This is a genomic window from Enterobacter adelaidei (genome assembly GCF_041937165.1).
Classification (GTDB): Bacteria; Pseudomonadota; Gammaproteobacteria; order Enterobacterales; family Enterobacteriaceae; genus Enterobacter; species Enterobacter adelaidei.
The window spans coordinates 2289650-2347320 of the sequence record NZ_CP154353.1 but is presented as its reverse complement, the minus strand read 5'-3'; the positions used below and the strand labels follow the sequence as shown (position 1 = coordinate 2347320).

General features: G+C 53.9%; 52 protein-coding genes and 1 pseudogene (2 of these 53 running past the window's edge). 28 read left to right on the top strand and 25 right to left on the bottom strand.

All coding sequences use genetic code 11. The features are described from left to right. The 9 genes and pseudogenes from AAHF05_RS11410 to AAHF05_RS11370 form a co-directional block, all read right to left on the bottom strand. Positions 1-1233: the 5' portion of a TIGR04028 family ABC transporter substrate-binding protein gene (locus tag AAHF05_RS11410; protein WP_129325101.1), read on the bottom strand. Its footprint begins 387 nt before the window's first position; the window shows 1233 of its 1620 coding nt (coding positions 1-1233); it begins with the start codon at positions 1231-1233; its stop codon lies beyond the left edge, outside the window. Positions 1234-1382: 149 nt separating this feature from the next. After that, complete coding sequence (gene adhP, locus AAHF05_RS11405; RefSeq protein WP_049006495.1) at positions 1383-2393, bottom strand: alcohol dehydrogenase AdhP; 1011 nt, start codon at positions 2391-2393, stop codon at positions 1383-1385. A 197-nt stretch (positions 2394-2590) separates the two neighbouring features. Then, the gene (locus tag AAHF05_RS11400; protein ID WP_129325102.1) at positions 2591-4300 is read right to left on the bottom strand and encodes an ABC-F family ATP-binding cassette domain-containing protein; all 1710 of its coding nucleotides are present in this window, start codon (positions 4298-4300) and stop codon (positions 2591-2593) included. 632 nt (positions 4301-4932) lie between these two features. Beyond that, the gene (locus tag AAHF05_RS11395; RefSeq protein ID WP_049006491.1) at positions 4933-5412 is read right to left on the bottom strand and encodes a type VI secretion system tube protein TssD; all 480 of its coding nucleotides are present in this window, start codon (positions 5410-5412) and stop codon (positions 4933-4935) included. A gap of 235 nt (positions 5413-5647) precedes the next feature. Continuing rightward, positions 5648-6340, bottom strand: a complete 693-nt coding sequence (locus AAHF05_RS11390) for a hypothetical protein (RefSeq protein WP_129325103.1) — start codon at positions 6338-6340, stop codon at positions 5648-5650. A 5-nt stretch (positions 6341-6345) separates the two neighbouring features. After that, positions 6346-6438 (bottom strand): annotated as a pseudogene (locus tag AAHF05_RS11385) (type VI secretion system tube protein Hcp); the annotation flags it as partial. A 250-nt stretch (positions 6439-6688) separates the two neighbouring features. Beyond that, entirely contained in the window at positions 6689-8386 is a 1698-nt protein-coding gene (locus AAHF05_RS11380) for an NAD-dependent malic enzyme (RefSeq protein ID WP_028018933.1), read from the bottom strand. Positions 8387-8560: 174 nt separating this feature from the next. Next, complete coding sequence (sra, locus tag AAHF05_RS11375) at positions 8561-8698, bottom strand: stationary-phase-induced ribosome-associated protein (RefSeq protein ID WP_008501714.1); 138 nt, start codon at positions 8696-8698, stop codon at positions 8561-8563. Positions 8699-8798: 100 nt separating this feature from the next. Next, complete coding sequence (locus tag AAHF05_RS11370) at positions 8799-9650, bottom strand: Vmh family MBL fold metallo-hydrolase (RefSeq protein ID WP_129325104.1); 852 nt, start codon at positions 9648-9650, stop codon at positions 8799-8801. A gap of 110 nt (positions 9651-9760) precedes the next feature. Here AAHF05_RS11370 and AAHF05_RS11365 point away from each other — a divergent pair, with 110 nt between their 5' ends. Beyond that, complete coding sequence (locus AAHF05_RS11365) at positions 9761-10636, top strand: LysR family transcriptional regulator (RefSeq protein WP_049006488.1); 876 nt, start codon at positions 9761-9763, stop codon at positions 10634-10636. A gap of 19 nt (positions 10637-10655) precedes the next feature. Here the strand turns inward: AAHF05_RS11365 and AAHF05_RS11360 are convergent, their stop codons facing one another. After that, on the bottom strand, positions 10656-11615 hold the full coding sequence (locus tag AAHF05_RS11360) for a hypothetical protein (RefSeq protein ID WP_049006486.1): 960 nt from the start codon (positions 11613-11615) through the stop codon (positions 10656-10658). Between the two features lie 115 nt (positions 11616-11730). On the opposite strand from AAHF05_RS11360, the gene AAHF05_RS11355 reads away from it, so the two are divergent. Beyond that, complete coding sequence (locus AAHF05_RS11355; protein ID WP_023311893.1) at positions 11731-12159, top strand: OsmC family protein; 429 nt, start codon at positions 11731-11733, stop codon at positions 12157-12159. Positions 12160-12238: 79 nt separating this feature from the next. Here AAHF05_RS11355 and AAHF05_RS11350 read toward each other — a convergent pair whose 3' ends face one another. The 7 genes from AAHF05_RS11350 to AAHF05_RS11320 are packed head-to-tail and all read right to left on the bottom strand — an operon-like array spanning position 12239 to position 19073. Then, positions 12239-13168, bottom strand: coding sequence for an ABC transporter ATP-binding protein (locus AAHF05_RS11350; RefSeq protein WP_332616561.1), 930 nt, complete (start codon positions 13166-13168; stop codon positions 12239-12241). Beyond that, entirely contained in the window at positions 13161-14147 is a 987-nt protein-coding gene (locus AAHF05_RS11345) for an ABC transporter ATP-binding protein (protein WP_028018940.1), read from the bottom strand. Before AAHF05_RS11345 ends, AAHF05_RS11350 begins: the two co-directional genes overlap by 8 nt. Further along, positions 14144-15040, bottom strand: a complete 897-nt coding sequence (gene ddpC, locus AAHF05_RS11340; protein ID WP_049006481.1) for a D,D-dipeptide ABC transporter permease — start codon at positions 15038-15040, stop codon at positions 14144-14146. Before ddpC ends, AAHF05_RS11345 begins: the two co-directional genes overlap by 4 nt. Continuing rightward, a complete protein-coding gene (locus AAHF05_RS11335) occupies positions 15037-16059 on the bottom strand; it encodes an ABC transporter permease (protein WP_128347677.1) in 1023 nt (340 codons plus the stop codon). The genes ddpC and AAHF05_RS11335 overlap by 4 nt, the downstream gene beginning before the upstream one ends. Positions 16060-16082: 23 nt before the next feature. Further along, the gene (locus AAHF05_RS11330) at positions 16083-17615 is read right to left on the bottom strand and encodes an ABC transporter substrate-binding protein (RefSeq protein WP_028018943.1); all 1533 of its coding nucleotides are present in this window, start codon (positions 17613-17615) and stop codon (positions 16083-16085) included. A 15-nt stretch (positions 17616-17630) separates the two neighbouring features. Further along, on the bottom strand, positions 17631-18206 hold the full coding sequence (gene ddpX / locus AAHF05_RS11325; RefSeq protein ID WP_028018944.1) for a D-alanyl-D-alanine dipeptidase: 576 nt from the start codon (positions 18204-18206) through the stop codon (positions 17631-17633). Positions 18207-18218: 12 nt separating this feature from the next. Beyond that, positions 18219-19073 carry a MurR/RpiR family transcriptional regulator gene (locus tag AAHF05_RS11320; protein WP_028018945.1) on the bottom strand — a complete coding sequence of 285 codons (855 nt, stop codon included), beginning with the start codon at positions 19071-19073 and terminating at the stop codon, positions 18219-18221. A gap of 266 nt (positions 19074-19339) precedes the next feature. Here AAHF05_RS11320 and AAHF05_RS11315 point away from each other — a divergent pair, with 266 nt between their 5' ends. The 15 genes from AAHF05_RS11315 to dsbG all read left to right on the top strand — a co-directional run bounded on the left by AAHF05_RS11315 (position 19340) and on the right by dsbG (position 36647). Continuing rightward, complete coding sequence (locus AAHF05_RS11315; RefSeq protein ID WP_374936325.1) at positions 19340-20815, top strand: alpha/beta hydrolase; 1476 nt, start codon at positions 19340-19342, stop codon at positions 20813-20815. Positions 20816-20916: 101 nt separating this feature from the next. Continuing rightward, positions 20917-22128 carry a diguanylate phosphodiesterase gene (locus tag AAHF05_RS11310; RefSeq protein ID WP_129325107.1) on the top strand — a complete coding sequence of 404 codons (1212 nt, stop codon included), beginning with the start codon at positions 20917-20919 and terminating at the stop codon, positions 22126-22128. A gap of 89 nt (positions 22129-22217) precedes the next feature. Next, complete coding sequence (locus AAHF05_RS11305; RefSeq protein WP_129325108.1) at positions 22218-23108, top strand: aminoimidazole riboside kinase; 891 nt, start codon at positions 22218-22220, stop codon at positions 23106-23108. A 173-nt stretch (positions 23109-23281) separates the two neighbouring features. Continuing rightward, positions 23282-24799, top strand: a complete 1518-nt coding sequence (locus AAHF05_RS11300; RefSeq protein WP_129325109.1) for a carbohydrate porin — start codon at positions 23282-23284, stop codon at positions 24797-24799. Between the two features lie 66 nt (positions 24800-24865). Beyond that, entirely contained in the window at positions 24866-26236 is a 1371-nt protein-coding gene (locus tag AAHF05_RS11295) for a sucrose-specific PTS transporter subunit IIBC (RefSeq protein WP_049007660.1), read from the top strand. After that, positions 26236-27642 (top strand): sucrose-6-phosphate hydrolase, encoded by a 1407-nt coding sequence (locus AAHF05_RS11290; RefSeq protein WP_374936324.1) that lies wholly within the window; start codon positions 26236-26238, stop codon positions 27640-27642. Before AAHF05_RS11295 ends, AAHF05_RS11290 begins: the two co-directional genes overlap by 1 nt. A gap of 28 nt (positions 27643-27670) precedes the next feature. Further along, entirely contained in the window at positions 27671-28687 is a 1017-nt protein-coding gene (locus tag AAHF05_RS11285) for a LacI family DNA-binding transcriptional regulator (RefSeq protein ID WP_332616548.1), read from the top strand. An 89-nt stretch (positions 28688-28776) separates the two neighbouring features. Continuing rightward, a complete protein-coding gene (locus AAHF05_RS11280; protein WP_129325111.1) occupies positions 28777-30327 on the top strand; it encodes a methyl-accepting chemotaxis protein in 1551 nt (516 codons plus the stop codon). Positions 30328-30673: 346 nt separating this feature from the next. Further along, positions 30674-31609 carry a hypothetical protein gene (locus AAHF05_RS11275; RefSeq protein ID WP_129325112.1) on the top strand — a complete coding sequence of 312 codons (936 nt, stop codon included), beginning with the start codon at positions 30674-30676 and terminating at the stop codon, positions 31607-31609. A gap of 104 nt (positions 31610-31713) precedes the next feature. Beyond that, on the top strand, positions 31714-32133 hold the full coding sequence (locus AAHF05_RS11270; protein WP_129325113.1) for a hypothetical protein: 420 nt from the start codon (positions 31714-31716) through the stop codon (positions 32131-32133). Between the two features lie 5 nt (positions 32134-32138). Next, the gene (locus tag AAHF05_RS11265) at positions 32139-32699 is read left to right on the top strand and encodes an RNA polymerase sigma factor (RefSeq protein ID WP_129325131.1); all 561 of its coding nucleotides are present in this window, start codon (positions 32139-32141) and stop codon (positions 32697-32699) included. A gap of 87 nt (positions 32700-32786) precedes the next feature. After that, the gene (locus AAHF05_RS11260; protein WP_049007666.1) at positions 32787-33158 is read left to right on the top strand and encodes a hypothetical protein; all 372 of its coding nucleotides are present in this window, start codon (positions 32787-32789) and stop codon (positions 33156-33158) included. 47 nt (positions 33159-33205) lie between these two features. Continuing rightward, positions 33206-35227, top strand: a complete 2022-nt coding sequence (locus AAHF05_RS11255; protein ID WP_129325114.1) for a protein-disulfide reductase DsbD — start codon at positions 33206-33208, stop codon at positions 35225-35227. A gap of 7 nt (positions 35228-35234) precedes the next feature. After that, positions 35235-35846 (top strand): DsbA family protein, encoded by a 612-nt coding sequence (locus AAHF05_RS11250; protein ID WP_129325115.1) that lies wholly within the window; start codon positions 35235-35237, stop codon positions 35844-35846. A gap of 42 nt (positions 35847-35888) precedes the next feature. Then, positions 35889-36647: a thiol:disulfide interchange protein DsbG gene (dsbG, locus tag AAHF05_RS11245; RefSeq protein ID WP_049007669.1), complete on the top strand. Its 759-nt coding sequence runs from the start codon at positions 35889-35891 to the stop codon at positions 36645-36647. A gap of 40 nt (positions 36648-36687) precedes the next feature. Here dsbG and AAHF05_RS11240 read toward each other — a convergent pair whose 3' ends face one another. The 5 genes from AAHF05_RS11240 to AAHF05_RS11220 all read right to left on the bottom strand — a co-directional run bounded on the left by AAHF05_RS11240 (position 36688) and on the right by AAHF05_RS11220 (position 40862). Continuing rightward, positions 36688-37980 carry a glycoside hydrolase family 10 protein gene (locus tag AAHF05_RS11240; RefSeq protein ID WP_128347687.1) on the bottom strand — a complete coding sequence of 431 codons (1293 nt, stop codon included), beginning with the start codon at positions 37978-37980 and terminating at the stop codon, positions 36688-36690. Between the two features lie 7 nt (positions 37981-37987). Continuing rightward, positions 37988-38275, bottom strand: coding sequence for a VF530 family DNA-binding protein (locus AAHF05_RS11235; protein ID WP_129325116.1), 288 nt, complete (start codon positions 38273-38275; stop codon positions 37988-37990). Positions 38276-38370: 95 nt separating this feature from the next. Beyond that, complete coding sequence (locus AAHF05_RS11230; RefSeq protein ID WP_129325117.1) at positions 38371-39357, bottom strand: MBL fold metallo-hydrolase; 987 nt, start codon at positions 39355-39357, stop codon at positions 38371-38373. A 121-nt stretch (positions 39358-39478) separates the two neighbouring features. Continuing rightward, on the bottom strand, positions 39479-40222 hold the full coding sequence (locus tag AAHF05_RS11225; protein ID WP_374936464.1) for a 5'-nucleotidase, lipoprotein e(P4) family: 744 nt from the start codon (positions 40220-40222) through the stop codon (positions 39479-39481). Positions 40223-40316: 94 nt separating this feature from the next. Further along, positions 40317-40862, bottom strand: a complete 546-nt coding sequence (locus AAHF05_RS11220; RefSeq protein ID WP_129325119.1) for a winged helix DNA-binding protein — start codon at positions 40860-40862, stop codon at positions 40317-40319. 201 nt (positions 40863-41063) lie between these two features. Here AAHF05_RS11220 and AAHF05_RS11215 point away from each other — a divergent pair, with 201 nt between their 5' ends. The 3 genes from AAHF05_RS11215 to AAHF05_RS11205 are packed head-to-tail and all read left to right on the top strand — an operon-like array spanning position 41064 to position 43774. Continuing rightward, positions 41064-41786 (top strand): DUF969 domain-containing protein, encoded by a 723-nt coding sequence (locus AAHF05_RS11215; RefSeq protein ID WP_008501655.1) that lies wholly within the window; start codon positions 41064-41066, stop codon positions 41784-41786. Next, the gene (locus AAHF05_RS11210) at positions 41783-42769 is read left to right on the top strand and encodes a DUF979 domain-containing protein (protein ID WP_023344166.1); all 987 of its coding nucleotides are present in this window, start codon (positions 41783-41785) and stop codon (positions 42767-42769) included. The genes AAHF05_RS11215 and AAHF05_RS11210 overlap by 4 nt, the downstream gene beginning before the upstream one ends. A 9-nt stretch (positions 42770-42778) precedes the next feature. Beyond that, positions 42779-43774, top strand: coding sequence for a DUF2891 domain-containing protein (locus AAHF05_RS11205; RefSeq protein ID WP_129325120.1), 996 nt, complete (start codon positions 42779-42781; stop codon positions 43772-43774). Between the two features lie 35 nt (positions 43775-43809). On the opposite strand, the gene AAHF05_RS11200 is transcribed toward AAHF05_RS11205, so the two are convergent. Next, the gene (locus AAHF05_RS11200) at positions 43810-45225 is read right to left on the bottom strand and encodes an MFS transporter (protein ID WP_129325132.1); all 1416 of its coding nucleotides are present in this window, start codon (positions 45223-45225) and stop codon (positions 43810-43812) included. Between the two features lie 117 nt (positions 45226-45342). Here AAHF05_RS11200 and AAHF05_RS11195 point away from each other — a divergent pair, with 117 nt between their 5' ends. Further along, positions 45343-46248: a LysR family transcriptional regulator gene (locus AAHF05_RS11195; protein ID WP_129325121.1), complete on the top strand. Its 906-nt coding sequence runs from the start codon at positions 45343-45345 to the stop codon at positions 46246-46248. A 4-nt stretch (positions 46249-46252) separates the two neighbouring features. Here the strand turns inward: AAHF05_RS11195 and AAHF05_RS11190 are convergent, their stop codons facing one another. Beyond that, positions 46253-47707: a Cu(+)/Ag(+) sensor histidine kinase gene (locus tag AAHF05_RS11190; protein WP_129325122.1), complete on the bottom strand. Its 1455-nt coding sequence runs from the start codon at positions 47705-47707 to the stop codon at positions 46253-46255. Further along, positions 47697-48380, bottom strand: coding sequence for a copper/silver response regulator transcription factor (locus AAHF05_RS11185; RefSeq protein WP_129325123.1), 684 nt, complete (start codon positions 48378-48380; stop codon positions 47697-47699). Before AAHF05_RS11185 ends, AAHF05_RS11190 begins: the two co-directional genes overlap by 11 nt. A 162-nt stretch (positions 48381-48542) precedes the next feature. On the opposite strand from AAHF05_RS11185, the gene AAHF05_RS11180 reads away from it, so the two are divergent. The 7 genes from AAHF05_RS11180 to AAHF05_RS11150 form a co-directional block, all read left to right on the top strand. Next, a complete protein-coding gene (locus tag AAHF05_RS11180) occupies positions 48543-49928 on the top strand; it encodes an efflux transporter outer membrane subunit (protein WP_129325124.1) in 1386 nt (461 codons plus the stop codon). A 28-nt stretch (positions 49929-49956) separates the two neighbouring features. Continuing rightward, on the top strand, positions 49957-50298 hold the full coding sequence (gene cusF, locus AAHF05_RS11175; protein WP_129325125.1) for a cation efflux system protein CusF: 342 nt from the start codon (positions 49957-49959) through the stop codon (positions 50296-50298). An 11-nt stretch (positions 50299-50309) separates the two neighbouring features. Beyond that, a complete protein-coding gene (locus AAHF05_RS11170; RefSeq protein ID WP_129325126.1) occupies positions 50310-51560 on the top strand; it encodes an efflux RND transporter periplasmic adaptor subunit in 1251 nt (416 codons plus the stop codon). Positions 51561-51570: 10 nt separating this feature from the next. Next, positions 51571-54747 (top strand): Cu(+)/Ag(+) efflux RND transporter permease subunit SilA, encoded by a 3177-nt coding sequence (silA, locus tag AAHF05_RS11165; protein ID WP_129325133.1) that lies wholly within the window; start codon positions 51571-51573, stop codon positions 54745-54747. A 44-nt stretch (positions 54748-54791) separates the two neighbouring features. Then, positions 54792-56096, top strand: a complete 1305-nt coding sequence (yjjJ, locus tag AAHF05_RS11160; protein ID WP_028018975.1) for a type II toxin-antitoxin system HipA family toxin YjjJ — start codon at positions 54792-54794, stop codon at positions 56094-56096. A 589-nt stretch (positions 56097-56685) separates the two neighbouring features. After that, the gene (locus tag AAHF05_RS11155) at positions 56686-56955 is read left to right on the top strand and encodes a hypothetical protein (RefSeq protein WP_129325127.1); all 270 of its coding nucleotides are present in this window, start codon (positions 56686-56688) and stop codon (positions 56953-56955) included. 156 nt (positions 56956-57111) lie between these two features. After that, a protein-coding gene (locus AAHF05_RS11150; protein WP_028018976.1) for an HBL/NHE enterotoxin family protein crosses the window boundary here: on the top strand, positions 57112-57671 show its 5' portion. 583 nt of this gene lie beyond the right edge of the window; the window shows 560 of its 1143 coding nt (coding positions 1-560); the start codon lies at positions 57112-57114; its stop codon lies off the right edge, out of view.

Sequence of the window (57671 nt, the reverse complement as noted above, 5' to 3'; positions counted from 1 at the left end):
TGCGTCACCGGCTTTGACGCTCAGCGCCACGCCCACCTGTCGCCACTGCTGGGCAACCAGCTGCAGCACCTCTTTGTTTTGCGGCTGCGGCAGGGATTCATACACCGTCAGTGCCAGACGTTGGCCGTCTTTGGCGCGGATCCCGTCGCTGCCTGCTTTCCAGCCCGCGTCGTCCAGCAGATGGTTGGCTTTAGCCGGGTCAAAGGCCAATTTGTCGCTGAGATCGACAAAACCTGCGGCGGAATCGGCAATCACTGACTTCGCCTGCGGATAGTTGGCCGAGAAGAGGGTCTCAACCACCTGTTTTGCGTTGGTGGCATGCAGCAGCGCCTGGCGCACGCGAATATCGGAGACCAGCGGGTTATCCGGACGGAAGCTGATGCTGTCGTTCACCCCGCGCGTCGGGGCAGCATAGATCTTATAGCCCTGATCTGTAGCCTGCTTTTCGTCATATGCTTGCACCTGGCGAATAAAATCAGCCTGACCGGCCAGCAGGGCGCCCACGCGTACGCTGTCTTCCTGAGTCACGATAAACTTGATGCCATCAAGATTGGCTGGCCCCTGTTGCGCCAGATTTTTGGGACCCCACTGGTAGTCCTTACGCGCTTCCAGCGTTACTTCGCGACCCAGCTTCTCGTCCTTTACCACAAACGGGCCGGAGCCAATGATATGACGGGCATCCCCCAGCTCTTCAAAATTGCGTTTCAGCGTGCTGAGCGAGACCAGACCCGAGCCAATGGTGGCGGTGCCTTGCAGGAACCCCGGCGACGGTTTTTTGAAGTAGAACTTCACGGTCAGCGGGTCGATGACTTCGCTGCGATCGTAGTTATTGATCACTTCTGACACCGGCAGGCGCTGCGCCTTATTGCCTAAACCGTAGGTATCAAAGTTTTTTGCCACGGCGTTCGCGTCCAGCGGCGTGCCGTCAGAGAAGGTGATGCCAGGGCGAATTTTAAAGGTGTATTCGGTTTTATCGGCGTTGGTGGTCCAGCTTTCTGCCACCCAGGGCTCCACCTGCAGCGTCCTGGGGTTCTGCCACGTCAGTTTGTCGGTGATCTGGTTCAGAATGCCGCCGTTCGGGTAGAAGCCACCGGCGGGCGGGTAGAGGTTGGTGTGTGCCTGTTGCTCCAGATAAATCAGCGTGCCGCCTTTAACAGGTGCATCCGCGGACCAGGCTGCGGTGGTCGTCAGAATCAGCGCCGTCAGCAGCGGCAGACGAAACGGGGTTTGCATGGTGAATTCCTTTGTTATCTTCTTGTTAGCGTCGGATTCATCATCGGGCGCGGGGGAAAACAAGGGAACAAAGGAATTAAGATAAGGATTGCCGGAAAATGGCTATAAAAAACCGCCCCTGTCAGGAGCGGTACTTGAACGGTGGGTGATTATGAACGCAGGTCAATCACCATACGGCCACGTATCTGACCCTGTTCCATTTCTTTAAAGATGGCGTTGATGTCTTCCAGCGGACGCATCGTGACTTTCGGCACGACCTTGCCTTCTGCCGCAAACTGGAACGCTTCCTGCAGATCCTGACGGGTACCGACCAGCGAACCGACAACCTGAATACCGTCCAGCACCAGACGCGGAATATCGAGGCTCATTGCTTCCGGTGGCAGGCCAACCGCGACCACGCGGCCACCGGCACGCACGGCATCAACCGCTGAGTTGAATGCTGCTTTTGCGACGGCAGTGACGACTGCGGCATGCGCGCCGCCGGTTTTTTCCTGCACAATTTTAGCGGCATCTTCGCTGCGTGAGTTGATAGTTAAATCCGCACCCATGCTTGCCGCCAGCTTCAGCTGTTCATCGTTAACGTCAAGAGCGATGACTTTGGCGTTAAAGACGTTTTTAGCGTACTGCAGTGCGAGGTTACCCAGCCCGCCCAGACCATAAATTGCAATCCACTGGCCCGGTTTAATACCAGACACTTTTACCGCTTTGTAGGTGGTCACGCCGGCGCAGGTGATGCTGCTGGCAGCAGCCGAATCCAGACCGTCCGGCACTTTTACCGCGTAATCCGCGGTAACAATGCACTCTTCCGCCATGCCGCCATCCACGGAGTAACCGGCATTTTTTACATCGCGACACAGGGTTTCGTTGCCGGTATTACAGTATTCGCAGTGACCACAGCCTTCAAAAAACCATGCCACGCTTGCGCGATCGCCGACTTTAAGCGATTTCACGCCAGGACCAACTTCTTTTACGATACCAATCCCTTCATGGCCCAGGATAACCCCGGTTTTATCGCCGAAATCACCGTTCTTCACGTGGAGATCGGTATGGCATACGCCACAGCACTCCATCTTAAGCAGGGCTTCTCCATGCTTTAACGGTCTTAACGTTTTTTCGGTGATATTGACCTGGTGATCCTGAGTGACAACAGCAGCCTTCATGTGTATCTCCTTGTTCATGATTAGAATTTGCATAGCAGGTGTAATACCCCTTAAGGATTGATACATTAGCCTGGTAATGCAAGGCTACGGCAACATAATGTCATCATTTGATTCGATTTAAGATTAAGAATACGGCGATCCCTCTTATTATTAAGGGGGAAAAGACTGGCCCGGCGAGCAACTCGCCGGGCGCAGTTTTACAGCTGTGCTTCTATCTCCTTAATCTCTTTACGCCATTGCGCCTGAAGCTGCGGCTTCTGATGCTTCGGCTTCCGTGCCAGATCGTCTTCCAGCAGCGTTTCCAGAGCGACCAGCCGTTCAAGCAGATCGTCATACGGCGAGGGTTGAACCGTCGCGGCAGCAGCGGGCGCCGCGGATGTCACTAGCCCTGCGCTTTCACGCAGACGCTCAAACACCGCTTCTGCATCGTGCCATTCGCTCAGTGTCCCATTCTCAATCAGCCAGAAACGATTACAACTTTGGCTGATCAACTGACGGTCATGGCTGACCAGCAGAACACCGCCTTCGAACTGCTGAAGGGTTTGTGCCAGCGCCTCTTTGCCTTCCATGTCCAGGTGGTTGGTGGGTTCATCCAGCATCAACAGGCTATAGCGAGCAAGCGTCAGGCCCACGAACAACAGGCGTGAACGCTCGCCACCGCTTAGCGTGCTGACCGTTTGCCCGTGACGCGCCCACGGGAAACCCGCGCTTATCAGCGCCATTTTGCGGTTCTGCGGATCCGGCGCGAAAGGCTCCAGCGCGTCGAGCAGCGTGGCGTTGTCCGGTAGCTGATTCAGCGTCTGGTCGTAATAGCCTGGCGACACGCGGGGGTGCAGCTTCAGCCCGTCGTGGGTCAGTTCATCGGTAAACTGTCGCCAGATAAGCTTCATCAGTGACGATTTGCCGCAGCCGTTACGACCGACAATCGCCACACGATCGCCGCTTTTCAGGCGCGCTGTCTCAATGCTGAACAGGTTGGGTAGCCCAGGAGCAGGGTGGACGCCGAGATTTTCCATCTCCAGCAGACGGTCTGCCCGCAGCGCATCACCACGCAGGGTTAATGTCCACGGACTGCCTGCGGTGAGCTCCGTCTGGCTCTCCCTGAGTCGTTCGACCTGTTTTTCCATCTGTTTGGCTTTGCGGGCCAGGTCTTCGTTGTCGTAAACCTTGCCCCAGGTCGCCAGCCGCTTAGCGCTGGCGGTCACACGGTCGATCTCCTTTTGCTCCGCCTTGTGGCGCTGCGCGTCGCTTTCATCCTTTGCTTCAAGCGCCTTGCGGGCGGCCGTGCAGGGAAGGGCGAAGTAGTGCAGCGTTTTATCGCGCAGGATCCAGCTACCGTTGGTGACGGCATCCAGCAACTGTCTGTCATGCGAGACCAGCACAAAGCTGCCTGACCAGTTCTGCAAAAATTGCTCAAGCCAAAGCATGGTGGGTAAATCGAGATGGTTACTCGGTTCATCCAGCAAAAGCAGATCCGGCTCGTGAATCAATGCCCGCGCCAGCAGCAGGCGAGTGTGTTGCCCGCCGCTGAGTGTCGCGGATTGCAGCATCATATCCTGCGGCGTGAAGCCCATGCTTGCCAGCAGCGTTTCGGCTTTCCAGCCCAGGCTGTCACGTTCAGCAGAAGGTAACTGCGCCAGCACGGCATCCAGCATGGTCAGCGGGAAAATAGCGTCCGGCAGGTGCTGTTCTACCCGTGCCATCAGGCAGTGCCCGGCCAGCGAAACCGTTCCTGAGGCAGGAGCGTCAGTGCCGTCCAGCACCTTCAGCAGCGTACTTTTGCCGCAGCCGTTATCGCCCAGCAGGCCAATGCGGTCGCCTTTTTTTAGCGTAAAGGAGAGCGAGTCGAAGAGCGTGCCAAACGCCGTATCAACGCGTAAAGATTGTGCAGTGAGTATAGTGCTCATTGTTGCTTACCCAAGAGTTACAGGCATGTTTATGCCTCGTCAAACATCGCTGACGATAACTCAGTAAGCCCGAGAGAAGGGATTTCAGGGGTTGGTGTCTTCGCTCAAGCAGAAGTTATCGCAGCACGATACCGATAACGCTTGAGCTGGTGCGATCACCAAATGTATGTGAAACATTGAAAATTTCACAGTACAGCATAATTGGCCTCCTTATATGTTATGAGTTTGTAAGTAATTACCACTATACAACGTTTTCGAGTGTATACCAAGTAGAGGGGCAGCATTGCTGCCCAGGATTATCTTTTCCGTATAAGCAAATACAAGGCTAGTGTAAGAGCTGAGGCAATGAATGCGGCTATACTGAAAAAAAGGTACAGCACAAAATCCATAATCAATTCGTCGCCATAGATTTCAAAATGCTCCGCAAAAGAGTACTGCGCATCTGGTGGAATAACTTTATATAATGTGATTAATGACAGAAATACTACGGTACACCATAGAATTACAAGGAGTACCACCATCACTAATGGACAATCAAATAGTTTCATTCTCACCACTTGTCGTTGCTCTGCGGTTAAATTAAACATTTTCTCTCTTAGTTAGAGGCGAAGCATCCTTTGCCTTCTTCGTCATCATGCACAACAACGATCGTTCCATGAATCACGATAGATAATATTACCCTCTGTATACTTCCAGGTAATCGCTTCATAACGTAATTCGAGCGTTTCAAGGTGCGTACTGCTTATACCGTTAGGAGACAGGTAGGGTGCAACCGTTGTAAACTTGACGTTTTCCAGAATGATATTGAAATACTCGGCCTCAATACCTGATTCCAGAATACGGTACATTTTAATTGTGGCCTTCTTCATGGTTCGGCCTTCACAGACAGCACGGTACAAAAGTGGTGTTGTTTGATCAAATTCCTTCACTATTGTGATAGGGCGATGGACACGCGTTCCTGTTAGTTTTCCCCAGCTTGGATCGACAGGGATAGTGACACCGTGAGAGAAGGATTTTAACTCGATAGACCCCAGACGAAGTGGCATAAGACAACTGCCAACGATCGGTGAACCATTTTCATCTTCAAGCCATAAGTGTGCGGGTATAGACATAATATATCCTTATGCATAAATTTACGATAATGCTAACGTTTGAATCTTGCAATTTCATATATTGATAAAACAACCATCACAAACACAAAGAATAAGGGGATCAGCCAGATTGGGGCGTCAGGAAATAATGAGCCCTGAATCAAGGCGAATACTACTGTCAGCGCTGATGGGCCATAATACGAAACTAACGACCTGAACATTCGCCTGAAAAATCTTTTAATAAGATTCATCATGGTTATCGAACCATCCTGGTTATGATATCCGCAATTTCATCATCCGATGCCCATTGTGCTGTAAGCGCCTTAGCCCGCTCAAACACTGGCTCTATCAGGAAATACATCATTTCCAACTCTTGAACGTATAGCGCTGAGTAGTAAGCGGGATAAGTAATGTGAAGACGATGCGCGCTGTCTGCTGCTTTTTGGACAATGCCGTATATGCCAATAATCCCAACAACCTGTCCCGCTCTTCGCCCTGCCAGGGCACTGATTTCAAGGTTTAGATTCATGCCTGCTGCGACAAATGATGCCGTTGCTAAAGCAAACCCCACGTTTGTGAGTGAGCTTGCGGCAATATGGATATTAACAGCCATAAGCATTTGTTTGATACGTTCAAGCTGTTCTGTGGTTTTATCTTTAAATATTTCTTCGAAATAAATTTTGAACATGTCATACGCAACATTGTTATGTCGAAGAAGATAAATAACACCGTTTCTAAATCGAATGTCTTCAGCTTTTTGTTTCTTGCATACGTCCTGATATTCATCAGTAAAGCAGGACGTATAATACAGTGCGCGCGTTGCAGCTGCGCCGATCGTTTCAATCTGATTTGATACGGCTTTTCCTACACCCGTTAATGCGTGGTCGAGTTTTAACGCAAGAATTTTATTCGCCTGCAAGTAACTTGTCACTTCATCTCTGTAGCACATGACCGCTCCTTGCTTCCCTCGCGATCTTGTACATCAACAGCGTCTTTGATATCTGCACCGCCGTCATCTTTAAGCCAAAGATATGCCGGAATTGCCATTTTAATACCCTTTTTAAATTAATGAGTTTAGTGATGTGGAACGTTACTAAACCCTTAAAAGAATTTGTTTATTAGGCAAAAAGTGTTATGTGAAAATTTTATATTTCAGCGAGATATGAATTATCGTTGAATTATTGATTTTTTAAATAAGGGGTAGGGGAACGCCGTTGTAGCGGCTAAGAAAATAAAGAGAGGAGGGTGTTCACGTTCCCTCTCCCTTTTGAGGAGAGGGAACGGTTGGAACGCAGAGTTAAATCGACGTCCGGCGATAACTCCGGTATTCAGGCTTCCAGAAGTTGTCGTCAATGGCCTGCTGCAGCGCGTCGGCAGAGGTTTTCACCGCCACGCCTTGCTGCTGCGCCATTTTACCTACCGCGAACGCGATAGCGCGCGACACCTTGTGAATGTCTTTCAGCTCCGGCAGCACCAGACCTTCACCGTTGTTGACCAGCGGCGAGTAGCCTGCGAGGGTTTCGCTTGCCGACATCAGCATTTCATCGGTGATGCGAGACGCGCCGGAGGCGATTACGCCCAGACCAATGCCCGGGAAGATGTAAGAGTTGTTGCACTGGGCGATCGGATAGGTTTTATCCTTCCACACCACTGGATCGAACGGGCTGCCGGTGGCAACCAGGGCGTTACCTTCAGTCCAGGCGATGATGTCCTGCGGCGTCGCTTCCACGCGGGAGGTTGGGTTAGAGAGCGGCATCACGATAGGGCGCTCGCAGTGCTTGTGCATCTCGCGAATGATCTCTTCGGTGAAGAGGCCGGTTTGCCCGGAAACGCCGATCAAAATATCCGGCTTCACGTTGCGCACCACGTCCAGCAGGGAGAGCACTTCGTTGTCGGTATCCCAGTTTTTCAGGTTTTCGCGCTTCTGCACCAGTTTCGTCTGGAACGGCAGCAGGTTTGGCATACCGTCGGTCAGCAGGCCGAAACGGTCAACCATAAAGACGCGAGAGCGCGCCAGCTCTTCGCTTAACCCTTCTCGCTGCGTCTGCGCGATAATCTGCTCGGCAATACCGCAGCCGGCAGAGCCTGCGCCGAGGAAGACAATTTTCTGATAGCTCAGCTGGCTGCCTGCCGCGCGGCTGGCGGCGATCAGCGTACCCACGGTGACCGCTGCGGTACCCTGGATGTCGTCGTTGAACGAGCAGATCTCGTCGCGATAGCGGTTCAGCAGCGGCATGGCGTTTTTCTGCGCGAAGTCCTCAAACTGCAGCAGCACGTCCGGCCAGCGGTGCTTCACGGCCTGGATGAAATCATCAACAAACTGATAGTACTCATCGTCGGTGATTCGCGGATGACGCCAGCCCATATAAAGTGGATCGTTGAGCAACTGCTGGTTGTTGGTGCCGACGTCCAGTACCACCGGCAGGGTATACGCCGGGCTGATACCACCACAGGCGGTATACAGGGAGAGTTTACCGATGGGGATCCCCATCCCGCCAATGCCCTGGTCGCCGAGGCCGAGAATACGCTCGCCGTCGGTCACCACAATCACTTTGATATTGTGGTTAGGCACGTTTTGCAGAATGTCGTCCATGTTGTGACGGTTCTGATAAGAGATGAAAACGCCGCGAGAGCGACGATAGATCTCTGAGAAGCGCTCGCAAGCCGCACCCACCGTCGGGGTGTAGATCACCGGCATCATCTCTTCGAGATGGTTCTGTACCAGGCGATAGAAGAGGGTTTCGTTGGTGTCCTGAATGTTACGCAGGTAGATGTGTTTGTCGATTTCAGTTTTGAAACCCTGATACTGGATCCACGCGCGCTCTGCCTGTTCTTCAATGGTCTCAACCACTTCGGGCAGTAAACCCAGCAGGTTAAAGCTGCTGCGCTCTTCTATACTGAAGGCGCTGCCTTTGTTAAGCAGGGGGAATTCGAGTAAAACCGGTCCGGCATAAGGGATATATAAGGAACGATGTTTTTTCAGTTTGTTGTCCATGTCACTCACTCTTTTTATGAAGATCCGTCCCTGACACTGCTGTTTGTCATCTTTCTGGCCTGTGCTACGGGATTCGGTCAGCGGTATTATAAAGGAGCTAAATATGAATTACCGCAACACATAAACAAAAACACCATCGGAAGACCGATGGTGTTGAGGTTCTGTTTCTGGAACTTACTTGCCCGCGTGGCGTTTTCTGCCGGTGGCGTGAGTGACTTGCGTTTCATGGTCGCCTTCAATCACCACTTTACGTTGGTTTGAAAGCTTGTAGTTCAGCCCCAGAATGTGGCGTGCCTGACGGTTCGATTTCATGTTAACTCCTCAATCCTGTTGATAGTTTTAAGGACCAGTTTGCTCACGCAAACGAAATGTAACCCCTTAGGTTGCACATCCAGCATAGCAGGTTTTTACATTACCACTTCATTTCGCCGGTATTCACTTTGGCGCTCAGCTCCAGTGAGCTGGCTTCTGCAAGGTTCGGCCACTGTTTTTTCATCGTGTCGATTACGCTGGCTGAGTTTTTATGTTGACCCAACGCCAGTTCGAACTGCTGAAGGTACTGACGGGTAAAGTCGATAGCCCCGGTTCCGACTGGCGGCGTGCCGAGATAATGCCCCGGAATGACGCGTGCGGGCTTATGTGCGGCCATATTATCCAGCGTTTCTTGCCACTGCTTACGGCTCGCGGGTGTCTGGGTGTCTGCTGTCCAGACGTGAATGCCCCAGGAAACCCCGGTACCGCCAAGAATGGTTTTCGCTGACGGGATCCAGACATAAGCCGCGTAGCTGTCTGGTTGCTCAATATCAATCTTTTCCCCGTCAACCATAAACGTGGTGGAGGTAAGCACCTGCGGCACAACCAGCTCGGTTGGCGCGCCGTCTTTCATCTGTGGACCCCAGAAGGCGAGCTTGGCGTCTTTGGTGGCTTTAATATGGTCAACGACATGCTGGGTGGCTACCACTTTGGCATTCGGGAAGGCTTTTACCAGCGGCTGCAGACCGAAGTAAAAATCGGGGTCGCCAGACGTGATCACAATCTTATTCAGCGTTTTACCGCTGTGGCGAATTTTCTCTACCAGCGCTTCGCCATCTTTCACACTGAACTGCGCATCAAATAGAACAGCTTCTTTCGGGCCGGAGACCAGCGTTGATGAGACTGCGAAAATACCTTTTTCTCGCGGGTTATAGGTATCAATGGTCAACGGTGCGGCAAAAACAGCCGGAGTGAAAAGGGTGGAAAGCAAAGCAAGGTGAGTGAGTTTCATACTGTTGTCTCTGTTGTGCAGGAAAGTCTCTATTGTACGGATATTCGTATTTGCCAGAATTCCTGAAACAAGACATGCTTAGTTTCATAAATCGAGCAAATGGAGTTTCTATGGATCGCGTTATTGCCGCTCAGGTCTACAACCGGATATGCGAGCTGGGAAGTTTGAGCGCGGCGGCCCGCGCGCTGGGGATTTCCCGACCGATGGTGAGCCGCTACCTTGAACAAATGGAGAAGTGGGCGGGAACACGGCTGGTTAATCGCTCAACGCGCAAGTTAACCCTGACCGCGGCAGGGGAAAAGGTGCTGCAAAAAACACGGACACTCTCGCAGATCTCGCAGGAAATCGAAGGTCAGTCAGAGAAAGATCTGCCGTCTGGCACGTTGCGGGTGGCCTGCGCCCATTTTACCTCTATGCACCTCATTGCGCCGGTACTGCCCGGTCTGCTTTCGCGCTATCCGCAACTGCGCATCGAGCTGGATGTGAACAACCACCCGGTCAGCCTGGTGGGAGAGCGCATTGATGTCGCCGTGCGCATTACGGATAACCCTGAACCGGGCATGATTGCCCGTCGGCTGGGAGAATGTCGCTCGGTTCTCTGTGCCTCACCCGATTATCTTGCACTGCACGGAACGCCCGTCAGCCCCGAAGAATTAGCACAGCATAACTGCCTGCACTACAGCTTTTTCGCCGGGCAGTCCTGGCACTTTTTGACCCCGGAAGGTGAAAACCTGAGCGTGGCCGTCAGCGGCAACCTGAGCGCCAGCATCTCTTCGCTGTTGATGGATGCGGCGATAAAGCATTGTGGTATTGCGATGCTGCCGGAGCGTGAAGCGTCTTCCGCGCTGGACCAGGGCTTACTGGTGCCGGTGCTGAGCGCGCTGGAGCCGAAACCGCTTGCCATCCATGGCATTTATCAGTCCCGGGAATATCAGCCAGCTGCACTGCGCGTGTTTCTCGATGAACTGGCCGGTTATCTGGCATGATAGCCGCGAACGCTCTTGATTACTTTGCCTTTAGCCAGGGCGTGGCGGTGCTCCAGAAAATAATATCGGCCCCGAGGTACTGTTCTGCGAACTGGTCAAACTCGGCTTTGGTAAAGGGCTTACCGGTCTGCGGATTTTTATAGGTCAGGGTCGGCTCCTGAACCGCCATGGCGATGAGCGGCAGCGTGTGTTTATTTTTATGGAAGAAGGGATAGGCGTTCTTCATGTGGGCCTTGCGGTTGGGAACAATGTCCGGTCCACCCAGGCCGATATTGTTAGCGCTGGCATACGCAAACAGACGCCCCATGTAGTTGTGGTCATTATCCCACTCGCACGGCCAGAAGTTCACATATTGCACAACGTGTGATTTCTGAAAAGCCTTTCGCGCAAAGGCGAGGTTTTCCATTTCACCCGCGAAATAGCTGTCGCAGGTAAATCCGGCCGGCGGATTTTTTTCGTCGATATCAATGGCGGTTTCCGGCAGGTTTACCCCGTATACCTCGCCATCAAAGCGTTTCGCCAGGGCGGCCAGCAGCGCCTGGTAGCGCTGGCGCACGGCAGGATCCCACTGACGCGCCACCCATCCTGAACCGACTGGCTTTCCTTCGCCGGGGTTATCGAACTGCGGTGCAATCCCGCCACCATATTGCTTATCGTGCATCAGATAATCCGGCACGTAGCGGGCATTAGGCTCAAAGAAACGATCCTGAATCTGGATGAAGAGCTTTTTCCTGGCAGTCTTAAGACGCGCCAGATCCTGCTCAATGCGCGAGAAGTCATACTTGTTCTTCTCGGGTTCAAGCAAGCGCCAGTTGTAAACAATCTGCACGCCGCCGATGTCGCTTCGCGCAACAAGCGGAAACGCCGCATCGAGATCGCCGGAGCTGGTATAGATAAAGTTCTCCGGCGTTTTCGCCAGTGAAGACAGCGATAGAGCCAGTGTGGTTACGGCAACGGCCATCCTGATTTTTAGCGCCATATCATTATCCTTTTTGTTGGTGCAGCAGGTGAAAGTCCTGGAAAAGTCTGTGTTCCAGGGTGGGTCAGATGCGTAGTCTATACTTAACCCTTTGTAAGCCAAAAGGAGAGCAAGAATGACTATTCATAAGCACGGTTCGGCACACTGGTCTGGCGACATTAAGCGCGGAAAAGGAACGGTTTCCACCGAGAGCGGCGTTCTCAATCAACAGCCTTATGGTTTCAATACCCGCTTTGAGGGCGAAAAGGGGACCAACCCCGAAGAGCTGATTGGCGCAGCACATGCGGCCTGTTTTTCGATGGCACTGTCGCTGATGCTTGGCGAAGCGGGCTATACCGCCGATTCCATTGATACCACCGCGGACGTCTCTCTGGATAAAACCGACGGCGGCTTTGCTATCACGAAGGTTGCCCTGAAAAGTAAGGTGACCGTCCCGGGCATCGCCCCTCAGCAGTTCGATGGCATTATTCAGAAAGCGAAAGCGGGCTGCCCGGTATCGCAGCTCCTGAAAGCCGAGATTACGCTCGACTATAAGCTTAACTAAGTCCCAGCCGGGTTCGCGCCCGGCTCTTCCTCTCGCGCGTTCCTGGCGCTGGATTTACAGGGACGGGGGATCCGCAAATCTAATCCAGATTCCGCCAGCAGCGAACGTTCCGGCCCTTATGTGAGGGCTGTAACGGTTGCGGATGTTCACATCCCTCCATTGCCATCGGGCAGCGATCACGGAAAAAACAGCCAACCGGCAAATGACGGTTTCCGGGAAGTTCAGTCTTACGCAGCGCCAGCCCCTCATCCAGCGGTTGACCCGTTCTGGGAACGGAGTCAAGCAGCAGCCGGGTGTAAGGATGGCGCGGCTCCCCCAACACCTGTGCGGCACTGCCCAGTTCAACAATCTGACCCAGGTACATTACTGCCACGCGGTCGCTCATATGCCTGACCACCGAAACGTTATGGGAGATCAAAACAAAGGTCAGATTACACTGCTGTTGCAGTTTTACCAGCAGGTTGAGGATTTGCGCCTGCACCGAGATATCCAGCGCGCTGGTGGGTTCATCGAGCACTATAATATCCGGATCGGACGATAGCGCCCGGGCGATGGCAATGCGCTGACGTTGTCCACCGGAAAAGGCGTGCGGGAGTCGGTCGAGATACTCCGGGCGAATACCTACCAGCAGTGCCAGGTTTTCAGCCAGCTGGCGGCGCTCGCGCTCGCTGCTGCGTTTTTGCACCCACACCGGCTCGGTGATAATGCGCCAGACCGGTAGACGCGGGTCGAGTGAGGAGAGCGGGTCCTGGAAAACCATCTGCATGCCGCCCGCGTGCTGTGTCCGCTGGCAGGCGCCGGTGCTGGGTTTAAGCATACCCATTAATAGCTGAGCCAAGGTGCTTTTCCCGCAGCCGGACTCACCGACTATACCCAGTGTTTCTCCCCGGCGGATCTGTAAATCAAGCCCGTTGAGGGCATGTACCTGTTCCGTTACGCGGCCAAGCCAGTTTTTGCGTGCCGGAAAATTCACGTACACGCTATCCAGTTCCAGCAGTACATCAGACATGGTGTTGCTCCCGTTGTGGATACCAGCAGGCAGCCTGTTGGCCTTCTGCTCCATTGGGTTGTAAGCGCGGTGTTTCACTGCATTTCGCCCCGGCGGCAAAGCAACGCTCGCGGAAAGCGCATCCTTGCGGAAGCTGGCTGAGGTTGGGTACTGTGCCGGGGATCGCCGGAAGCATGTCGCGCGGCTGACCATTTTCCGGTGCACACTGCAACAGACCAATAGAATAAGGGTGTACGGGATGGTGGATCAGCGTTTGCGTGGATCCGCTTTCTATCACGCTACCCGCGTACATCACATACATGCGATCGCAGAGTTGCGACACCACGGCCATATCGTGGCTAATAAACAGCACCGAGGTGCCGCTGGCGCGTGCTTTGTGTTTCAGTAGCCGGAGCACCTGTAACTGAACGGTGACATCCAGTGCCGTGGTGGGTTCGTCGGCGATGATAAGTTCAGGCTCGCAGGAGAAGGCAAGGGCGATCATCACCCGCTGGCGCATGCCGCCTGATAGCTCGAACGGATAGCGTTCCATGACCTGTTTCGCGTCCGGGATTTGCATCTCCTCCAGCAGAGTAATCGCCTTCTGCTGCGCCTCACCCCGCGAAAGCGGCTGGTGCTGGCGGATCACCTCCACCATCTGTTTGCCAATCCGCCGCGTCGGGTTGAGTGCAGTCATCGGCTCCTGAAAAATCATCGCCACTTTAGCGCCTCGCCACTGGCGAAGCTGTTGCTCGGATGCCGTCAGGACATTTTCACCCAATAGCCTCACCTGACCGTGATGAATATGGTAGCTGCCTTCCGGCAGCAGGCGCATAGCCAGCATGGCGGTAACCGATTTTCCCGAACCCGACTCACCAACAACGCCAACGATTTCACCTCGTTTGATCTCCAGCGAGACGTTGTTGAGGGCATGGACCTCACCGCGAAAAATCGGGAAGCTCAGATGTAAATCTTCAATGGTTAATACCGATTCGGTCATGACTGTTTCCCTCCCGATTTCGGATCCAGCAGATCGCGGATACCGTCACCAAACAGATTAAAGCCCACGGCAGTAATCAAAATGGCTGCACCAGGAAAGGCACAGTACCACCACTGGTCGAGGACGTAGTTACGGCCAACGGCCACCATTGCGCCCCATTCGGCGGTCGGTTGCTGAGCACCCAAACCAATAAAGCCCAGCGTGGCGGCCATCAGAATGGCGCTACCGATATCCAGTGAGGCCTGCACAATCAGCGGTGGCAGGGCATTGCGCAGGATATGCCAGCGGATTAAATGCCAGCGCGATGCGCCAAACGTGCGGGCGGCCTGGACATAGGTAAACTGGCGCACCACCAGCGTTTGTCCGCGCGCCAGGCGGACGTAAAACGGAATGCGGACAATCGCAATCGCCAGCATGGCGTTAAAGAGGCTCGGGCCCAGCGCGGCTGCCAGCGCCATGGTGAGTACCAGGGAGGGAATAGAGAGCATAATGTCCATCACCCGCATGATGATGGCGTCGCCGCGCCCGCCCAGAACACCGGACAAACAGCCCAGCAGCGAGCCAATCCCTCCTGCAATGACCACAACGGCCAGCCCGGCGGTAATGGATTGCTGACTGCCCGTCAGTACGCGGCTGAACAGATCGCGGCCCACCTCGTCAGTGCCAAACCAGTGTTGCGCCGACGGTGCCTGCAGGCGGGCGGTCAGATCCAGCGCGTTCGGGTCGTGCGGCACTATCCACGGTGAGGTCACCATCAGAAGCAGCATGGCGATCATAATGACGCCACCGACGATCGTGAGCGGGCTTTGACGCAGCATCCAGAAGAGCTTTGCCCAGTTGATGCGTTGTCTCACGGTTTTAACCGGTACGGGCGTTTCCTGCGTTAACATCATTCGGCACCTCCGCGCCCGATTCGCGGGTCGATCCACAGGTAAAGCAGATCGACCACCAGATTAACCAGCACGTAGGCCAGCGAGACGACGACCGCGAAGCCCATCACCGCCGGGAAATCCAGCGCCTGGATGGACGTCACCACCCAGGCCCCCATTCCGGGCCAGGCGAAGACGGTCTCGGTGAGCACGGCACCGTAAAGCAGATCGCCCAGAGCCAGCCCAAGTACGGTAATTGACGGGATCATGGCGTTTGGTAAGGCATAGCGCAGCACGATGTACCAGCCTGGCAACCCGCTGGCGCGGGCGGTACGAATGTAATCCTCGCTCAACTGCTCAAGCATGGCCGAGCGTACCTGCCGCGCCACAATGCCCAGATGCACAAACGCCAGCGTCAGTGAGGGTAAAATCAGATGCTGCAGGGTGTTCAAAAACACCTCTGCGTTGCCTTCCAGCAGGGAATCGATCAGATAAAACCCGGTGACATGAGCTGGCGGGTCAAGCCAGTCGTCCAGCCGACCGCCACCGGGAAGAATTTGCAGATGACCATAGAACAGCACAATGACGCCCAGCCCGAGCCAGAATGCGGGGGTGGAGATCCCGGTCATTGCCATCAAACGCACCAGATGATCCAGCCAGCGGTTACGATACACCGCCGATAAAATCCCCAGCGGCACGCCAATCACCAGGGCCAGCAGCAGGGAACAAAAAGCCAGTTCCAGCGTGGCGGGGAAAAAGGCTTTCAGGTCTTCCGCGACCGGGCGTCCGGTACGGATGGACGTCCCTAAATCACCGTGGGCGAGAGCCTCCACGTAGCGACCAAACTGGATGTACAGCGGTTGGTCCAGCCCCAGTTGCTGGCGGATGCCTTGTACAATTTCGTCGCTGGCACGGTCACCGGCCAGCAGACGGGCCGGATCGCCGGGGATCATGTGTGAAATAATAAAAGTAATAATACAGACACCGGCCACCACCAGGAGTAACCCCCAGCAGCGCTGGCGCACAATGCTCCAGAACGTCATACACTTTCCCCCGGCGAGAACCGTTACTTACTCATGGTGGCGATGTTAAACACCTGCTCGAGCATAGGATTAAAGGTGAAGCCTTTAACGTCTTTGTTCATCGCCAGCTGGTAATTCTTCTGGAACAGATAAACGTACGCGGCTTCGTCGATCACCACTTTTTGCGCCTGCTGGTAGTCTTTGGTGCGCTCCGCCTGATCGGTGGTTTTCAGCGCGGCCTGCAGCAGTGAATCAACCTCTTTGTTCTCATAGAACGAACGGTTGCCTGGCAGCCCTTTTTTGTCCGACTCGAACCAGTAGTTCATGAACATATACGGGTCGGCAAAGTCCGGGCTCCAGTTGCCGATGGCAATGTCATAATCACCTTTACCGACACGGTCGCGCATGGTGGCGTTTGCCAGTTTTTCCAGCTTGACGTTAATGCCGAGTTTGCCGAGGCTGGCCTGGGTGGAGAGGGCGATAGGCTCCCAGTTCGGGTCGTTGTCCGAGTAGAGGAAGGTCAGGCTGGCCGGTTTGTCTTTCACCTTCTCCAGCGCGGCTTTGGCTTTGGCCTCGTCAAAACTGTACTGCATGGCCGTCGCGTCAAAGCCCCACATGCCGTCCGGGATCGGGCCACGCATCTGCTTGCCATTGCCGCTCAGAATGCCTTTCACCATTCCCTGATAATCCGTCGCCCAGGAGACAGCCCGGCGTAAATCCACCTGATTGAGCGGTGCCTTACTGTTGTTAAGATACAGGTAGGTCACGCGCAAAGAAGGGTATTCTGCGACGGCCACTTTGCCTTCCTGTTTCAGTGCGGCCAGCTGATCAACCGGCAGAGAGTCAGCAATATCCAGATCGCCACGGGAAAGCTGCAGTCGGCGGGAGGCGCTCTCACCGATTATTTTCACGGACACGCGTTTAAAGTGCGGTTTATCACCCTGCCAGTGGGGATTTGGCACCAGTACCAGTTGCTGACCTTTCTGCCAGCTTTTCAGCATAAACGGGCCTGATCCAGCGGTGTTTTGCGCCAGAAAACCGCGCGCATCGTCCGCCGCATTGGCTTTCAACACCGCCGGGTTAATGATGGAGGCACCGTCGTTCGCCAGCGTGTAGAGGAACGGGGCAAACGGCTGACTGAGCGTGAATTTCACCGTATGGTCATCAACGGCATCAATTTTCAGGTCTTTCGGGAAGGCTTCAGACGGCCCCTGGCTGAGCTTCAGCAGGCGTTCGAACGAGAGCTTGACCGCTTCGGCGGTGACCGGCGTGCCGTCGGAGAATTTCGCATTGTCCGTCAGGGTAAAGGTCCACTCTTTTTGGTCGTCGGAGGCTTTCCATCCTGTTGACAGATCGCCTTCCACTTCGGTTGTACCGGGCTTGTATTTCACCAGTCGTTGATAGGACGGATAGGTGACGGTCCAGTCGTTGTTATCAATCGTTACGGCAGGATCGAGCGTTTGCGGGTCAGCTGCTTTACCGATCACCAGCATGTCTTTCGGGACGGCAGCCAGCGCCAGCGGGGCGCTCAGTGCCAGCGTGGCGGCAATTACGGTCGTGAGAAGCGTTGTTTTCATGGCAGTGCTCCAGGTTTAAAGAGGGGTGTGCGTCAATGGAAAACAGGCAAAACGGTCGTCAAGCAGCGGATAGCTGGCGGCATTCGGCAGTTCGAAATGCCACCATTCGCTGCTGATCCCCACAAAACCGCCGCCGAACATGATGGCGTTCAGCAGCAGACGGTTGCGCTGGGCGTGCGGTGGCACGGAGGGATGATACGGATGCGAGCGGTCATGCATTTCGTCAAAACCGGCACCCATATCCAGCACGGTGTTATGTTCATCCATCAGCGTGACGTCGATAGCCGTACCGCGGCTGTGATTGGAGCCAATCGCCACATCCACCACATATTCCGGGTTCGGGCAGGCATCCCACAGCTGGGCCTGCGCCTGTTGCGGTCGATAGGCGTCGTACACCACCAGTTTCAACCCGGCCAGCGTGGCAATACCGATGGCTTTCGCGAGTGCGGTGGCAGCGTCGGTATGCAGCAGGCACTGTGCTTCCTGATAGATCGGGCGGCCAGTGATGTTGTCGGCGGTGGCGTACTTCAGATCGATGTGCAGCGTGGGAAACGCTTTCGCCACATCAATCAGTTCACTCTCTTCGGGCATAGCTCCGCTCCTTTAGCGTTCGAATTGGCCAAACTCTTGTTGTAATTGTCGGTTTACGGCCAGGCGCGCCGGAAGGGCGTCACCTAACGCTTCCACCACGCCCGACAGCAGCAGGTTGAACAGACAGCTCACGGGGGCAAGTGAATCCCAGAAATGGCCGGTATCGGTTTTCACTTGCAGTAAATCAATCGGATAATCGCGTGCCCACGGACACCAGATATCAGTGATCAAGGCCAGGGGGATCTGTTTCTCACTCGCCACACGACAGTACTGCCGAGCGACAGCGGAGTAGGTACGGGTATCTGTCAGCACCACATAGGGATGAGAAAACCCTGAGTTCAGAGATTCAACCCAGCTCCCGGATGCCCCCTCGGAATAGCTGACGCCCGGGCGGAGATACTCGAGGTGGCTGAAGAAAGCGTTGGCGATCCCGCGCGTCGACTGGATTCCCAGCACAAAAACGGCCTCCGCGTGAGCCAACTGATGCACCACCTGGCGGAAGGTGTCCGTTTGCGCCAACTGATACACCTGCGTTATGGCATCCACTTCCAGCGACAAAGCGTGCTGAAGGCGATTGGGCAGGGGGCGCTGCTGCTGCCAGGAGTCCAGACGCTCATTCATGCCCCAGGGCTGGTAAGGGTCGCGCAGGCTTTTCTTGGCGTCTTCCAGGTTACGATACCCCAGCTTGCGCAGAAAGCGTCCGACGGTGATGCCGCTGGTACCGGTCGCCAGACCGACGCTCTCTGCCGTTTCAAACGGAATTTGCGCGGTGTGCGCCAGTAGCCAGCTGCCAACCCGTTTTTCGCTGGGCGTCAGTTGGCTGAAGGTCGCTTCGATACGGCTCAACATCTCGGGTTTTGTCGTCATACCGCCTCGCTGTTAACAGGCTGTCAGTCGCCAGAATTGTGTTACTTGATTAACAATGCATGACGCGTGCCAGAGTCACAGGGCAGTGAGAACCTGCTGCGACGCAAACTTCATGCAATATTTAATTAACCAATGATCAACATTTGTGCAGCCTAGTTCACTTTTGGTGCACTGGCTGAGCGGGCAGGTATGAATTTGTTGAATACGTCAGCTTCTTCACATTTTTGATAAGATATAAACACAGTGAAAATAAAAGGGATCCCGGCATGGCGAATTTGTCCTGGCGTGTGAGCATGCGCCTGATGGCTCTCGCAAAAAAAATAGCGATGGTAGCGGGGATCGTCCTGGTCGTGCTGCTTGCTGTGCGGGTGTATCTGTCTCAGCAGGGCCCGGAACTGCACCTCTGGCATACCTGGCGGGCAGATGAGATGTCCGTGCGCGAGCTGGACAAAGCCGATTTTGCCAGGTATCAGGCCCGGGAAAAGGCGATTTTCACCGATCTGGATAACGCGGTGACGGCGAAAACAGCGGGCGAGGAACAAACCCCGTTAAACCGTTATTACCGCCAGAGCCTGGTATGGCCCGGTCAGTTTTCACCAGATGCCAACCGTTCATTGGTGCTGATGCCTGCCGGAAAGCCGCGCGGTGCGGTGGTGTTGCTGCACGGATTGACGGACTCACCTTACAGCGTAAGACACCTGGCTTTGCATTATCAGCAGCACGGGTTTGTGGCAGTGGTACCGCGGCTACCCGGACACGGCACCGCGCCCGGCGCGCTGACGGACGTTGACTGGGAGATGTGGCTGGCGGCAACGCGCCTTGCCGTGCGGGAAGCCACGCGTCTGGCGGGAGAGAGTGCGCCACTCCATCTGGTGGGGTACTCCAACGGCGGGGCGCTGGCGATGAAATATACCCTCGATGCGCTTGACGCGCCTGCGCTTCGTAAACCGCAGCAGGTGATGCTGCTCTCACCGATGATCGGCGTGACGGCTTTTGCGCGCTTTGCCGGTTTCGCCGGGCTACCGGCGCTGCTGCCGGCGTTTGCCAAAGCGGCGTGGCTGAATATCGCGCCGGAATATAATCCGTATAAATACAACTCGTTCCCGGTAAATGCTGCCCGCCAGTCGTGGCTGTTGACGAAGACCCTTCAGGAGCAGATTGGCCGCGCGGCGCGGGAACACAAACTGGGGCAGTTGCCGCCTGTTCTGGCGTTTCAGTCAGTGATGGATTCCACGGTCAGTACCCGCGCGGTGGTAACCGGGTTATTTGATCAGCTTCCGGCGAACGGCAGTGAACTGGTCATGTTTGATATCAACCAGGCGGCTAGTTTCCGTCCTTTGTTTAAGCCGTCATCCTGGACGGCGGCCTCGTCGCTGCTGCCCGTCGAACAGAGACGTTACAGTGTCACGATTATCACCAATGCCAGCGAGCACAGTTTCTCGACGGTGGCGAAAATAACCCCGGCAGGCAGCACCCATGAGACAGTCGTACCGCTTGCGCAGTCCTGGCCGCAGGATGTCTACTCCCTGTCGCATATTGCCGTGCCGTTCCCGCCGGATGACGATCTGTATGGCCGCGAACCTGGCGTGAAAAACCACTATGGCATTAGCCTGGGGACGATTGCGCTCTGGGGAGAAACGTCCGTGTTGAGCGTCGGAAAAGAGGCGCTTATGCGAGTCACCTCGAACCCGTTCTACGACTACATGCTGGAGAGGATCGACGTCCGGATCGGGGATCAATAACCGTAAAGAACCCTTGTGGCGTGAATATGTTAGGTAGCACTGATTAATTATGATAAACAGTAGGTTCAAGGCACCTTTCTCTCTCATTGGAACCCGCTCTTGTGCTGACAACGCTCATTTATCGAAGCCAGTTGAATTTATCCCACCCGTCCACCGAACTGCGGGAGCTGGTGGAGCGGGCCAGGGGCCGCAACACAAAACTGGATATTACCGGCGTCCTCCTGGCTAAAGGGAGTGATGTTATGCAAATCCTAGAAGGGTCGGAAGAGAGTGTGGTCAAATTGTTCCACACCATCCGTGAGGATAAACGGCACAGTGGTGTGGTTGAACTGATGCGGGACTACGGCCCGCGCAGACGGTTCGAAAATGTCGGTATGCTGCTCTTCGACCTGCAGATCCAGTCGGCGAAAGACGTGCTACAGTCGGTACTGCGTTACAGCAAGCTGGACAGCTATCTCGCCTCTGATGATCGGGTATTCAAATTTATCCAGAGGTTTATTACAGATCAGCGACCGTCCTCGTCTGGGGAACGTTACGACCCGACAAAATGGACGCTCTCACCGGAGACATTACCGTTTGGTGATAGCCTGGGCCTGCTGGCTAACCAATCTTGCCAGTTTGCGCTCCAGCCCATTGTTGAGCCCTCCGAAGGGAAGATTAGTTCACTTGAAGCCCTCATTCGCGGTAATGATGGCGGCAGTCCGGAGCATTTTTTCAGCTCCCTCGACCCGGACAAAATCTACGAAATTGACCTTCAGACGAAAGCCTATGCCTTTGCGCTGGCTGAAAAGCTCGGTATTGGTAACCATAAAATTGCGGTAAATCTGTTACCGATGTCGCTGGTCAATGTTCCTGGCGCCGTGGCATTTCTGGCGGATCAAATTAAAAAACACGGGCTTAAACCGGAGCAGGTTGTCATTGAAGTCACTGAAAACGAGATGATTTCCGGCTTCAACCAGTTTAATAGCGCCATTAAACAACTTCGTGCTGAAGGCATTGGCCTGGCGATTGACGATTTTGGTTCCGGCTATGCGGGGCTTTCGCTGCTGACCCGGTTCCAGCCGGATAAAATTAAAATTGACCGGGAAATTGTCAGCAATATTCATCTTAGCGGCCCGAAACAGGCGATCGTGCGCTCGATTGTCAGCTGTTGCTCCGACCTCGAAATCACCCTGGTGGCGGAAGGGATCGAGAAAATGGAGGAGTGGTGCTGGCTTGAATCAGCCGGGATCCGCCGTTTCCAGGGCTTTCTGTTTGCCCGTCCACAGCTTAATGGCGTAGGCGATATTCACTGGCCGCATCTGGTGCGTTAAGCCAATTTTCCACCCTCGTTATTTCCCCTTTTCCTGACCTGTGCTTAAATAGCTAAAACGGTTTAACAATGTTTAGCTAAGAGGATCACATGAAAAAAATCTGGGTACTTGGCGATGCGGTAGTGGATTTGCTGCCTGACGGCGAAGGCAGATTACTGCAGTGTCCCGGCGGTGCACCGGCAAACGTCGCCGTCGGTATAGCCCGGCTGGGCGGTCGAAGCGCCTTTATCGGCAGAGTTGGCGATGACCCGTTCGGGCGTTTTATGTCTAAGACATTAGCCGACGAGCGAGTCGACGTGAAGTATATGCGCCTGGACCCGGCGCATCGTACCTCTACGGTGGTGGTGGATCTGGATGACCACGGCGAACGCTCGTTTACCTTCATGGTGCGCCCGAGTGCCGATCTGTTTCTGGAAACGGCCGATCTGCCGAGCTTCAGCGCCGGGGAGTGGCTGCATGTCTGTTCCATCGCGTTGAGCGCAGAGCCAAGCCGTTCTGCGACCTTTAGAGCGATGGCCTCCATCCGGGAAGCGGGTGGTTACGTCAGTTTCGATCCCAATATTCGCCCGGACCTCTGGCAGGATGAGAACGAACTTCGCTGCTGTCTCGAACGCGCTCTGCAGGGTGCAGACGTGGTGAAACTTTCTCTCGAAGAGCTGGCCTTTTTCACTGGCGAAACGCAGGTGGAGACCGGTCTGGATAAACTCATGAATCGCTGCCCGGCACATCTGGTGCTGGTTACACAGGGTAAAGAGGGCGTCATCGCATGGCATGAGGGCACCGTGAAACACTATCCGGCCACGCCTGTGAAATGTGTTGATACGACCGGCGCAGGCGATGCCTTTGTGGCGGGGCTGCTTTACGGGCTGGCCGCCGGTCAGCCGTTGACGTCCGTTATCGCTTTAGCTCAGCGCTGCGGTGCGTTAGCCACCACGGCAAAAGGAGCCATGACGGCTCTGCCATATCAGCACGCCCTGTAATTCCTCCCATTGCTGGCCGCCGTCCGGCGGCCTGAATTGTCGCCTCGATCACACTTACTAAAACGGTTTAGCAAAAAAGATTGCCGATCCAAAATTCAGAGGTTTAGTATCAGCAACCTAAACCGGTTTAGCAATTTAGCACGTTTAATGACTTCTTTTAGGGATGCGACAAAATGTATAAAAAACGCAGACTTGCCGTGATGATAGGCATGCTGGCCGGAAGTACCTCTGTTTTTGCCCAAACGGATATGACAAGCATCGAAGCGCGACTTGCGGCGATGGAACAGCGTCTTCAGGACGCGGAGACGCGCGCACAGGTTGCTGAGAAACGCGCGACGGATGCAGAACAAAAAACGCAGCAACTGGTTGCGGCTCAGCAGCAGGCGCAAACGACAACTCAGGAAGTGGCTCAACGCACCACCGCGCTGGAGAAAAAAGCGGACCAAAGCGGTGGGTTTGAGTTCCACGGCTATGCCCGTTCTGGCCTGCTGATGAACGATGCGGCCTCCAGCAGCAAAAGTGGCCCTTATCTGACACCAGCCGGGGAAACGGGCGGAGCAGTAGGGCGTCTGGGTAACGAAGCCGACACTTACGTTGAGCTGAACCTGGAGCATAAACAAATCCTGGATAACGGGGCGACCACGCGCTTCAAAGCGATGCTGGCCGACGGTCAGCGAACCTATAACGACTGGTCAGCCGATACCAGCGATCTCAATATTCGTCAGGCCTTTGCGGAGCTGGGCAACTTGCCTGATTTCACCGGTGCGCTGAAGGGCAGTACCTTCTGGGCGGGTAAACGCTTTGACCGCGACAACTTTGATATTCACTGGTTGGATTCCGACGTCGTGTTCCTTGCCGGTACCGGTGGCGGTGTGTATGACGTGAAATGGAACGATTCGCTGCGCAGTAACTTCTCTATTTACGGCCGCAACTTCGGCAGCGTGGAGCAGACCGACAATAACGTTCAGAACTATATCCTCAGCATGAACCACTTCGCCGGACCGTTCCAGCTGATGGTAAGCGGCCTGCGGGCGAAAGATAACGACGACCGTAAAGACACCAACGGCGATCTCATCAAAACTGACGCCGCCAATACCGGCGTTCATGCTCTGGTCGGGTTGCACAATGAGAGTTTCTACGGCCTGCGGGAAGGGACAGCCAAAACGGCGCTGCTGTACGGTCACGGGCTGGGTGCGGAAGTGAAAAGCATCGGTTCCGATGGCGCACTGCTGTCTGAGGCGGATACCTGGCGCTTTGCAAGTTACGGTGTCACGCCGATTGGCGGGGGCTGGAGCGTTGCGCCTGCTGTCCTGGCGCAAAGCAGTAAAGATCGTTACGTCAAGGGCGATAGCTATGAGTGGGTGACGCTCAACACCCGCCTGATTAAAGAGGTGACGCAGAACTTCGCCCTGGCGTTTGAGGGAAGCTATCAGTACATGGATTTAAACCCGGAAGGCTATAAGGACCGCAACGCCGTCAACGGCAGTTTCTACAAGCTGACCTTTGCGCCAACGTTAAAAGCGAGCAAAATCGGCGATTTCTTCAGCCGTCCGGAGCTGCGCCTGTTTGCCACCTGGATGGACTGGAGCAGCAAACTGGATCATTACGCCAGCGATGATGCCTTTGGCAGCAGCGGTTTCAACGCAGGCGGGGAATGGAACTTTGGGGTCCAGATGGAAACCTGGTTTTAACCCATCACGCTCCCGCCTGGCGGGGGCGTTTCGCACATCATAAAAAGAAGTCAGGCAGAGGTATCTATGGATTTTAATCAAATCGCCCGCGAGCTTATTCCGCTGCTCGGTGGCAAGGAAAATATCGCCAGCGCGGCGCATTGCGCAACGCGTCTTCGTCTGGTGCTGGTCGATGACGCGCTGGCAGATCAGCAGGCTATCGGCAAGGTCGAGGGCGTGAAAGGCTGTTTCCGTAACGCCGGGCAGATGCAGGTAATTTTTGGCACGGGCGTGGTCAACAAGGTTTACGCTGCGTTTATTCAGGCGGCGGGGATTAGCGAATCCAGTAAATCTGAAGCCGCGGATCTGGCGGCGCGCAAGCTGAACCCGTTCCAGCGTATTGCCCGTCTGCTTTCCAATATCTTTGTCCCGATCATTCCTGCGATTGTGGCGTCCGGCCTGCTGATGGGCCTGCTCGGTATGGTGAAAACCTACGGCTGGGTCAATGCGGATAACGCCATCTACATCATGCTGGACATGTGCAGCTCGGCGGCGTTTATCATTCTGCCTATTCTGATTGGTTTTACCGCCGCGCGGGAATTTGGCGGTAACCCGTATCTCGGCGCGACGCTGGGCGGCATTCTGACGCACCCGGCGCTGACCAACGCCTGGGGCGTGGCGTCGGGCTTCCACACCATGAATTTCTTCGGCCTTGAGATCGCGATGATTGGCTACCAGGGCACCGTATTCCCGGTGCTGCTCGCCGTCTGGTTTATGAGCATCGTGGAGAAAAACCTGCGCCGCGCGATCCCGGATGCGTTAGACCTGATCCTGACGCCGTTCCTCACGGTCGTTATCTCCGGCTTTATCGCCTTGCTGATTATCGGTCCGGCGGGGCGTGCGCTGGGTGACGGTATCTCCTTTATCCTGAGTACGTTAATTGAACATGCGGGCTGGCTGGCCGGGCTGCTGTTCGGCGGGCTTTACTCGGTGATTGTGATCACCGGTATTCACCACAGCTTCCACGCGATTGAAGCCGGGCTGCTGGGTAACCCGTCGATTGGCGTTAACTTCCTGCTGCCAATCTGGGCGATGGCAAACGTGGCGCAGGGCGGCGCCTGTCTGGCGGTGTGGTTCAAAACCAAAGATGCCAAAATCAAAGCCATTACCCTGCCGTCGGCGTTCTCTGCCATGCTCGGTATTACTGAAGCGGCTATTTTTGGTATCAACCTGCGTTTCGTAAAACCGTTTATTGCTGCATTGATTGGCGGCGCGGTGGGCGGAGCCTGGGTGGTCTCAGTCCATGTTTACATGACCGCCGTGGGGTTGACCGCGATTCCGGGCATGGCCATCGTGCAGGCAAGCTCTCTGCTCAACTATATTATCGGCATGGTGATTGCCTTCGGCGTGGCGTTTACCGTCTCGCTGCTGCTGAAATATAAAACGGACTCTGAATAATGACGTTACCTTCCCGCTGGCCTGCGATCCTGCAGGCCGTTATGACAGGTCAGCCGCGGGCGCTGGCGGATAGCCACTACCCGCAGTGGCACCCCGCGCCGGTGACGGGGCTGATGAACGACCCCAACGGGTTTATCTGGTTTGCCGGGCGTTATCATCTGTTTTATCAGTGGAACCCGCTGGACTGCGAACATCGGTTTAAATGCTGGGGGCACTGGAGCTCTGAGGATCTGCTGCACTGGCAGCATGAGCCGCTGGCGCTGATGCCCGACGAAGAGTATGACCGCAACGGCTGCTACTCCGGTAGCGCCGTGGATAACGAGGGTGTTTTGACCCTGTGTTACACCGGCAACGTCAAATTCGATGACGGCAACCGCACCGCCTGGCAGTGTCTGGCCGTGGAACAACCGGACGGCAGCTTTAAGAAACTCGGACCTGTGCTTGCGCTACCGGAAGGTTACACCGGTCACGTGCGTGACCCGAAGGTGTGGCAGCACAATGGGGAGTGGTACATGGTGCTGGGCGCGCAGGATCTGCAAAAACGCGGCAGAGTGCTGCTGTTCAAATCCGCTGATTTGCACACCTGGGCGTCCTGCGGTGAGATCGCCGGTCACGGCGTTAACGGCCTGACGGACGCAGGGTATATGTGGGAGTGCCCCGATCTGTTTGCCCTCGACGGGACGCATGTACTGATCTGCTGTCCGCAGGGGCTGGCGCGCGAGCCTCATCGCTATCTCAACACCTATCCGGCCGCATGGATGAGCGGGGCGTTTGACTATGCAAACGCCGCATTCGATCACGGCGATCTGCACGAGCTGGACGCCGGATTTGAGTTTTACGCGCCGCAAACGACGCTGGCGGAAGACGGTCGGCGCATTCTGATCGGCTGGATGGGCGTGCCGGACGGAGAAGAGATGCTTCAGCCAACGCGAACGCATGGCTGGATGCACCAGATGACCTGTCCGCGCGAATTACGCTACCACGACGGCAAGCTCTGGCAGACCCCGGTTCGTGAACTGGAAGCGCTGCGTGAAGGTGAACAACGCTGGCAGGGGATCGCCAGTGATGCGCCAGAACTGGATGCGACGCGTCTGGAGTTTGAACTGAGTACATCGCGCGTGGAAGTCGATTTCGGCGGAACCTTGCGTCTCACGGTCGATGAGCAGGGGCTGCGTCTGGAACGCGCCAGTCTGAAAACCGGTGAAACGTTGACCCGCTACTGGCTGGGGGACGTCAGCCATTTACGCGTTCTGTGCGACCGCTCCAGCGTTGAAATTTTCATCAATCACGGCGAAGGAGTGATGAGCAGCCGCTATTTTCCTGACCATCCGGCCCGGGTACGATTCGAAGGTGCGTCCGACATCACATTACGCTACTGGTCGCTGCGCGCCTGCATGATAGAATGAGGGTTTTGGCAGCCGGATCTAAGTCGTTGTGAGAAAAACAAAACGCGTCACCATTAAAGACATCGCGGAACTGGCGGGGGTATCAAAAGCCACCGCCAGCCTGGTTCTGAACGGACGCAGCAAAGAGCTGCGCGTAGCGGAAGAGACGCGTGAACGCGTGCTGGCGATTGCCAAAGAGCACCACTATCAGCCCAGCATTCATGCCCGCTCGCTGCGTGATAACCGTAGCCACACCATTGGCCTGGTGGTTCCTGAAATTACCAACTACGGTTTTGCCGTGTTTTCTCACGAGCTGGAGACGCTGTGCCGTGAGGCTGGCGTTCAGCTGCTGATCTCCTGTAGCGATGAAAACCCGGGGCAGGAGACGGTAGTGGTGAACAACATGGTGGCGCGTCAGGTGGACGGGCTGATTGTGGCTTCCAGCATGCTTAACGATGCGGACTACCACAAGCTGAGCGAGCAATTGCCCGTGGTCCTTTTTGACCGCCACATCAACGACAGCGCGCTGCCGCTGGTGATCACCGATTCCATTACCCCGACGACGGAACTGGTGGCTGACATTGCGCGTCAGCATCCTGATGAGTTTTACTTCCTCGGCGGTCAACCGCGCCTTTCCCCGACGCGCGACCGCCTGGAAGGGTTTAAGCAAGGTTTGCGTGAAGCCAATGTGACGCTGCGCCCCGAGTGGATCATTCACGGCAACTATCATCCAAGTTCCGGATACGAGATGTTCGCTGAACTTTGTGCCCGCCTGGGGCGTCCGCCGAAAGCGCTTTTCACCGCCGCCTGCGGTCTGCTGGAAGGGGTGTTGCGCTATATGGGTCAACATAACCTGTTGCATAGCGATATCAGGTTAGCCAGTTTTGACGATCACTACCTCTACGATTCGCTGACGATCCCTGTCGATACCATTCGTCAGGATAACCGCCAATTGGCCTGGCACTGCTTTGATTTGATTAGCAAATTGATCGAAGGGGAGACACCTCAGCCCTTGCAGCGCAAGCTGGATGCCACCCTGCAACGACGCTATAAGCCAGCAGTATAGCTCTGCCCGATACATCAATAACTTTAATTAATTTAAGTTTTGGATGCGCCGATAACCATAAGGAATAATTCTCCTTGAGGTATTGGTCTATGTCGTTAAAAAAGTCGTCCCTGATTGTCCTGTTCTCACTGCTTTTCTTCTTTGTTGTCAGCACCGTTACCAGCGTTGGCCTCATCATTAAAAGTAATAATTCCCTGGATAATGTGAACAAAGAGATCCAGGTTGTGCTGTCGATTATTGACCCCATCAACCACAGCCGCACCCTGCGCGTTCGGGTGATGGAGTATGTGAAGATGGTGGAAGCGGGCAACTCTGCGGACGAGTCTGCGAAGCTGGCCGCAGTGAAAGAGGCGCTGACCAAAGCGGACCACGCCTTTGCTGCCTTTATGGATTCACCGCGTCTGACGGATGAAGCGCCGCTGGTGACTGCCTATCAGGATGCCTGGCAAAACTACCGCAACCAGGGACTGGTACCGCTGATCAATGCTGCCGAAGCGCACGATGTTGCCAAATTTAACGCCCTGATCCCGGACGTGTCCCGCCTCGACCGCCAGTACGAGATCGTTCTCGACCAGGTGCTTTCCGTCCACCAGAAATACGCCAAAAGCCTGAACGAAGATGCGAGCAGCAACTTCGTCTCCGGCCTGGTGATGATTGCTGCTATCACCTGCCTGTTTGTGGTGGTGATTGTCGCAGTCAGCCTGCTGATGAAGCGCTTTGTGTTTGCCCCGGTAAACCTGGCACGCGAACACTGCAGCCAGATTGCGGCAGGTAAGCTGGACATCCCGGTGCCGGTGAAGGGACGCTCTGGCAACGAAATCGACCATCTTATGAGTTCGATGGAGCAGATGCGCCAGGCGCTGCTTGCGACCATCGCCCAGGTGCGCGATGCGAGCCATACCGTGACCCACGCAGCGCAAGAGATTGCCTCCGGGAATATTGACCTGGCGTCACGTACCGAACAGCAGGCGTCCGCGTTGACCCAGACGGCGGCCAGCATGGAAGAACTGAGCGCAACCGTGGCGAACAATACCGATAACGTCTATCAGGCCGGAAAACTGGTGCAGGACGCGGTGAAAAATGCCCATACCGGTGAAGCGGTGACCCGTGAAGTCATCGACACCATGAATACCATCGCGGCGAACTCGAAGCGCATCGAAGACATTACCAGCGTTATCAACAGCATCGCCTTCCAGACCAATATTCTGGCGCTCAATGCGGCAGTTGAAGCGGCGCGCGCCGGTACGCAGGGACGCGGTTTCGCGGTTGTGGCCAGTGAAGTTCGCACCCTGGCACAGAAAAGCGCAGTGGCGGCTAAGGACATCGAGAGCCTGATTGCGCAGTCGGTTTCCAGCGTGAAAAACGGTGCCGAGCTGGTGAACCGTTCGGGCGAGGTGATCGATTCCATTATCGGTTCTGTTAATAAAGTGAATACGCTGATGGAGCAGATCTCCGTCGCCTCTGAAGAGCAGAGCCGTGGGATCAGCCAGGTCGGACAGGCGGTAACCGAGATGGATGGCGTAACCCAGCAGAACGCCGCGCTGGTGCAGCAGTCCGCAGCGGCCGCGGCATCGCTGGAAGAGCAGGCGCAGCAGCTTTCGAGAAGTATTTCGAGTTTTAGTTTGCCGGTGCAGGCTTGATTGAATGGATGGAGGCTCCTGAGGGAGCCTTTTTTGTGAGTATAACGTGTCACTATAAGCCATACAGAAGCTTATTTCGGATATATAGTAGTTATCAATGCAGCATAAATAACTATTTTTTTACGGGGTTACTTATCATTTTGCAAGATAATAGAAGATTGGTAATAAATACTTTTAGATACTGCTAATTGTAATGAGAAATCAAGAGCATATCTGATTCATTAAGAATTTATTGTGAATAGTTGCCTTGTTCTCGACTTATCTGCTATTAATAATTAGAACTGCTTCAAAAAATGGCAAAAGCTTGTTTCGAATATATTCTAGCTCTCAAGTTGGGGGTTGTAAGATGGCTATAGATATTGTTTCGGAGGAGTTGAGTTTTTTTAAGTCTGCTACTACACGAATGCGCTGGTTGGTAAACAGTACGGTGCTCATATCTGCTTTAATCATGGTGCATATTTATCTTGCAAACTTTAGCTTACAGGACCAGCAACTTGAGGGTGTTGTTTATAATCGTTTTATAAATCAATTGGTTAATTACAGGCAGTGCCAAGGGGAGATATTTGTTGAGCTTGTCAAACATCCAGACAGTAGCATGGAAAAAAGGGAGAAGATCAAAAATGAAATTATAAAAAACTTTTCTGATTGTAGGGTCTTGTCCTCAAAGTTACGCGACTATTTATTCTTAACGCCACTTATGGATATCATAAAACAGTACTCCAGACTGGAGTATCAAGTTCAATCAAACGAACATACGTTGGCGAGTGAAAGTCTTCCTACCCGAACGATTCCCTTGCTTAATATGAATATTCCTGCAAATGATTTTGTTATTATAATGGCTATCTTGTCTATGTTTATAGTAATAGGTATTTGGATGAATCTGCGAGGTATTCATGCAGCTCTTTCGTCGCTATGTAGTCATGGTAATATTGATGTTCTTAAGGTTGCTCAATTAAATACCGTGTTTCTGACTTATTCTGAAGTGGGTGGTAATAGATTTGCTAGACAGGTCCGTGCACTTTCTATGTGGCTTCCATTTATCTCTATTGTATCTGCAACAATTGTTGGGTATTGGCCAATATTACACACCCGTTTTGGGAATGACGGTAACAGAATTGGTTATGACTATTACTTTGGGTCCGATGTAGTGATAGCAGTTTTCTTGGGATTATCCATAGTTATATCGTGTATGCATTGCTGGATTGCAATAAAATGCTATAAGGAGATTTCGGGGATTGACTCAATATTCGAAAGGACATTAATGCAAACCCACCATAATTAAAAAAGGCTTCGATCCCATTTTTTATTTTTCTAGCAATATTTCCCTCCCTCATTCGTCTACCTCATCACAAGCCATAATCAGTTACTGTAAACGAGGTACACACCATGAGAGATTTTGATATGCACGAAAGAGGTCACGGACGCGGATTCGGTCGCCACCGTATGGGCAAGGGTTTAGTCATCGGCGCAGTGATCTTCGTTGCACTCGGCCTGCTGGTAATGTCCCTGTGGAACGCCTTGCTTCCGGCGATCCTCGGCGTGAAAGCCATCGGGTTCTGGCAGGCGCTGGGCATACTGGTGCTGAGCCGCATTCTGTTTGGCGGGCTGGGTTTCCGTCCCGGGATGTTTGGTGCACACCGCCGGATGCACGAGCGCTGGATAAACATGACCCCCGAACAGCGCGAGGCGTTTATTCAGCAGCGTCGCGAAGGGTTTGGTCGCCACGGGCGCGGTCACTGCGGCTGGCACGGCCATCGTGACGATAAGCGCGATGACAACGCGCCAAAAACGCCGGAAGCAGAGTGAGCGAAATGAAAGCCGGGGTGGCGGGCGGAACCATGCTGATGTCGGCGCTCAATGCCTGTCGCGCCAGGCTGAAAGCCTTCATACGCGGGCGCACGTCCGTTCGTGATGATGCCGACGACATTTTGCAGGAAGTCACTTATCAACTGATGAAAGTGGAACAGCCAGTCGAGAACGTTGCTGCGTGGCTGTTCCGCGCGGCGCGTAATGAGATGACTGACCGGTCGCGGAAAAAACGCGAGGTTTCGCTCTCCGGCTATTTTACGGGCGACGATGAAGACGGCTTTCCGGAAGACGAGCTGGCCGAAACCCTGTTCGGTGTGCCACAGACACCGGAAGAGGAGTATCTCAAAACGCTGTTGTGGGAAGAACTGGAACAGGCGTTGTCTGAACTTCCACCGCCGCAGCGGGAGGTATTCGAAAAGACCGAGCTTCACGGCTACAGCATTAAAATGCTGGCAGAGGAGACGGGTGCCAGCGAGCAGGCGCTGTTATCCCGTAAGCACAAGGCGGTGTTGTTTCTGCGTACGCGGCTGCGGGATGTTTATGACGCGCTGACCGGTGAATAGCGGCGACAGACAAAACCTTACACTTCCGGCACTTGTAGATTCATCACTATCGTTTATGATCGGGGCGTCTTGTTACTCTGGAATGTTATGCGCAACCGTCAGCTTCTCGGAAAATGGCTTTTGATCGTCACCTGTCTCGCGATGGCACTTTGTCTCGTGCAGCGTGCGGTGTATCTCAACCATTTTTTACAGGGACTGGATCCGCAAACGTCCCAGATAGCTGACGCCCCAGCTCAAAACAGCAACACTGAACAGCCCGGCCCGTCACCTTGTCAACTGGGCGCACACTCGCTTCTCTGCGCGCAGCCGCTGTTCTTCGACGGTGCGCTACCGGCCATTATTATCTTCTTTGCCCTCCTGCAGCTGTTTACGCAGGGGCGGGTATTTGTTTCCAGAGAACAACCCGTTCAGGCGCCGCCTCCCCGAATACATCTTAAAAACTGCGTCTTCCGTGAATGAAAAACATCGTCACCACACGATAATTTTCACTATTCACGGAGTAAAACATGTTTAACCTTTTCAGGGGGTTCGTCTTCCTGTGGCTGTCCTGCATCGGTATTACCCATGCGGCAGACACTGGCTGGCAGGTCTCCCCACAAAACGATCACGCGCGTATCCGCTTTCAGGCGGAAAGGGATCAAAACCGTATTCAGGCCTTGCTCACCGTCGAGCTAAAGCCCGGCTGGAAAACCTACTGGCGTTCGCCGGGCGAGGGCGGTGTCGCGCCGAAAATCAGCTGGCCGGAAGGCGTAACGGACAGCTGGTCCTGGCCAGTCCCGTCGCGCTTCGATATCTCCGGCATGACCACGCAGGGATATCACGACAAGGTCACGATCCCGATTGTCCTCGACGGGGTGAAGGGAGACGCGCTCGACGGAACGCTGACGCTCTCCACGTGCAGTAACGTCTGTCTGCTGACGGACTACCCGCTGCATCTCGATTTTACCCAGCCGGTCGATGCAGGTTTTCGTGACGCTTTTGACCATGCGATGCGCTCCATTCCCGGCTCGTCGGGTGTTTCATCCGACCTCACCGCCTGGCTGGCGGACGGCAATCTGGTCATTACAGGGACAACGGAAGGAAAGTGGGACAATCCGGGGATCTATTTTGACCTGCTGGTGGGGGATATTCTTCCGGGAGAACCCGTCATTAAACACGACGGCCATCAGCTTCGGGTGACCGTTCCCGTCACCGATGAGTGGGGAGATAAGCCCACCTCGCTGGCAGGTAAAGCTCTGTCGTTTGTGTTGACTAATGGCAGTAAAGCCCAGCAAACCGTAATGACGGTTGGATCAACGCCTGCTGCGTCCGCAGCGCCCGGCACGGGCAAAATGATGCTCTTTGCGCTGTTGGGCGGGCTGATCCTGAACCTGATGCCCTGCGTGTTGCCGGTGATGGGTATGAAGCTCAACAGTATCCTGCATGCGGGCTCGAACAAACGAACGATCAGGCTGCGTTTTCTGGCAACCAGCGCCGGGATCCTCACCTCCTTTATGCTGCTTGCCGCGATGGTGACTGCGCTTAAGCTGACCGGGGCATCTCTGGGCTGGGGTATTCAGTTCCAGAACCCGTGGTTTATCGGCCTGATGGTCGCCGTGACTTTCCTCTTCGCGCTGAATCTGTTTGGGGTGTTTGAGATGCTGCTGCCTTCTGCTACCGCAGGACGCCTGGCCGCAACAGGCGGCGCGGGGCTGGGCGGCAGTTTCTGCGAAGGGATGTTCGCCACGCTGCTGGCCACGCCGTGCTCCGCACCATTCCTCGGTACTGCCGTGGCGTTTGCCCTCGGCGCACCGCTGCAGACCCTGTGGCTCATTTTTCTGATGCTCGGCGTGGGAATGAGTTTGCCGTGGCTGTTTGTTGCCCTGGTGCCAAAAACGGCTACGTTATTGCCGAAGCCCGGGCGCTGGATGAACACACTGAAGATCATCCTTGGCCTGATGATGCTGGCCTCCAGCCTCTGGCTGGCGACGCTGTTGAACCTGCATCTGGGTGATACGATTGGTCAGATCGTGATGCTGGTGCTGATAGTTGTCGCACTGGCGCTTTTTGCATTGAAGGGGCAAAGGTCCTCACCGTTGTTCTGGGTGGTGGTGATCTCCCTGTCGGTATTTGGTGGATACCAACTGCGAGGGTTGCTTAACGCATCACCTGTCCTCGCAACGCAAAGTGTGGAGCAGACGATCCCGTGGCAGCCGCTAAGTGAAGAGGCCATCCAGATGGCGCTTGCGCAGGGGAAACGGGTGTTTGTGGATATCTCTGCCGACTGGTGCGTAACCTGTAAGGTTAACGAGCATCGGGTACTGAATCAGCCGGACATCATTGCCGCACTGAGTCAGCCGGACGTGGTGGCCCTGCGCGGAGACTGGAGCCAGCCTTCCGCGCTTATCGCTGCGTTTCTTGAGAAGCGAAATCGCTACGCCATTCCGTTTAATGAGGTGTATGGCCCCGGTATCCCGGACGGGGAGATCCTCTCGCCGCTGCTGGATAAGCGCACCCTTGTCACTACCCTGAACAACGCAAAAGGCTAACCGTTTTATGAAAAAAATCCTTATTACGCTGCTGCTACTTCTGGCCTCTGTTCAGGTGATGGCGGCAACACCCCTGACGCCGGAACAAGAACAACGTGCGCAGAAGATGATCTCTGATTTCCTGTTTAACGATCCGAACTCCCCGCGCATCGGCGCGAAAAACCCAAAACTGACGCTTGTGGTCTTTACGGACTACAACTGCCCGTACTGCAAAAAATTCGACCCGTACCTGGAGAAAATTGTCGAAAAATACCCGGATGTCGCAGTGGTCTTTAAGTTTTTGCCTTTCCGCTCGGAAAGTTCGCTGACCGCAGCGCGTGATGCCCTAACGCTCTGGCGCGCGCATCCGGAGCAGTTTATGAAATTGAACCATACCCTGATGGCGAGAAAGGGGTACCACGATGACGCCAGCATTCAGGAGGCGCAAAAACGGGCGGGGGTGAGTGTCACGACGCCAGATGAGGAGAGCCTGATGACGATTAAGCGCAGCCTGATCGTTGCAGAGAAAATGGGGATTCAGGGAACACCCGCCACGCTCATCGGTGAAGGATTGCTTCCCGGCTGGGTGCCGTTTGAACAGTTCGATGAAATGGTCAGTGACGCACTGAAAAACCGCTAACCTGAAAGGGGGCTTGATGCCTCCGATAAACCGGAGAGGGAAATGAAAAAATTACTGTTACTTTCAGCGCTGGTATCGTCAGGGCTGGCGCAGGCGGCTGAAGCCATACCGGATGTGGTAAAACACTTCAGCGAGCAGCAGGACATCAAAATCATTAAGAAACTGGATGCGCCTGGCGGCGCACCAGCCTGGCTTGGACAATATCAGGATATGGGCGTGACGCTCTTTTTAACGCCGGACGGCAAGCACGTGATCTCGGGGTATCTGTACGATGACAAAGGAAAAAACCTCAGCGAAGGTTATTTCCAGAAAGAGATCTATGCCCCGATGGGACGCGAAATGTGGAAAAAGCTTAACGCGGCGCATCCCCTGAAAGAAGGGGCGGAGAACGCTCCGCGCAAAGTCTTTGTGTTTGCGGATCCGTTCTGCCCGTACTGCAAACAGTTCTGGTCAGAGGCGCAACCGTGGGTGAAGGCCGGTAACGTTCAGCTCAATACGCTGCTGGTGGCGTTTCTCAACCCCAACAGCGGACGTAATGCCGCCGCTATACTAAATGCGAAAGATCCGGTCTCGGCCTGGCGTGATTACGAATTATCCGGCGGTAAAAAATTGCCCAAACCGGAAGGCAGCGCATCCCGTGAAACCGTTGAAATACTGCAGAAACACCAGGCATTAATGGACGCTCTGGGCGCTAACGCCACGCCAGCCATTTATTATCTGAATGCGGAAAATGAGCTTCAGCAGGTGGTGGGTATGCCGGATGAAAAACAGCTTGAGGCAATGTTCGGGCCGAAGCCATAAAAGAGCAGGCAGAAACGGGGCGTTTCTGCCTGCTCTTCACTTAGCTACCCCAGCGACCTTTCAGGTAGTTAACCGCCTGCTGGGTCTGCGGCTGGTTCAGGTAATCTTCCCTGAACAGGATCGTACCATTTACGTTAGGTAGAGAATCGTTCAAATCGAGCTGCTTTTTCAGCTCCGGCACGCCGCCCTGAACCATCCAGTCCGGTTCATTTTTCGACGGTTCGCCCACTTTATAGAACGCAATGCCGATATACAGGCGAGTGTGGGTCGGCTTAACGACGTCGGCCCACCATTTGGTCAGCACGTCATAGCGCGCCGCATCCCGGGAGAAGGGCCAGTAAATCTGCGGGGCGATGTAGTCCAGCAGGCCTTGCTGCACCCACTGACGCGTATCGGCGTAGGATTCATCATAGGCTGCAGCGCCGCGTGTGTCCGAGCCTGCCGGGTCAAATGAACGGTTACGCCACACGCCAGCCGGGCTGACGCCAAACTCGACACCGGGTTTTGTCTGTTTAATCGCGCGGGAAACCTGCACGATCAGCTGCTGCGTGTTGTGCCTGCGCCAGTCGGCTTTTGAGGCAAATCCCTGGCCGTACTGCCGGTAAGTCTTCCCGTCATTGAGCGCCGAACCGGGTGATTCAGCATAAAAGTAATCATCAAACTGCACGCCGTCTATCGGGTAGTTTGCCACCACTTCGGTGACCACTCGGGTGATCCAGTCGCGCACTTCCGGAATGCCCGGGTCGAGTACGAAACGATCGCCAGAAATGCGTACCCACTCCGGGTGCTGGACATAGACGCTGGACGGGGTCTGATATGACGTCCGGTTCAGGGCGGCGATGGTCGAGGGTTTGGTGTTGGTCGACACGCGGTATGGGTTGAACCAGGCATGCACCTTCATGCCGCGCTTGTGCGCTTCATCCAGCATAAACTGAAGTGGATCGTAACCTGGATATTCACCGATATTGCCCGTCAGCATATCTGACCACGGTAAAATTTTTGACGACCAGAGTGCCGTGCTGTCCGGTTTCACCTGGAAAAACACGGTGTTAATTCCTAGCCGCTTAAGATTGTCGAGCTTGCTGGTCAGTGCCTGCTTTTGCATCGCGATGCGTTGGTCAGCGCTGCGGCCATTCACTGATGCGACCGGTGGCCAGTCGAGGCGGGAGACGGTCGCCAGCCAGATCCCGCGCATCGGCTCGTTGGACTGCTGCGTCGGTGTACTGACGGTGGGAAGAGGGGTAACCAGTGATTTCGGTGGTTTTGAGGAGCAACTCACAAGTAAAAGCGCGCAGCCAGCCAGCGCACCAATCCGTTTTACATGTCGCGTCATTTGCGTATTAGCTCTTGATAATCCGACTGTTAGCCCAGGGATTAAAGGCGGGCGTTTCCTGTTCTGCGCGTCCTTCATCGTTGAGGGAGTCCAGATACAGGGCTTCGACTTCCGCGCGCGCCCACGGGGTACGGCGCAAAAATTTCAGGCTCGATTTAACGCTGGGATCTTTTCTGAAACAGTTAATTTTGATTCGGTCGCCCAACTCGTTCCAGCCAAATTTTGCCACCAGGGCGTTGACCATCATCTCCAGCGTTACGCCATGCAAAGGATCGTTAGAAATGTGTGCAGTCATAAGCGTCCGGATGTCTCAATTGTAATGGGGTTGGGTTAACCGGTGAAAGGGTACAAGAAAGCACGGGAAGCGGCAATGACATCCCGCACTGATGCTTATTCCGCACGGCTGGCGTCCCGGTTGGTATAGGTGACAGGCACCCACCCATAGCCGCCGTTTTCGCCTTTGGTGACATAGCCGATACCCGGGAACGGTAGATGGGGCGCGGCAACCAGGTCCCTATTTCTCACAAAGCCCGCAAACGCCTCTTCGCGCACGCGTGCCGCTTTGTTCTGATCTTCATCGTAGGTGATGGTCACGTCGGGCTGCGGGAACTGGACCGCCGCGGCATGAATAATGTCGCCCACAAAAGTGATTTTCTCGCCTTTACTTTCCAGGGTATAGAATGCCGAACCCGGTGTATGGCCGGGATGTACCGTGCCGGTAATCCCCGGCAGGATCTCAGAAGTGCCGCTAAAAGGCACCACTTTACCGGCATCAAGGTAAGGTTTTAAGGTCTTCTGCGCGACGTCAAAGTAGTTCTGCCCGTAACCCGTTTTTTTCTGATTGTCTTCGTTAAAGAAGAAGTCGATTTCCGGTTTTCCAACGAAAACGCGCGCATTGCTGAACACCGGCTTACCGTCTTTCACCAGGCCGCCAGCATGATCGGAATGGACGTGAGTGAGCAGGATTTCGGTAATGTCCTGCGGCTTAACCCCCTGCGTGGCAAGGCTCTCAATCAGACGTCCACCGTTACCGGGGCCAAAGAGCTGGCCTGAGCCGGTATCCACCAGGATTTTGTGTCCGGGCATCGCAATCAGGAAAGCGTTAATGGACACTTCAGCCGGGTTGGTCTGGAAATTTTTCGCGAGCAAAGCATCAATCTTTTGCGGCGTTGTCCGGCGCAGTAATTTATGCAGATCCTGAGCGACGCTCCCGTCTGTAAACGAAGTGACGATAATATCGCCGACCTGAACGCGGTATCCGCCAGCTGGTTGTTCAACAACGTGCTGAGGCGTATTTGCCAAAACCTGTAATGAAGGGTAGAGAAGTAATGCACTGGATATCAGCGTGGACAGAGCAAGTTTTTTCACGGTAAGCATAAGAGTCTCCTTTGAAAGCGCTCATCTTACTTCTCCGTAAAAATAGAAGAACCTACCTAATAATGACAGGAGCCAGCGTATTAGCCGGGTGGTGCAGACACCATTCCCGGCCCGTAAGACGCTATTTTTTCAGCGGTGCGCTCCAGCTGTCCGGCGTGGCTTTTGACCAGGAGCCATAAGCGGCATTAGGCAGCACAATCCAGTCATTGCCGAAGTGTTCAGCGCTGGCCTCAACCAGCTCACGTTGCTGCTCGCTCGGTTTTTTGTTTTTAAATTGCACGGCGAAATCCGGCAGGCTGTCGCCGAACAGCATCACGATCTGCTGTTTTTTGAGGATACTCTGGCGACGCTCTTCTTTGCTGACCGTATCCAGAAGTACGCTCTCGTCTGTAACCTGTGGAAGTCCCAGAGATTTTAACGTATTGAGCGTGTCGGCTTTGTTTTCCTGCATACGATCTGAAACATAATAAATACGGACTTTGCTTTGGTTTATGTGGTCAAGAAAGGCTTTCGCGCCAGGGATCAAACCCGGTTTGCCCTGTTTCTCCCAGTCACTCCAGGTGTCCCATTGGGTAAAATCGTGACACTGTTCCGTATCGCGCACCAGTAAAGGGGTGTTATCAAGGACAGTTTCATCCAGATCCATGACGACGGCGTAATTCTCTGGCGTTTTCAGATCTTTTAATTTTTCATTGAAACGTTCAGTGGCAAACCGATACGTCTGCATCTGAAGCGCCATAATCTCGGCCGATTTCTGCTGATAGCGCAGCGCCATTTCATACGCTTTGGGTTCACACAGGTCACGATTAGCCGCCATTGCCGTTGCACTGAATACGGGTAATGCCAGCAGTAATACCTTAGCCATTGAATTCACACTTCTTTCCTCAACATCTTGTTAAAATCCCGCAAGCGTAATGGAGTTCAATGACAGAAAAATGAACCTTATGTGGCAACTCAACTTACAGTGAGGCTGCCGCCCGGGCCGCAGTGTCATACAGTGATGATATGGTGCGTAACAGTTGTGCGGTTTCTCCAATAGATGCCCCTGAAATGCCACTCTCTGCCTGAATATTGATAAGACACGCTTCCCGTACATCACGGTATTTCATGCATAACGCTTTACCTTCCTCCGTAGTGGAGAAGAAGAGCTCTTTGCCCGCTTTTTCGCTCGTCACGTAGCCCGCTTTGACCAGCTTTTTCAGGGCATAGGTCACCACGTGGGTATCTTCCACGTTGAGGACGAAACAGATATCGGCCAGCTTTTTCTTGCGGTCACGGTGGTTCACGTGATGCAGCAGCGAAACGTCAAACGCGCCCATATCGGGCTCTCCGGCAGCCGCCATGCAGCGCACCATCCATTTGTTGAACGCGTTACTGGTCATGATCAGCGCGTATTCCAGCTCCGATAACTCCGCGCAGCGCTCGGACACCAGATGGCGGGAAGAGACGATCCGGCCATCGTTGATAGCGTCGCGATCGGGTGAAGCACTCTTTTCTGAGGTCATAACGTTCCTTAGCCAGAAATGTAAACTCGTCGATAAAATAAGAACATTTTATTGATAATTTGTTTACATGTTTTTGAGGTTCAGATATAGCTTTTTAGCGCAGGTTTTGCGAAGTCTGCCAACAAAACACAACATCGCTCGCCGCAAATTAAAAAAATAGCCGTCGGCGCGCAACGCTCACTTTCGATAGGGTAAACGTTTATGGACGGTACTACGCTGTTACCGCTGATCGGGATACCGATCGTGGTTATTGGTTTTGCACTGCGCTTCAACCCGCTACTGGTGGTTGTGGTGGCGGGGCTGGCGACGGGTCTGCTGGTCGGCATGGATTTCGGCATGCTGCTGGAAACCTTCGGCGAGAAGTTTGTGAATAGCCGATCGCTGGCGACCTTCATTCTGATCCTGCCCGTTATCGGTTTGCTGGAGTACTACGGGCTTAAAGAGCGCGCTCAGGCCTGGGTGGCGAAGATCGCCAGCGCGACCTCGGCGCGTATTCTCATGCTTTATTTTGTCGCCCGTGAGGGTACGGCTGCACTGGGTCTGATGTCGCTGGGCGGTCATGCGCAGACGGTGCGCCCGCTGCTGGCACCGATGGCCGAAGGGGCGGCGCTGAACGAATATGGCGAGCTGCCGCAGCACATTCGCGACAAAATCAAAGCCCATGCCGCCGCGTGTGACAACATCGCGGTCTTCTTTGGGGAAGACATCTTTATTGCCTTTGGCGCGGTGCTGCTGATTGACGCGTTCCTGAAAGAGAATGGCATTCAGGGCATTGAACCACTCCATATTGGTCTGTGGGCCATCCCGACCGCCATTGCGGCATTGATTATTCATATGACGCGCCTGCTGCGTCTGGATGCCAGCATCCGTCGTGACGTGATGGCCTGGCGCGCGGAGCAGGGAACGCAGGAGGCCGCGCAATGATGACGCTTATTACCATTAACCGCGTGTACTACCTGATTGGTTTTGTCGTGATGCTGCTGGTTGTGATGACCCTGCGCGATCGCGCCAATCCTAAGCGTTTTACCACTGCGCTGTTCTGGTTTTTATTCGGCGGGATCTTCCTGTTTGGCGACCTGATGGTGCAGGAGCTCGGTAAATCGCTGGCCTACAGGATTATTGGCGGCGGCGTTATCGTTATCGCGCTGCTGGCGGGTTTTGGGCTGGTCGGGAAAGGGCACTATAAAATGTCCACCGAGGAGGAGCGGGTTGCCTCGTCAAACCGGCTCAAAAACTGGCTGTTCCTGCCCGCGCTGATGATCCCGGTGGTGACGGTTCTCGGAACGTTATTCCTGAAAGGGGTGTCGGTGGGCGGCGTGTTTCTGCTCGATCAGAAACAGCTCACCCTGGCGGCGCTTTGCGTGGCCTGCGTCGCGGCGATCCTCACCGGCTGGTGGCTCACCAAAGGCACCCCGCTTCATGCGGTTCGTCAGTCCCGTCGTCTTGTTGATACCATCGGCTGGGCGGTGATCCTGCCGCAGATGCTGGCCATGCTCGGCGGGGTCTTCGTGGTGGCGAATACGGGCGACTCGGTGCAAAAGGTGGTGAGCCTGTTCGTGAACCCGGATAGCCGCTTCATGCTGGTGGTGATTTACTGCGTGGGTATGGCGCTGTTTACCATGATCATGGGTAATGCCTTTGCGGCCTTCCCGGTGCTGAGTGCGGGGATCGCGTTGCCGTTTCTGATCAACGTGCATCACGGCAACCCGGCGCCGCTGCTGGCGATTGGCATGTACGCGGGCTATTGCGGCACGCTAATGACGCCGATGGCGGCGAATTTCAATATCGTTCCCGCCGCGCTGCTGGAGTTGAAAGACAAATATCAGGTGATCAAGATCCAGATCCCAACCGCGTTAACCCTGCTGGTGGTGAACGTGTTCTTAATGTATTTCCTCGTGTTTCGCTAAGGAGCTGTTATGGAATTAACGCAACATCAGGCTGACGCGTTTGCCCGCATGCCATTGACCTATTTGCGCCAGGAATATCCGAACCACATTATGCACCTGCTGAATGATGATGGAGATGTTCTGCCACCTCGCGAATTGCACCCGATTTTCTACGGCTGTTTTGACTGGCATTCGGCGGTGCACGGCTACTGGCTGCTGCTGCGCTGCGTGCGTCTTTATCCAGAATTGCCGTGCAGAGAGGAGATTGTCGCGCTCTTCGCTGAGCACCTGACTGAAGAGAACGTGGCGAAGGAGCTGGCCTATTTCACCGCACCGTTCCGCGCGTCGTTTGAGCGGCCGTATGGTTACGGCTGGCTGCTGGCGCTGGCCCAGGAACTGAAACAGTCGTCGTTGCCTCAGGCCGCAGGCTGGTATCAGGCACTACAACCCTTAACGCTGGACATTCGCGACAGGCTGGTAGATTACCTGAACAAGCTCACCTATCCGATCCGCGTCGGGACGCACTACAACACGGCGTTTGCGCTCGCCCTGGCGCTTGATTACGCCCGGGCAGTGGAAGATAGCGCGCTTGAGCAGGATATTCTGACGGCGGCGGAGCGGTTTTATCTTGCCGACACGCGCTATCCGGCCCACTACGAACCCGGCGGTGATGAGTATATTTCCGGTGCGTTGACCGAAGCGTTACTGATGAGCAAGGTGTCAGAGGACTTCCCGGCGTGGTTTGACGCGTTTCTGCCGGAGGTGGGGTCGATTGCGGCACTGATGAACCCGGCGGAAGTGAGTGACCGAACCGACCCGAAAATTGCTCATCTGGACGGATTAAACCTGAGCCGTGCCTGGTGTATGAAGCACATTGCCAAAGCATTGCCGGCAAACCATCCGGCACAGCAGGCATTGCGTGATGCCGTGACAAAACATCTTGCCGCAAGCGTAGAGCATGTGGTGGGTAGCCACTACAGCGGCGGACACTGGCTGGCGAGCTTTGCGTTGCTCGCTCTGGAATAAACGAAGGTGCAGCGCCGTCAAGCGCTGCACCAGGTTTAGGCTGCGGCCCGAACTGCGGGACGTAGCCTGCTCAGGCTAAACAATACCGATCCCGTTGAGGCAATCACGGCGATCCACAGCGCCAGATGGACCGTTTGCTCATCAAGCGTTTGATGTTCGGGTGCTGCGGCGACGGTCAGCAGAACGCCTACCACGGCAGCGCCGAGACACTGACCAAATGTCCGGACAATAGACAACACCCCGGACGCATAACTGGCATTTTCCCGCGCCACATTCGAGAGCATTTCCCGGTTATTGGGGCTCTGGAAGCAACCAAACCCCACACCGCAAACCAGGCTACGCAGGCAGATATTCCATGCGGAAGGGCTGGAAGGTAACGTCGCCAGCAGAACCAACCCGACGACAAAAATAATCAGTCCGATGGTCGAGATCAGCGGTGCTGAAAGCGTATCCGCCCAACGCCCGGCATGCGGGGCAATCAGCACGATACCGATTGGCCACGGTGTGAAAAGCAGAGCGGAAACGACCGGACTGTAGCCATAGACGCTTTGAAACAGGAACGGCAGCGCGACAAACGTGATGCCCTGACTCACAAATGAAGCCAGAGAGGTCAACGCGGCAAGTGTAAAGCGGCTATTTTTGAACATGACGGGGGGCAGTAATGGCGCCCGGCTGCGGCGAATATGCCAGATAAAGGCGATGGCACTGACCATGGCGATAAGCGCCCACGTCACGCTTTCCTGACCAGCGCTTTGCAACACGTGCTGAAAACTGTTGGCCGTCATGATCGTCGAACCTAACAGTGCGGCAGAGAGCACCGCCCCCATCGTATCAAAGGGAGCACTATCAACAGCCGCTTTGCGTGGTAAAGCCCTCCAGGCCAGCAGCAAGGCAATGCTTCCTGGAATAATGTTAATGGCGAACAACCATTGCCAGCTCAGCGTGTCCAGTATCGTGCCGCCCAGCACGGGCGCAATCGCGGTACTGGAGGCGATAAGCAGAGCGTGTAACCCCAGAATGCGGCCAAGCAGTCGACCGGGGAACACGGAACGCAGTATCGCCGGGGCTATACTGAGGGTGGCCGCACCGCCGATACCCTGCAATATACGCATTCCGATCAACACCTCGGGTGTTTTCGCCAGTGCGCAGCCGAGGGAGGTGAGCGTAAAGGTGGTAAGCCCGGCCAGAAAGACCCGCCGATAGCCAATGCGAGCCGCCAGCGCAGCGAAAATGGCGAGTGTCATTGCCGCCGACAACAGATAACCATTCGCAAACCAGACCGCGACATTCGCGGACACCTGCATGGCATTCGCCATGGAGGGCAGCGCTATATTGATCATGGTGCCATCAAAGACGCCCATCAGCGTGGTGGTCATCACTGCAGCCATGACCCGGGCGCGTTCATCTCCCGGCAGCCCTTCATCGCCGGGTTGATTTGAAAATAGCATCATCATCGTAACTCCAGATAAGAATGTTGATGACGAAACTATAACCATGGGGTATACAGGGCGGAAGACGCAGCACCTGCAACTTATCGTTGCATTAAACGCCTTATATGAGGAACCACCGTGACCGATCCCGATTTTAATCTGCTTGTTGCGCTCGACATCCTGCTGGCTGAAGCCAGTGTTGCGGGCGCGGCGCGGCGTTTAAACCTGAGTACCTCCGCCATGAGCCGTACGTTGAGCAGACTTCGGGAGGTGACTGGCGATCCGATCCTGGTGAGAGCCGGGCGTCATATGGTACTGACACCCTGGGCCGAAGCCACACGGGACCGCGCCAGAAGCGCCGTGCATGAGGCGAGGGCGGTGCTGCAACCCTCTGCCGACACACTGAAGGTGGAAAGTCTGGAGCGGCTGTTCACCATCAGAGCCAACGACGGTTTTGTGGTGGCGTTTGGACCCTTGCTGATTGCCGCCGTGGCGGACGTCGCGCCTGACGTGTGTATCCGTTTCACCCCGAAACCGGAGAAAACGTCGCGCTATCTTCGCGAGGGATTAGTTGACCTGGAAATTGGCGTGCAGAGCAATATGGGGCCTGAAATCCGTCTGCAAAGGTTATTTCAGGATCGGTTTGTTGGCGCGGTGCGCAAGGGGCATCCGCTGGCGTCACGCCCGACAGTGAGCCTGAATGACTATGTCTCCTGGGGGCATGTGGTCGCCTCGCCCGACGGATCGTTACACGGTTTTGTCGATGAGGCGCTGGCGGAATTAGGGATGAAACGTAAAGTCGCCAGCGTGGTGCCCAGTTTTCCGACGGCATTATCCGTCGCGCTGACGTCCGATCTGATCGCGATGGTGCCGGCGTTGTATTTGCTGAATCAACCGATGACCGGGCATGCGCACGTCTTTGAACTGCCCTTCAGGACCCGAACCATTACGGTCTCACAGATGTGGCACCCGCGAATGGAAAGGGACCCTGGTCATCAGTGGCTCAGAGAGAAGGTTCGCGACGTGTGTCGGGCGGTACGCTGACGACTCATACACCTTTTCGCGGTACGGTGAGGATGAAGCGAGTCGATACGGTATCCGATTCCACATGCACTTTACCGTGATGCGCAGTGACGATGGACTTGACGATGGCAAGCCCAATGCCGCTCCCTTCACCTTTACGTTGTCTGGATGGATCAACCCGATAAAAACGATCAAACAACCTTTGCAGATGTTCTTCCGGGATGGGGGTTCCGGGGTTTTCAATCACCAGTTCAAAATCGCTTTCCAGTTCTCTGATCGAGACGGTGACCGCTTTCCCTTCCGGGGTATAGCGCAGTGCATTAGAGATCAGATTACTAATTGCTCTTCGGAACATCTGCGGATCGCCTTCCGTCAGGCAGGGCATACCGTTGAATTTCAGCGATACGTTGCGTTCTTCCGCCCACGCCTCAAAGAAATCGAACACTTTAACGACTTCTGCGCTCAGGTCGAACATGACCCTGTCTGGAATGAGCTGGTTATTATCCGCCTGGGCGAGGAAAAGCATATCGCTGACCATTCTGGTCATCCGGTTATATTCTTCAAGGCTTGAGTACAGGACATCTTCCAGCTCCTTTTGCGAACGGTTCTGGCTCAGCGCGATTTCGGTTTGCGTCACCAGATTCGTGATGGGCGTTCTGATTTCGTGCGCGATATCGGCAGAGAAGTTGGCCTGGCGGGTAAAGACATCTTCAATTTTTTCAATCATATGGTTGAATGAGATCACCAGCTGTTCCAGTTCGACAGGCACGCGGGAGGGCTCCAGCCGCGCGTCCAGATTTTCAGAGGTGATGTTTTTAATGGCGTTGCTGACGTTACGCAGCGGCAGGTGTCCCTGGCGAACTGCGATTCGAACGATAAGAATAATCAGCAGGCCGATCGCCGTGGCGATCGCAAACAGATTCTTTTTCAGCGCCTCAAGGTAGTGCAGATGGAAATTAATGGAGAGCCCGATCAGCATGACATAGCGCTGCGTTTTTCCCTGCAGCGTCGCTGTTCCTGAAGAGGCGATAATCCGGTACGTTTCCATTTTCATATCAGACCCGGCGTGCATTGACCCGGCGGGTTCCTCCACCGACCAGAGAAATACGTCCTGTGCGCGGCGGTGCGTGCTAAAGTCTGCCGAGTTCATCGCCGGGCGTAATGCCGCCCCTCGTGCCGAGCTGAACAGTTCATTTCCCTGCGGATCAAGAAGCAGGACGGCAACGTTGCGGTAACTGGCAATCGACTCTTTGATTTTACTGACTTTCTTCTGATCGGGTTCTGACGGGGACTGCAAGATGCGCTGCATCGCGGTGCTGATTTGCTGCAGATCGTTAACATCCTGCTCGGCAAAGTGTTTTTCAACGGAATGCAGCATAAACCAGGTAAAGGCGAAAAAGGCCAGGATCGTGGAGAGGCTGATAAAAAAGGTTAGCCGCAGAGCAAGAGAAAAAGGGCGCCTGAGGGGCTTACTGCGCATCCGGGACCTCCAGCATATAACCCACGCCGCGCACCGTCTGGATCAGTTTGGGTTCATAATCGCTATCTATTTTCGCCCGCAGACGCTTCACCGCAACGTCAATCGCGTTTGTGTCGCTGTCAAAGTTCATATCCCAAACCTGGGAGGCTATCAGGGAGCGGGGGAGCACTTCTCCCTGATGACGCATGAAAAATTCCAGCAAGCTGAATTCTTTGCTGGTCAACAGAATACGGTTTCCGGCGCGGCTCACTTTTCTTGAAACGAGATCTACCGTCAGGTCCGCCACCTGAAACTGGCTTTCAGTAATCACCGTATTTCCGCGTCTTAGCAGCGTTCTCACCCGGGCGAGAAGCTCAGCAAAAGCAAATGGCTTTATCAGATAATCATCTGCTCCCAGCTCCAGCCCCTTAACCCGGTGTTCGATCGTGCCGAGGGCAGTCAGTAACAGTATCGGCATGCCTTTTCCGGCAGAACGAAGCATGCGGACAATATCCCAGCCGTTCACATCGGGAAGCATGATATCCAGTATCAGTAGATCATATTCGGCGGTCATGGCGAGATGGTACCCATTCAGACCATTGTCAGCGTGGTCGACAATAAACGCTGCTTCAGTGAGCCCCTTGCTGAGGTATTCACCGGTTTTAATTTCATCTTCAACGATCAATATTTTCATCTTGCTCCCCTGACTGACTGCTGATGACATTCTAGTGAGCCTGCGATCGTTAACAATGACTTAGGGTAAAAATGACAACATTGTCATTATCCTGTCACCCGTCAAACAGGATGCGTTCAGTAGAGTAGCCCTAACAATACTCTGGACTTCATTTGAACCGTTATGTTCCTGTTAAAACGACTTAGCATCAGCACGGTATTTATTCTGGCAGGCTGCGTCTCGTTGGCACCTGACTACCAGCGACCGGCGGCACCAGTACCTCAGCAATTTTCGCTTTCACGCAACGGCCTCACACCCGCAGTGACGGGATATCAGGACACTGGCTGGCGTCATTTTTTTGCTGATCCTCAGGTCGCCGGGTTGATTACCGTAGCCCTGAATAACAATCGAGATTTAAAAATGGCCGCGCTGAAGGTTGAGGAGGCCCGGACACAGTTCAATGTGACCGACGCAGATCGTTATCCTCAGCTGAATGGATCGTCTGGTATCACTTACAGCGGTGGTCTGAAAGGTGACAAACCTGGCACACAACAGTATGACGCGGGTATTGCGCTTAGCTACGATCTCGATTTCTTCGGCAAGCTCAGAAACATGAGTGAGGCTGACCGACAAAATTATTTCGCCAGTGAAGAGGCGCGTCGCGCCGTGCATATTTTGCTCGTCTCGAATGTGTCGCAGAGCTATTTCAACCAACAACTGGCGTATAAACAACTGCGTATTGCACGGGATACGCTGAAAAATTACCAGCAGTCCCTGGCGTTCGTTGAGCAACAGCTGGTGACCGGCAGCACGAACGTCCTGGCGCTTGAACAAGCTCGTGGGCAAATTGAAAGTACCCGGGCAGAAATTGCCAAAAGAGAAGGGGAACTGTCGCAGGCCAACAATGCCCTGCAGCTGGTTCTTGGAACCTATCGCGCAGTCCCGTCCGAAAAAGAGATGGACGCCAGCGATATTGCACCAGTAAAACTGCCGCCGCATCTGTCATCAGAAATACTGCTGCAGCGTCCGGATATTATGGAAGCGGAGTATCAGCTTAAAGCGGCTGATGCCAGTATCGGCGCGGCACGTGCGGCCTTTTTCCCGTCCATATCGTTAACCAGTGGTCTTTCGACAAGCAGCACGGAATTATCCAGCCTCTTTACGCCAGGGAGTGGGATGTGGAATTTTATCCCTAAAATTGAGATCCCCATTTTTAATGCGGGCAGGAATAAAGCCAATCTGAAACTGGCTGAAATTCGCCAGCAGCAGTCCGTTGTTAATTATGAACAGAAAATACAGTCCGCTTTCAAACAGGTTGCTGACGCGCTCGCGTTGCGAGACAGCATCAACCAGCAGCTTGATGCACAACAGCGTTATCTTAATTCTCTGCAAATAACGCTTCAGCGTGCCCGGGGATTATATTCCAGTGGCGCGGTCAGTTATTTGAATGTACTTGATGCGGAACGTTCGCTTTTCTCTACGCAACAAAACATCCTCGACCTTATCTATTCCCGGCAGGTTAATGAAATTAATCTGTTCACCGCGCTGGGTGGCGGTTGGGTTGAGTAAACTTATTTAATTAAACAGGAAAATAAAAATGCGTAATTCTCTTAAAGCCGTTGTATTCGGTGCGATCTCTGTGATGTTCTCCGCCAGCCTTCAGGCTGAAGTTCATCAGCATGGGGAGATGAGTGTCGCCAGTGATGCCGGCGCAGAGCAAATCATCAACGCCACGGGTGTCGTGAAAGACGTTGACCTCACGAATAAAAAAGTCACGATTTCTCACGAAGCTATACCTGCAATCGGCTGGCCTGCAATGACCATGCGTTTCACTTTTACCAATGCTGACGAGAGCATTAACGCCTTAAAACCAGGTCGTCATGTTGATTTTTCATTTGTTCAGCAGGGCAATATCTCTTTACTTAAGAGCATTAAATAGAGAGGATTGGCATGGCCTCTTTCAAAATAAAATATGCCGCCATGATTATCAGCAGTCTCCTGATTGGAGGAGTGATATCCGTGACGGCATGGCAAACAATTCATGCATCTGAAAAAACAGAAAATAGCGCATCTGAAAGAAAGGTACTTTTCTGGTATGACCCGATGAAACCAGACGTTAAATTCGATAAGCCCGGTAAATCGCCGTTTATGGATATGGACCTGGTGCCGAAATATGCGGATGAAAATAACGAAAAAAGCAGTGCCGGTATACGTATTGATCCGACGCAGGTCCAGAATCTGGGGTTAAAAACACAAAAAGTCACCCGTGGAGAACTGAATTATTCCCAGACGATCCCGGCTAACGTCAGTTATAACGAATATCAATTCGTCATTGTTCAGGCACGCTCGGAAGGCTTTGTTGAGAAAGTGTACCCCCTGACAATTGGCGACCATGTGAAGAAAGGGACACCACTTATTGATATCACCATACCGGACTGGGTAGAGGCGCAGAGTGAGTTTCTGCTGTTATCCGGTACCGGCGGTACACCCACGCAAATAAAGGGGGTTCTGGAACGGCTTCGGCTTGCCGGCATGCCGGACGATGACATTCAGAGGCTACGTGCAACCCGGACTATCCAGACCCGGTTTACCATAAAGGCACCGATTGACGGCGTGATCACGGCTTTTGACCTGCGTACCGGTATGAATATTTCTAAAGAGAAAGTGGTCGCGCAAATTCAGGGAATGGATCCGGTCTGGATCAGCGCTGCAGTACCTGAATCTATCGCTTATCTGCTGAAAAACTCGTCGCAGTTTGATATTTCCGTACCCGCTTATCCGGATAAATCGTTCCCGGTCGAAAAATGGAACCTTCTGCCCAGCGTGGATCAAACGACCCGCACATTGCAGGTGCGATTGCAGGTATCAAACAAGGATGAACTCCTGAAACCGGGCATGAATGCGTTTCTGAAACTGAATACCCAAAGCCCGGAAATGCTGCTGATCCCATCCCAGGCCGTGATAGACACCGGCAAAGAACAGCGTGTGATTACCGTCGATGCTGATGGTCGTTTTGTGCCCAAAAAGATCCACGTTCTGCACGAATCTCAGCAGCAGTCCGCTATTGATACTGGACTGAACGAAGGGGATTCGGTGGTGGTCAGTGGTCTGTTCCTGATTGACTCCGAGGCCAATATTACCGGTGCGCTGGAACGTATGCGCCGTGCTGAAAAAACTGACGACACGCATTCAGGTCATTAAGGAGACGATGATGATTGAATGGATTATCCGGCGGTCAGTCGCCAACCGTTTCCTGGTGATGATGGGGGCGCTGTTCCTCAGCGTGTGGGGTACCTGGACCATCATCAATACCCCGGTCGACGCCTTGCCCGACCTGTCTGACGTTCAGGTGATTATTAAAACCAGCTATCCCGGCCAAGCCCCGCAGATTGTTGAAAATCAGGTCACGTATCCGCTTACGACTACCATGTTGTCGGTGCCAGGCGCAAAGACCGTGCGCGGATTTTCTCAGTTCGGCGACTCGTATGTATATGTTATTTTTGAAGATGGCACCGATCTGTACTGGGCCCGATCTCGCGTTCTGGAATACCTTAATCAGGTTCAGGGCAAACTGCCTGCGGGGGTGAGTTCTGAAATCGGTCCTGATGCCACGGGCGTGGGCTGGATATTTGAATATGCTCTGGTTGACCACAGTGGAAAGCACGATCTTTCAGAACTGCGCTCATTGCAGGACTGGTTCCTGAAATTTGAACTCAAAACCATCCCGAACGTGGCTGAAGTCGCGTCCGTGGGCGGTGTGGTTAAGCAGTATCAGATTCAGGTCAATCCGTTAAAACTGGCCCAGTACGGTATCAGCCTGCCGGAAGTTAAGCAGGCGCTTGAATCGTCTAATCAGGAAGCAGGGGGATCATCTGTTGAAATCGCGGAGGCGGAGTATATGGTCCGCGCCAGCGGTTATCTCCAGACCATTGATGATTTCAATAACATTGTCCTGAAAACCGGTGTAAACGGGGTCCCGGTTTATCTGCGTGACGTTGCCCGCGTACAAACAGGCCCGGAAATGCGGCGTGGGATAGCAGAGTTTAACGGTTTGGGAGAGGTCGCTGGTGGCGTCGTGATCCTGCGTTCGGGCAAAAATGCGCGCGACGTCATTACGGCGGTGAAAGATAAACTGGAAACGCTAAAGGCGAGTTTGCCCGAAGGGGTCGAGATCGTGACTACTTACGATCGCAGCCAGTTAATTGACCGGGCCATAGATAACCTGAGTTCTAAACTCCTCGAAGAATTTATTGTGGTCGCCATCGTCTGTGCGCTGTTTCTGTGGCATGTACGCTCTGCGCTGGTGGCAATTATCTCACTGCCGCTTGGGCTGTGTATTGCCTTTATTGTCATGCACTTCCAGGGGCTAAACGCCAATATCATGTCGCTGGGAGGCATTGCTATTGCCGTTGGCGCGATGGTGGATGCGGCCATCGTGATGATTGAAAACGCGCACAAACGGCTGGAGGAGTGGGATCACCAGCATCCGGGGGAACAGATTGACAACGACACGCGCTGGAAGGTTATCACTAACGCCTCCGTCGAAGTGGGCCCTGCGCTGTTTATTAGTCTGCTGATCATCACCTTATCGTTCATCCCCATTTTTACCCTTGAAGGGCAGGAAGGGCGGTTGTTTGGTCCGCTGGCGTTTACAAAAACCTATTCCATGGCGGGTGCGGCCGCGTTGGCTATCATCGTGATTCCTATCCTGATGGGGTTCTGGATACGCGGGAAGATCCCTGCTGAGACCCGTAATCCACTGAACCGGTTGTTGATTAAGGCCTATCATCCCCTACTGATTAGGGTGCTTCACTGGCCGAAAACCACTCTGCTGGTCGCGGCGTTATCCATCTTCACGGTTATCTGGCCACTGAGCCAGGTTGGTGGTGAGTTTCTGCCGAAGATCAATGAGGGGGACCTGCTGTATATGCCGTCAACATTGCCAGGCGTTTCGCCGGCTGAAGCCGCCGCGATCCTGCAGACCACGGATAAACTCATCAAAACCGTTCCTGAAGTCGCCTCTGTTTTTGGCAAAACCGGTAAAGCCGAAACGGCAACGGATTCCGCACCGCTCGAAATGGTAGAAACCACGATACAGTTGAAACCGGAAGATCAGTGGCGGCCCGGCATGACGATTGACAAGATTATTGACGAACTGGACAAAACCGTTCGTTTGCCTGGCCTGGCAAATCTTTGGGTCCCGCCTATCCGCAACCGCATTGATATGCTCTCAACCGGGATAAAAAGCCCCATTGGCATCAAGGTGTCCGGTACCGTTCTGGCTGATATCGATGCCACGGCGCAGAGCATTGAAGCAGTAGCCAAAACAGTGCCGGGCGTGGTTTCTGCCCTTGCAGAACGCCTGGAAGGGGGGCGCTACATTGATGTGGACATCGACCGGGAAAAAGCCTCCCGCTATGGGATGACGGTGGGCGATGTGCAACTGTTCGTCTCTTCGGCCATCGGTGGGGCGACGGTGGGTGAAACGGTGGAAGGTGTCGCCCGCTATCCAATAAATATCCGCTATCCCCAGGACTACCGGAACAGCCCAAATGCGCTGAAACAGATGCCGATCCTTACGCCGATGAAACAGCAGATCACGCTGGGAGATGTGGCTGATATTAAAGTCGTGTCCGGCCCCACGATGCTGAAAACGGAGAATGCCCGGCCCGCCAGCTGGATTTACATCGATGCGCGGGGCAGGGATATGGTATCGGTGGTAAATGACATTAAGACGGCCATCAGTCAGAACGTGAAGCTGCGGCCAGGTACCAGCGTGTCATTCTCCGGACAGTTTGAACTGCTCGAGCACGCGAACAAGAAACTGAAGCTGATGGTGCCGATGACGGTGATGATCATCTTCATTCTGCTGTACCTGGCATTCCGTCGCGTAGATGAAGCCTTATTGATCCTGATGAGTCTGCCTTTCGCCCTGGTCGGGGGGATATGGTTCCTCTACTGGCAGGGCTTCCATATGTCTGTGGCAACAGGCACCGGGTTTATCGCTCTTGCCGGGGTTGCAGCCGAGTTTGGTGTGGTCATGCTGATGTATCTGCGACATGCCATTGAAGCGCATCCGGAGTTATCTCATCGGGAAACATTTACCGCAGAGGGGCTCGATGAAGCGCTTTATCATGGTGCCGTACTGCGTGTTCGACCGAAGGCGATGACCGTTGCGGTGATCATTGCAGGTTTACTGCCTATTCTCTGGGGAACCGGTGCGGGGTCAGAAGTGATGAGCCGGATAGCAGCACCAATGATTGGGGGAATGATCACGGCTCCGCTGTTATCGCTGTTTATTATTCCTGCGGCGTATAAATTGGTTTGGATGCGGAGGCACAAAACAGCGAGCGCATTTCGTGAAGATGACAGGGGAACGGATAGCTGATAAATTAGCTATTCAATAACCTATTCATAAAGCGATTCAACACCATGACAAATCGATCCGAAACGTTACGTCAGTTGCTGAGGAAAGGCCCAATATCGGTAAGGCAACTTACTGATAATATGGGAATTAGTCAGCCTACGGCTTCGAGAGCGATTAAAGCGCTTGGTGATGAAGTGGTGCGTATTGGCTCTGGTCCATCTATTCATTACGTACTACGCGATGCGCTTCGTGGGTTCAGTTCGGCCCCCATTTACCGCATCACCGAAGAGGGCAAGGTCAAGCCGCTGGGGCAGCTCATACCGGTTTATCCCGATGGTTTTGTGATGGAGCAAGCGGATAACATCTGTCTTCATAGCGATGGGCTGCCCTGGTGGCTCTTTGATATGCGGCCTCAGGGATATCTTGGCCGGGCGTATGCATCTCGATTTTCAACTGAACTTGGCCTGCCGGCAAATCCTGAAAACTGGACAGACTCCGATGTTATCAGGGCTTTACTGGCTCATGGGCACGATGCGGTAGGGAACGTATTAATAGGAGAGCAAGCGCGGAACCATTTTGTGGATATGCCGCAGCCTGTTGCAGTGGAGCGGGCAACGGCATATCCGTCTTTGGCTCTGGCCGTTAGCTCCGGAGAGGTCCCGGGGTCATCAGCTGGCGGTGAACAACCAAAATTTTGCACCTATACAGAACGTGGTCATGTCATCGTGAAGTTCACGGCTCCCGACGATAACCCCATAAGCGAACGCTGGCGAGATCTTCTACTCGCAGAACATCTTGCGTTAAAAGTGCTTGATGTTGAAACAGAGGTATTTGATTTTGGTGGACAGCGTTTCCTTGAAATCCCACGGTTTGATCGTGTAGGACCACTTGGCCGTAAAGGTCTTTTTTCTTTACGGGCTCTGGAGGCGGAATTTGTCGGCCGAGCAAGAGAGGCCTGGCCCGTATTGGTTAACGAGTTGGTTAAGCAGGGATGTGTTCATCCTGATGCCATCGCAGGAACGGCGCGGCTTTGGGCATTTGGCATGTTGATCGGCAATACCGACATGCACCACGGGAATTTGTCGTTTATTAGCGCCCATGGGCGTCCTTATCATCTTGCGCCTGCCTATGACATGCTGCCCATGGGATTTGCGCCGAAGTCGGGGGGCGGAATGGTGAATACACTTCGTCCGGCAATGCTCCTTGATGCGATTGCGGGAGAAATCTGGCATGAGTCACTTGAACTGGCTGAGCGCTTTTATGCTTTGGTCAGCGATTGCAACCGTTTTTCTGCCAGCTTTGCGCCATGCGTGGCGGCGTTACGCGCACATCTTGACGAGGCGAGGCCAAGGATATCGCGTCTGGGATAATGCAATGCATTCGGACCTTAGCTTATGAAGTTGAAAACCCGCAGATGACTTTGCGGGTTTTTTATTCCAGCCACAAAAAGGTCGATAAATCAAAATATAAAATATTTATGCAATTAAGTTTTGATTAAGAAAAATAAATTAATAATTAACGATTGCTTAATTGTTAATTTAAAACAAAACCGTTTTTTTACCTTTTTCTGAATGGAGGGGTATTTATCCTGATAATAATTAAGCACTTGAGATTTTATTCTTGATTAAGAGCTTATAGTTGTTATTGATGCTTTGTTTTTGTCATTAAGTGGTGTATTACATTGCGCGATTAATGGAGCAGCAAAATGAAATTCTGTATTATTAAAGTCAGTTGCGGGAAGTGATTACACCACCCATATTTAAGAACGTTCTGATTGCCAGTTATTGCACTGGCTAAAATATAAAATATATCACAAACAGCTTCTGCCAGATTGAAGCTGGCGGGGGCTTTGTTGACAAATCTGTATGGAAATAAATGGATCCCAGAAACCATTTCAAAATAGATGGGGCGAACTCCGAAAAGCCAAATGAGTAGGATGACTAATATCGAGGAAATATCATGTCGAATCAAGAGACTATTGTTGGTGGCTGGACGGCTTATCATACGTTGACCGAAAAAGATTGGCAGGTATTTAAAGAAGCCATGGCGGGATTTGTTGGTGTAACGTATGAGCCGCAGGCCGTCTCAACGCAGTTAGTGGCCGGGACAAATTATCGCTTCAAGTGCCTTGCTTCAATTCCGCCTGCATTAGTGGTGTGGGAATCTATTGTTGAAATCTTCCAGCCTTTGCAGGGCGGCCCACATATTGTCGGAATCACCAGAATCTGAATTTCAATTAATACTGTGTCAATGCGTGATTTAGGAAAGCATTCCAGACTTTGACGGTCTTTTCTTAAATAAGTGATTTTTATTAACTTGGTGTTTTATATTTAACCGAGTTCAAAGAGTTCACTCCGTTCTTAGTAACTGAAAGGGTATTTAATAATGCTAAATCATATTCTACAGGCTGGCACCAATCCATCGATTAACAGTAATAACATGAAAGCGAGCGCTGATGCCTCTACCACAGCAGCCGTGATCATTCAAAACTATGTCGGCACCATTTTAACGCAGGCCGATCTCTCCCTGCCGGATATATTACCCGATCTACCGGAACATCAGGCAAAAGCCAGAGACCATGCCACATCCTGGCGTGATGTCATACAGCCGCAAATGATCTCAACCAATACGGATATTGTGAGCTTCTCTAACAATTTTGATTCCTATTATGATCCTTTGGTTAAGCTGGCGGTAAAAATACAGCAAAACCCTTCGGACACAGCATCAATTAATACTTTTAAACTGGGTGTTCAGCAACTTCAGGCGTTGGTCGCTCAAAAACAAACCGCTACGCATAACGTGGTTAATTCAGTGGGCGGTTTCCAGACCACGCTTGCCGAAGATGCCCGCAATTTCGCCAGTGATTTTACTACGGCAGAAGCGGCATTAGCCGGTAAAGACGGACAAATTGCCGCACTGGGGAAACAGATCGACGCTATTAATTC

Bases quoted from the DNA above. Each gene is read 5' to 3' on its own strand.
- adhP (WP_049006495.1), bottom strand. From the start codon at position 2,393: ATGAAGGCTGCTGTTGTCACTCAGGATCACCAGGTCAATATCACCGAA.
- AAHF05_RS11400 (WP_129325102.1), bottom strand. From the start codon at position 4,300: ATGAGCACTATACTCACTGCACAATCTTTACGCGTTGATACGGCGTTT.
- AAHF05_RS11395 (WP_049006491.1), bottom strand. From the start codon at position 5,412: ATGTCTATACCCGCACACTTATGGCTTGAAGATGAAAATGGTTCACCG.
- AAHF05_RS11390 (WP_129325103.1), bottom strand. From the start codon at position 6,340: ATGTGCTACAGAGATGAAGTGACAAGTTACTTGCAGGCGAATAAAATT.
- AAHF05_RS11380 (WP_028018933.1), bottom strand. From the start codon at position 8,386: ATGGACAACAAACTGAAAAAACATCGTTCCTTATATATCCCTTATGCC.
- sra (WP_008501714.1), bottom strand. From the start codon at position 8,698: ATGAAATCGAACCGTCAGGCACGCCACATTCTGGGGCTGAACTACAAG.
- AAHF05_RS11370 (WP_129325104.1), bottom strand. From the start codon at position 9,650: ATGAAACTCACTCACCTTGCTTTGCTTTCCACCCTTTTCACTCCGGCT.
- AAHF05_RS11365 (WP_049006488.1), top strand. From the start codon at position 9,761: ATGGATCGCGTTATTGCCGCTCAGGTCTACAACCGGATATGCGAGCTG.
- AAHF05_RS11360 (WP_049006486.1), bottom strand. From the start codon at position 11,615: ATGGCGCTAAAAATCAGGATGGCCGTTGCCGTAACCACACTGGCTCTA.
- AAHF05_RS11355 (WP_023311893.1), top strand. From the start codon at position 11,731: ATGACTATTCATAAGCACGGTTCGGCACACTGGTCTGGCGACATTAAG.
- AAHF05_RS11350 (WP_332616561.1), bottom strand. From the start codon at position 13,168: ATGTCTGATGTACTGCTGGAACTGGATAGCGTGTACGTGAATTTTCCG.
- AAHF05_RS11345 (WP_028018940.1), bottom strand. From the start codon at position 14,147: ATGACCGAATCGGTATTAACCATTGAAGATTTACATCTGAGCTTCCCG.
- ddpC (WP_049006481.1), bottom strand. From the start codon at position 15,040: ATGATGTTAACGCAGGAAACGCCCGTACCGGTTAAAACCGTGAGACAA.
- AAHF05_RS11335 (WP_128347677.1), bottom strand. From the start codon at position 16,059: ATGACGTTCTGGAGCATTGTGCGCCAGCGCTGCTGGGGGTTACTCCTG.
- AAHF05_RS11330 (WP_028018943.1), bottom strand. From the start codon at position 17,615: ATGAAAACAACGCTTCTCACGACCGTAATTGCCGCCACGCTGGCACTG.
- ddpX (WP_028018944.1), bottom strand. From the start codon at position 18,206: ATGCCCGAAGAGAGTGAACTGATTGATGTGGCGAAAGCGTTTCCCACG.
- AAHF05_RS11320 (WP_028018945.1), bottom strand. From the start codon at position 19,073: ATGACGACAAAACCCGAGATGTTGAGCCGTATCGAAGCGACCTTCAGC.
- AAHF05_RS11315 (WP_374936325.1), top strand. From the start codon at position 19,340: ATGGCGAATTTGTCCTGGCGTGTGAGCATGCGCCTGATGGCTCTCGCA.
- AAHF05_RS11305 (WP_129325108.1), top strand. From the start codon at position 22,218: ATGAAAAAAATCTGGGTACTTGGCGATGCGGTAGTGGATTTGCTGCCT.
- AAHF05_RS11300 (WP_129325109.1), top strand. From the start codon at position 23,282: ATGTATAAAAAACGCAGACTTGCCGTGATGATAGGCATGCTGGCCGGA.
- AAHF05_RS11295 (WP_049007660.1), top strand. From the start codon at position 24,866: ATGGATTTTAATCAAATCGCCCGCGAGCTTATTCCGCTGCTCGGTGGC.
- AAHF05_RS11290 (WP_374936324.1), top strand. From the start codon at position 26,236: ATGACGTTACCTTCCCGCTGGCCTGCGATCCTGCAGGCCGTTATGACA.
- AAHF05_RS11280 (WP_129325111.1), top strand. From the start codon at position 28,777: ATGTCGTTAAAAAAGTCGTCCCTGATTGTCCTGTTCTCACTGCTTTTC.
- AAHF05_RS11275 (WP_129325112.1), top strand. From the start codon at position 30,674: ATGGCTATAGATATTGTTTCGGAGGAGTTGAGTTTTTTTAAGTCTGCT.
- AAHF05_RS11270 (WP_129325113.1), top strand. From the start codon at position 31,714: ATGAGAGATTTTGATATGCACGAAAGAGGTCACGGACGCGGATTCGGT.
- AAHF05_RS11265 (WP_129325131.1), top strand. From the start codon at position 32,139: ATGAAAGCCGGGGTGGCGGGCGGAACCATGCTGATGTCGGCGCTCAAT.
- AAHF05_RS11260 (WP_049007666.1), top strand. From the start codon at position 32,787: ATGCGCAACCGTCAGCTTCTCGGAAAATGGCTTTTGATCGTCACCTGT.
- AAHF05_RS11255 (WP_129325114.1), top strand. From the start codon at position 33,206: ATGTTTAACCTTTTCAGGGGGTTCGTCTTCCTGTGGCTGTCCTGCATC.
- AAHF05_RS11250 (WP_129325115.1), top strand. From the start codon at position 35,235: ATGAAAAAAATCCTTATTACGCTGCTGCTACTTCTGGCCTCTGTTCAG.
- dsbG (WP_049007669.1), top strand. From the start codon at position 35,889: ATGAAAAAATTACTGTTACTTTCAGCGCTGGTATCGTCAGGGCTGGCG.
- AAHF05_RS11240 (WP_128347687.1), bottom strand. From the start codon at position 37,980: ATGACGCGACATGTAAAACGGATTGGTGCGCTGGCTGGCTGCGCGCTT.
- AAHF05_RS11235 (WP_129325116.1), bottom strand. From the start codon at position 38,275: ATGACTGCACACATTTCTAACGATCCTTTGCATGGCGTAACGCTGGAG.
- AAHF05_RS11230 (WP_129325117.1), bottom strand. From the start codon at position 39,357: ATGCTTACCGTGAAAAAACTTGCTCTGTCCACGCTGATATCCAGTGCA.
- AAHF05_RS11225 (WP_374936464.1), bottom strand. From the start codon at position 40,222: ATGGCTAAGGTATTACTGCTGGCATTACCCGTATTCAGTGCAACGGCA.
- AAHF05_RS11220 (WP_129325119.1), bottom strand. From the start codon at position 40,862: ATGACCTCAGAAAAGAGTGCTTCACCCGATCGCGACGCTATCAACGAT.
- AAHF05_RS11215 (WP_008501655.1), top strand. From the start codon at position 41,064: ATGGACGGTACTACGCTGTTACCGCTGATCGGGATACCGATCGTGGTT.
- AAHF05_RS11210 (WP_023344166.1), top strand. From the start codon at position 41,783: ATGATGACGCTTATTACCATTAACCGCGTGTACTACCTGATTGGTTTT.
- AAHF05_RS11205 (WP_129325120.1), top strand. From the start codon at position 42,779: ATGGAATTAACGCAACATCAGGCTGACGCGTTTGCCCGCATGCCATTG.
- AAHF05_RS11200 (WP_129325132.1), bottom strand. From the start codon at position 45,225: ATGATGCTATTTTCAAATCAACCCGGCGATGAAGGGCTGCCGGGAGAT.
- AAHF05_RS11190 (WP_129325122.1), bottom strand. From the start codon at position 47,707: ATGCGCAGTAAGCCCCTCAGGCGCCCTTTTTCTCTTGCTCTGCGGCTA.
- AAHF05_RS11185 (WP_129325123.1), bottom strand. From the start codon at position 48,380: ATGAAAATATTGATCGTTGAAGATGAAATTAAAACCGGTGAATACCTC.
- AAHF05_RS11180 (WP_129325124.1), top strand. From the start codon at position 48,543: ATGTTCCTGTTAAAACGACTTAGCATCAGCACGGTATTTATTCTGGCA.
- cusF (WP_129325125.1), top strand. From the start codon at position 49,957: ATGCGTAATTCTCTTAAAGCCGTTGTATTCGGTGCGATCTCTGTGATG.
- AAHF05_RS11170 (WP_129325126.1), top strand. From the start codon at position 50,310: ATGGCCTCTTTCAAAATAAAATATGCCGCCATGATTATCAGCAGTCTC.
- silA (WP_129325133.1), top strand. From the start codon at position 51,571: ATGATTGAATGGATTATCCGGCGGTCAGTCGCCAACCGTTTCCTGGTG.
- yjjJ (WP_028018975.1), top strand. From the start codon at position 54,792: ATGACAAATCGATCCGAAACGTTACGTCAGTTGCTGAGGAAAGGCCCA.
- AAHF05_RS11155 (WP_129325127.1), top strand. From the start codon at position 56,686: ATGTCGAATCAAGAGACTATTGTTGGTGGCTGGACGGCTTATCATACG.